This is a genomic window from Arthrobacter sp. ok909 (genome assembly GCF_900104405.1).
GTDB classification, from domain to species: Bacteria; Actinomycetota; Actinomycetes; order Actinomycetales; family Micrococcaceae; genus Arthrobacter; species Arthrobacter humicola.
On record NZ_FNJS01000016.1, the window covers coordinates 55889 to 103311 of the forward strand.

Consider the following 47423-nt stretch of genomic DNA (forward strand, 5'->3'; position numbering starts at 1 on the left):
GAAGCAGCTCTGCGTGATCAGCTGCGCCACTTCGGCGCCGAGGCCCGAGGTGAGCGGCGCTTCATGGACGACGACGGCGCGGCGCGTCTTGCCCACGGAGGCGGCCAGCGCCTCGGCGTCGATCGGCTTGAGCCAGCGCAGGTCCAGGACCTCGATGTCGATTCCGTCTTCCGCGGCGAGCCCGGCCACCTGCAGGCAGCGGGCCACCATGGCACCCCACGCGACGAGCGTCAGGTGGCGGCCCTCGCGCATGACCTTGGCTCCGGTGGGGGAGGCACCGGCCGCATCGTGCCGGGCGAGGTCCACCTCGCCCTTCTGCCAGTAGCGGGACTTCGGTTCCATGAAGATGACCGGGTCCGGCCGCGTCGCGGCGTACTTGAGCAGGTGGTAGGCCTCGTGCGGGTTCGACGGCGAGACCACCTTCAGGCCCGGGACGTGGGCAAAGAGCGCCTCGAGGCTTTCGCCGTGGTGTTCGGGCGCCCGGATGCCGCCGAAGCTGGGCACGCGCAGCGTGATCGGCATGGGCATCGTGCCCCGGCTGCGGTAGTTCATCCGGGCGATCTGGCACACGATCTGGTTGATAGCCGGGTAGGCGAAGCCGTCGAACTGGACCTCCGGAATGGGGTGGAAGCCGGCCATCGCCAGGCCGACGGACATGCCGAGGATGCCGGATTCCGCCAGCGGAGTGTCAAAGACCCGTTGCGCGCCGTGCTTGGCCTGCAGGCCGTCCGTGATCCGGAAGACGCCGCCGAGCCGGCCGCAGTCCTCGCCGAAGATCAAGGTTCTCGGGTTGTCCGCCAGGACCTCGTCGAGGGCGCGGTTCAGCGCCTGCTGCATGGACATCACGGTAGTTGATGCGGGATTTTCCACTAAAGCATCGCTTTCAAGCATCGAGTTAGACATGTTCGGACTCCTCGCGCCAGTTGGCGGCCTGGGCCTGCAGGGCAGGGGTGGTTTCCTGGAAGACCAGATCAAACATCTCAGTTCCGGGCCGGGATCCGAGCGCCTGGATGCCCGTACGGATCTGTTCCTCTTCGGCCTTGGCCGCTGCGAGGGCCTCCGCAAAGAAGGCCTCGTCGGCGATGCCGTCGGCGAGCAGCCGCTGGCGGAGCCGTTCGAGCGGATCGATGCCGGCGCCGTCGCGCTCCTCATCGAGGGAGCGGTAGCGGCCCGGATCATCGGAGGTGGAGTGCGGGCCGCGGCGGTAGGTCATCGCCTCGATCACGACGGGTCCGTTCCCGGCCCGGGCGTGCGCGAAGGCGCGGCGGGTGGCATCGACGACGGCGGCGACGTCGTCGCCGTCGATGTGCAGTGCCGGGATGCCGTACCCGGCGGCGCGGGCGGCGACGGAACCGCCGGCCACCTGACGTTCGGTGGGCACGGAGATGGCCCACCCGTTGTTCTGGATGAAGAACACCACGGGCGCCTTCATCACGGCGGCGAAGTTCATGGCCTCATGGACATCGCCCTGGGACGACGCGCCGTCGCCGAAATACGTCAGGGCGACGCCGTCCTTGCCGTCCAGCGTCTGGCCGTGGGCCCAGCCGACGGCGTGCAGCACGGAACCGGCGACGACCGCCTGGATCGGGGCCAGCCGGGATTCCACCGGGTTGTACAGCCCGCCATGCCACGTGGCTTTGTGGGTGGACATGTAGGCCACCATGTCCACGCCCATGGTGCGGGCGACACCCATCTCACGGTAGGTGGGGAAGACGAAGTCGCGGGTGGTGTCCACGGCGTAGCTGCTGCCCACCTGGGCCGCTTCCTGGCCGAGTTCGGGCGCGTAGCCGGGGATGATGCCCTGCCGCTGCCAGGCGATGGCCGAGGTGTCGAGGTGCCGGACGGCCACCATCAGCGAATAGAGCTCGCGGAGCTCATCGGCAGTAAGGGCCCCGGCATCGGCGCCGGAAGCCACGGGGATAAGTGTGTCCATGCCTGTGACCCTAGTCACCGGCGGCAGGGTGGGCAATCAGCCTAGGTATTGCTGGCCAGACTGCATAATTCTGTAGCACCCTAGGCCCAAACATATGGCAATTTGTCTTGCGTCCCGTGAATCCGGCCTGCCATGGCCGTGCCCCGCCGACCGGGTGCCGCGCGGGCGTGACTGTCGTGCCGGGGGCGTGCCGCTGCGCGGGGGCGAAGCGGCACTCCCTCCGGGCTATTCGGACTGCCGGCCGGCGGCCCGGTTGCGGGTGACGCGGGCGCCGATCCAGCATGCCGCGGCGATGCCGGCGACGAGGGCCAGGGTGCTGAAGAGCTGCTTGCTGCTCTCGGGGCTGCTGAAGCCGACGGCGAAGATCAGCGCCAGGAGCGCCAGGCCGAAGATCGTCAGCCCGGGGAAGCCCTTCATCCGCAGAGGCAGCGGGGTGCCGTCCCGGTCCGCACGGCGGCGCAGGATCAGCTGCGACACGAGGGCCGAGCCCCACACCACGAGGCACGTGGACCCGACAAGCTGGAACAAGGCCGGCAGGATCTGGTCCGGGAAGAGCAACTCCAGGACGGCGGCCAGGAAGCCGAAGGCGACAGAGACGCTGACGGCCAGCACCGGGACCCGGGCCGTGTTGAGCCTCGAGAGGAACCGCGGGGCCTCGCCGCGTTCGGCGAGCGAGTACACCATGCGCGATGCGCCGTAGAGGTTGGCGTTCAGGGCGGACAGCAGTGCGACGACGGCGACCAGCGTGATCGCGGCGCCGGCGCCGGGGATCCGGGCGGTGTCGAGCACGCCGGCGAAGGGGGACTTCAAGGCCGCCGAGGTTGAGGGCAGGACGGCGGCGATGACGAATACCGAGCCGATGTAGAACACGAGGATCCGCCAGACCACGGTGCGGATCGCCTGCGCCACGCTGTGCTGCGGGTTCTCCGTCTCGGCCGCGGCGACGCTGACGATCTCCGTGCCGCCGAAGGCGAAGATCACCACGAAGAGCGCGGTGGCGATGCCGCCCAGGCCCGCCGGGGCGAAATTGGAGGTGAAGTTGCTCAGTCCCGGGGACGGGACGTCCGGCAGCCAGCCCAGCAGCAGGGCCGCCCCGATGCCGAGGAACAGCAGGATGGCAGCCACCTTGAGGATGGCGAACCAGAACTCGAACTCGCCGAAGTTTTTCACGCCGGCGAGGTTGACCGCCGTGAACAGGGCCATGAAGATCAGGGACAGCGCCCAGACGGGGATCACCGGCCACACAGTGAACAGGAGGGCGGCCGCACCCAGGGCCTCAGCGGCGATGACCACTACGAGCTGCAGCCACCAGAGCCAGCCGACGGTCGCGCCGGCGGTCTTGCCCATGGCCTTTTGCGCGTAGACGGAGAACGCGCCGCTGTTGGGGTTGGCGGCGGCCATCTCGCCGAGCGCCCACATGACCAAAATGATCAGGGTTCCTGCGACGAGGTAGGAGATCAGTACGGCCGGGCCCGCCGCCTGGATTCCGGCGCCTGAGCCGAGGAACAGGCCGGCGCCGATCGCGCTGCCCAGTCCCATCATGGTCAGCTGCCGCGGCTTCATGCTGTGCCCCAGGGCCGGGGCCGGGCGGGCGATGGGTAACTTCGCGGTGGACTTCGTTGTCATGTGGCGAACCTTCGTGTGGTTTTTGATCTGGGTGTCCTTATGGGACTTATTGAATTTACCGTCTTTGGCCCGGCCTTTCCGGCCGCCGCAGTGCCAAGGCCGTGAGAGCATGGTGGCAGTCTGCTCACTGAAATCGGGAATCCGGCAGCGGTTTGTCCGGCCCGGGCCGCTTGGGAGGGAAGAACCCATGGATGTCGATCCGCTGGATGCAAAGATTGTCCGATTTTTCACGGATTCACCGAGGGCCTCTGTCCTGGAAGCCTCGCGGGTCCTGAAGGTGGCCCGCGCCACCGTCCAGTCGCGGCTGGACCGGATGCAGGACGGGGGCGTGATCGGCTCCTGGGTGCCGCAGCCCGACCCGGCGCACTTCGGCTTCCCCGTGGTGGCGTTCTGTTCCCTCACCATCAACCAGGACCTCGGGCACGACGCCGTCGTGGAGGCCCTGGCGCAGATCCCCGAGCTGATCGAAATCCACACCGTCTCCGGGAGTTCGGACCTCATGGCCCGCATAGCCGCACGCTCCAATTCGGACCTCCAGCGCGTCCTCGATGCCATGATCGCCACCAGGACCGTCCTGCGTTCCTCCTCCGTGATCGTCCTGAACACCCACTTCCAGGGGCGCACGCTGCCGCTGCTGGAGGCCGCGGCCGGACGCCGGTGAATCGACGGCGGCCCTACACGACGCTGAGGTTCCCGGGCAGTCCGGAGCGCCCCGTGAGCAGGAGCAGCAGGTCCGGGGCCGAGGGCAGCCGCGCGCCGATGGCCCCGGCGAGTTCCAGGGACGCGGCGATAGCGGGGGAGAGCGTATCGGGCGGCGGGAGGCCGAGTGCGCGGGCCAGGTCCAGGCCGTGCACGGCCAGTTCGAAGCTGCGGGTCGGCAGGTAGTCGATGAGGGTCATTGCCCCGGCGGCGGTGGCGACGGGCGCGTCGTCCGGGGTCTTCCCGACGAGTTCCGTGACCCGATCCACGAGCTTCCTGACGGCGGCGGCCGGGTCCCGCCCGAGGGCTTCGCCGGCCTCCCGGCCGCGCGCGGCGATGGCCTCGGGCGGCACGCCGCCGCGGATCGCCAGGAAATAGGCCATCGGGCCGTCGAGCCTGTCTCCGCTGGCTGGGGTGGAGAGGTACGTCTCGACGGTGCTCAACGCCCGGCTCGTGTGGCCCGTCAGTGCGCGGACGTCCCACTGGCCCAGTGCCGGCCTGGTCCAGGCGGAATCGGGCACGTGTTCCACCAGTTCCAGGAACGCACGCGCCGCTCCGTGGTAGCAGAATCTAATCTCCACAGCATCCATACCGCCGATTATTGTCCCGCCGGCGTGAGCTTCCAACCGCGCCGGCAGTGATGGCAGGGCTGCAACATTTCGCTTCAGGGGCCAATGGTCGTAGAATTAGTTCTGGTCATATTGACTATAACTAGTCCGCCGGTCGGGTCGGCACCTTCCGGGGGTCCGCACGGGGACCGCCCGGGAATCTGGAATGCGGGGTGAATCGCCGTTTACACGACAGCTGCCAACGTCTCGGAGCGCCAGCTCGCCCCGCCGTCGCTGGCCATCTCCACTGTGATCTTTGCGCTGCGTCCCAGCGAGCGGTCCGGACGGCCCACCCTCTGGATTCCGCTGGTGCGCCGCATCCGGGAACCGTTCAAGGACCTCTGGGCACTGCCCGGCGGCCCGCTCACGCATTCCGAGTCCCTCCAAGACGCCGCGTCCCGCAACCTGCGCGAGACCACCGGACTGGCCCCGAACTTCCTCGAGCAGCTCTACGCCTTCGGCGGCCTGCACCGCTCACCTACCCAGCGCGTCGTCTCGATCGTGTACTGGGCGCTGGTCCAGCCAACGGAGGCCGCGCTCGCGGACGAGTCGGAGAACGTGCGCTGGTTCCGCGCCGACCGGCTCGGCGAGCTCGCCTTCGACCACAACGCGATCATCGACTACGCCCTGTGGCGGCTGCGCAACAAGATGGCCTATGGATCCATCGCCTACCACCTGCTGGGCGAGTACTTCACCCTCGCCCAGGTCCGGGAAGTCTACGAGGCCGTCCTGGACCGCGAACTCGATCCGGCCAACTTCCGCCGGCAGGTCAAGGCCACGCCGGAAATCGAAGAAACCGATCAATACCTGCAGGGCGGCAAGCACCGCCCGCCCCGCCTCTACCGCTTTACCGGCCGCCCCGGCCTTGACCCAGACAACAGGAGCACACCATGAGCAGCGTCAACACGGCAATCCAGCTGATCACGCGCGAGCAGGCCACCACCATGGCAGGCGGCGCGGCGGCCAACACCTGCAGCCCCGCCCTGGCGCGCGGGCCGTGGGACTTCGACCTCGCCGAGGCCCTCGCCGGGGTGCCCGCGTACGGTCCCGGTGCCTCGTCCGCCGACGCCGCCCCGGCGTCGACCCCGCGGCAGGGGCAGCTGCCGGAGGAGTACAAGCTCGCCAGCGACGCCGAACTCGACGCCCGCATCCGCGCCGCGAAAGCGGCACTAGGGGAGCGCGCCGTCGTGCTGGGGCACTTCTACCAGCGCGACGAAGTGGTCGAATACGCCGACTTCGTGGGCGATTCCTTCCAGCTCGCCAACGCTGCACTGACCCGCCCGGAAGCCGAAGCCATCATCTTCTGCGGCGTCCACTTCATGGCCGAAACCGCGGACATCCTGTCCCGGCCCGAGCAGGCCGTCATCCTGCCCAACCTTGCCGCGGGCTGCTCCATGGCGGACATGGCGGACATCGACTCGGTCACCGAGTGCTGGGAACAGCTCGAGGAGCTTTTCGGCACCGAACCCGACGCCGACGGCCGGGTTCCGGTCATTCCGGTCACCTACATGAACTCCTCGGCCGCCCTCAAGGGCTTCTGCGGCGAGCATGGCGGCATCGTCTGCACCTCCTCGAACGCCGCCACCGTGCTCGAATGGGCGTTCGAGCGTGGCCAGCGCGTGCTCTTCTTCCCGGACCAGCACCTGGGCCGCAACACCGCCAAGGCCATGGGTGTCCCGCTGGACCGGATGCCCATGTGGAACCCGCGCAAGGACCTCGGCGGCAACGATGAGCGGACGCTGCAGGACTCCCGGGTGATCCTCTGGCACGGTTTCTGCTCCGTCCACAAGCGCTTCAACGTCGGACAGATCGACAAGGCCCGGGCCGAGTTCCCCGGCGTGCAGGTGATCGTGCACCCGGAATGCCCCATGGAGGTGGTCGACGCCGCCGACGCCGCCGGCTCCACCGACTTCATCCGCAAGGCCATCGCCGCCGCCACGGAGCCCACCGCCTTCGCCGTCGGCACGGAGATCAACCTCGTCAACCGGCTGGCCGCGGAGTATCCGCAGCACACCATCTTCTGCCTGGACCCGGTGATCTGCCCCTGCTCCACGATGTACCGCATCCACCCCGGCTACCTTGCCTGGGTCCTGGAGGCGCTCGTCCGGGGCGAAGTGGTCAACCGCATCACGGTGGAGGACGACGTCGCGGCCCCTGCAAGGGTGGCGCTGGAACGCATGCTGGCGGCGCGGCCGTGACCAGGCGGCTGGTGATTGTCGGCAGCGGGGTTGCCGGGCTCTACGCCGCGCTGCTCGCTTCCGACGCCGCGGCCGGCAGCGGACGTGACATCGAGGTGGTCCTCCTGAGCAAGGGGACGCTGGAGCAAAGCAACACCTTCTATGCCCAGGGCGGTGTCTCTGCCGTCCTGGCGCCGGGGGACGCCGCCCCCGGGGACTCCGTGGCCGCCCACATCGCCGACACCCTCGCCGCCGGCGCCGGGCTCAACGATGCCGAGGCCGTCCGGGTCCTGTGCACGGAGGCAGTCCGTGACATCGCCGGCCTGGGCCGCTACGGCGTGCACTTTGACGCCCGTCCCGACGGCGGCCCGGCCCTGGGCCTCGAAGCCGCGCATTCGGCGCCGCGCATCCTGCACGCCGGCGGGGACGCGACGGGCGCCTGCATCGCCCGCGGGCTCGTCGCCGCCGTCCTTGAACGCACGGTCCTGGAACGCACAGTCCAGGGCCTGCTCCGGGTGGAGACCAGCGCGTTCGTCACGGATCTCCTGACCGACGCGGGGCCGGACGGCCAGTCCGGATCGCCCTCACAGCAGGGCAGCACGACCCCGGTCCGGGTCACCGGCGTGGAATATCTGGCCGGCGGCCGGACCCACCGGCTGGCCGCCGACGCCGTCCTCCTCGCCACCGGGGGTGCCGGCCGGCTCTTTGCCCGCACGAGCAACCCCTCCGTCGCCACCGCCGACGGCCTCGCCCTGGCCTGGCGTGCCGGCGCCGCGGTGCGGGACCTCGAGTTCTTCCAGTTCCACCCCACCACCCTTGCCGCCGAGGAGGTTCCGGGCGGCCCGCCGGCCCTGCTCATCTCCGAAGCGGTCCGCGGCGAGGGGGCGGTCCTGCTGGACTCCGCGGGCTACCGCTTCATGCCGGACTACCACCCGGACGCCGAGCTCGCCCCGCGCGACGTCGTCTCCCGCAGCATCGCCCTCCACCTGGCCGCCACGGGCGCCGCGCCGGACAGCCCGGTCTACCTGGACGCGCGCGGCATCGAGTCCGCCCGTGGCACCGGGTTCCTCGCCCGGCGGTTCCCGACCATCACAGCCGCCACCCGGGCCATCGGGTATGACTGGACCGCCGAGCCGGTACCCGTGTCCCCGGCAGCCCACTACTGGATGGGTGGCGTCTGCACCGATCTGTGGGGCCGCACGTCCGTTCCGGGCCTGTATGCCGCCGGCGAGGTCGCCCGCACGGGTGCCCAGGGGGCCAACCGGCTGGCGAGCAACTCGCTGCTGGAGGGGCTCGTGTTCGGCCGCCGCGCCGTCGAGGACTTCCTGCGCGCCGACCCGTCGCACGACACCACTGCTCCGCGTGCTGTCTCGGCCGCGGGCGGCCTCCCCTTGACGCAGGCTTCCGCAGCGCCGTCGCACGACTTCACGTCAGGGGAGGACACTTCAGCGAGCGTGTCCGAAGATTTTGTGACGTCGGTATCCGCGTACGGGGTTTTCTCGCGCGACGCTCTTCGGCGGTTGATGACGGCGAACGCCGGGGTAATGCGCAGCGGGGAGCAACTGCGGGAGGCGGAGACCGTGCTGGCGGCCTGGGACGCCGTTGTCCAGTCTGAGACCGCTCCCGATGCCGGCCTGGACCAGGGTGCCCGCGAGGACCGGAACCTGCTCCTCGCGGCCCGCTTGCTTGTGACGGCTGCCCTCAACCGCACGCAGTCCGTCGGCGCCCACTACCGGGCGGACACCGCCCGGGCCGACACCTCCCGCCGGGCAGATGCCGCCCGCTCGAACGACACTGCACACAACGAAGACCATGCCGAGGCTGCGGTGCAGTCCGGTCCCGCCTCACTGACCTCCGGCGGCCGGCATCATGCCGCTGCCCGCCCCATGCAAAGGATCTAGCCATGACAGCAACCGCTGCCCCGGAAACCCTGCCCTCCCGCACCGCGGCGCTCGCCGGGAGCCTGCCCAAGGCCGCCGTCCTGGCCGTCCTCCACACGGCGCTGCAGGAGGACGCCCCGTACGGCGACATCACCTCGCAGACGCTCATCCCCGCACAGGCGCGCGCGAGCGCGGTATTGAACGCCCGCGTTCCCGGCGTGCTGAGCGGCGGCGAGGTGTTCGCCGCGGCGATGACGCTGACCGACCCCGACGCCGTCGTCGAACTCCTGGTCAGTGACGGCGAGTCTTTTGTCGCCGGAACGGCCCTGGCCCGGGTGACCGGGAACGCCCGCGCCGTGCTGCTGGCCGAACGCGTCGGGCTGAACCTGGTGCAGCGGATGAGCGCCATCGCCACCAGGACCGCCGAGTTCGTGGCTCTCGTGGACGGTACCGGCGCGCGGATCACCGACACCCGCAAGACGACGCCGGGGCTCCGGGTCTTGGAACGCTACGCCGTGCGCTGCGGCGGCGGCGCCAACCACCGCTTCAGCCTCTCGGACGCCGTCCTGGCCAAGGACAACCACCTGGCAGTCCTCACCGGGGGCGATCCAGCGAAGCTCACCGAGGTGCTGCGGCGCGCCAAGGCCCAGCTCGGCCACACGACTCACTTCGAGGTGGAAGTGGACACCATGGAGCAGATCGAGCCGGTCCTGGCCGCCGGGGTGGACACCATCATGCTGGACAACTTCTCCCTGTCCGGGCTGGCGGCCGGCGTCCGGCTGGTGGGCGGCAGGGCCCGCGTCGAAGCCAGCGGCAACGTCAACCTCGCCACCGTGGCGGACATCGCGGCCACCGGTGTGGACGTCATCTCGATCGGCGGCCTGACCCACAGCGTCACGGCCCTGGACCTCGGCCTCGATATCGAGCTGGCCGTGGCCCCCGCCGTCGACCCGGCAGCGGGCTGAGGCTCGCCGTGATCTTCCTCGACGCCGCGGCCACCACGCCGGTCCGCCGCGAGGTGCTGGAGGCCATGTGGCCCTACCTCACGGGCGAGTTCGGCAACCCGTCGAGCCACCACTCCCTGGGGGACGCGGCCGCCACCGCCATCGCCGGGGCCCGAGCCGCGACGGCCAAGGCCCTGGGCTGCCGGCCCGGGGAGATCATCTTCACTTCCGGCGGCACGGAGGCGGACAACCTCGCCGTCAAGGGCATCGCCCTGTCCCGGCGCGCCGCCGATCCGGGCCTGGACCGGGTCGCGATCAGCGCCGTCGAACATCCCGCGGTCGAAGAATCCGCCCGGTACCTCGAACGCGTCCACGGCTTCGGCATCGACGTGATTCCCGTGGACCGCTACGGGCAGGTCACGGAAGAAGCGCTGGCCGACGTCCTGGGGCCCCGGACCGCGCTGGTCAGCATCATGTACGCCAACAACGAGGTCGGCACGGTCCAGCCCATCGCCCGGCTTGCGGCGCTGGCCCGCGGCCGCGGAATCCCGTTCCACACCGACGCTGTCCAGGCCGCCGGCTGGCTGCCGCTGGACACGGGCGCGCTGGGTGTGGACGCGCTGAGCATTTCAGGCCACAAGCTGGGCGCGCCCAAAGGCAGCGGCGCGTTGTTCGTGCGCGGCCGGATCCGGCTGGAACCGCTGGTCCACGGCGGCGGCCAGGAACGCGGGCGCCGCTCCGGCACGGAAAACGTCGCCGGGGCCGTGGCGTTGGCGACGGCGCTGACGCTTGCCCGGGCCGCACAGCCGGGACCGGCGGAACAAACGGCCGAGGGCGTTGCTCCCGACGTGGCGGCAGAACCGGCTCAGGACCGGGCCCGGCGCGTCGCGGACCTCCGCGATGACTTTATTGCGGCCGTGCTGGCCGGTGTTCACGGGGCCATCCTCACCGGGCACCCCACCGAGCGGCTGCCCTCCGTGGCTTCCTTCTGCTTCCCGGGCACCAGCGGCGAGTCCGTGTTGCTGGAACTCGAACGCCAGGGTGTGATCTGCTCCAGCGGATCGGCGTGCGCGGCGGGCTCGGACGCGCCGTCGCCTGTGCTGCTGGCCATGGGGATCGAACCCGAGGTCGCCCAGACGGCCGTGCGGTTCAGCTTCGATGCGACCGTGACCGCGGAGGAGCTCCGCCAGGCCGCCGCTGCCGTGGGCATCGCCGTCGCCGGGGTCCAGGCCCTCGGCGCCTGAATCGTTGCTCTATCATTTATGGCTGTTCCGGGGCGCCCGGAGCAGCCATAAATGATAGACCAACGGAGGTATTCAGCCGGGGCGACGCTAGCGGTGGCGGGCGCGGCGGAAGATCCAGTGCCGCAGCATCGTGAACCGCACCGCGGTGGCGGCGAAGCCGGAGAGGGTGGTGGTCCAGAGCTCTTCGGCCACAGTCGCCTCGGGACGGACCCAGTGCAGGACGGCCAGGCTGCCGCCGGTGATCAGCAGCGCCACGAGGATCACGATCAGGCCGTTGAGGTGGTCGCGCTTCATCCTGCGGCGTTCGGTGATCTTGAACGTCAGGCGCCGGTTGAGTGCGGTATTCATGAACGAGGTAAGGACCAGGGCCGTCGCGTTGGCCGGCTGGGCACCGAGCCAGGGCCGGGACAGGGCGTACAAGGCCAGGGACGTCAGCGTGCAGACAATGCCGACGCCCGTGAACCGGAGGAGCTGCCGGACCACGGGGTAGCGCAGGATTCCGCGGTGGCGCCGGGTGTTCGGCCCACGGACGACGCCGGGTGCGGGGGACTGCTGTTCGAGCTGGGACTCCATCCGCTCAGTACAGTTCGCCCACGGGGATGTCCACGGCCAGCCGGTTTGCCGGACCCGCAAGGGGACAGGCCCACGCTTCGTTGTAGGCGCACGAGGGGTTGTAGGCGAAATTGAAGTCCAGGATGAATTCGGCGTCGGGTCCGGAGCCCCGCACACCGTGGAAAGCGCCCTTGATGGTATCCAGCAGATAGCGTCCGGCCCCGTAGCTGCCGCCCGGCTGACCGGCCGTGGCGTCGCGGAACGGCACGAAGATGCCGCCCCCGTAGCCCCTGAGCTTCCAGACCGCGAGCTGTCCCATCTCGGGAAGATCGAACGTGCCCAGCCGGACAAACCGCACCAGCCCGTCGGTCCCGGTCTCCACGTTCATTTCCCGGCCTGCGCCTTCCTTGGTCAGGGGGACATAGAACCGGTAGATCGGATCGTAGTCCGCCGTCTTCAATCCGCCGAAGTTGGCTTTGGCCTCGGCGGTCAGCGCCGACGCAGGGTGCGTGCCGAACATGCGGTCCCGTTCCTGGCGCCAGTAGGAATGGGCCTCCGCCGGGCTGTCGGCCGCGATCTTGCGCGTGGTGGCGTACAGGGCAAAGGTCCGCAGCCGCCAGTCCGCGATATCGAGCGCCGACATGCCTGCCGCATCGCCGTGCTCCCCAAAATGCGTTCCGTCAAAGTGCTGTTCGGCCATGCCCCCAGAGTATCCGCTTTCCCTGTGCCGTATTTCTGCCCCGGATCCCGGCACTGGACCCGGACCCAAGCTACGCTGACTTCATGACTGGGAGGGACCTCGCTCAAGGATCAGCCACCGCCCAAGGATCAGGCACCGCCGGGACCCGGAACGCCGCGCTGTGCGCCGGCGTCGCGCTCGCGGTCGCCGCGGTGGCGCTCTCGGGCTGCAGCAGCGACGGCAAGGGGGCACCGGTCTGGACGGCCGGCAGCAGCGCAACCGAAAGTACGACGTCGGCTCCCGCCCAGAGCCCGACGCCGTCCGCCAGCGTGTCGGCCACCCCGGGCTCCACGGCGTCGGCCTGGAAAGTCTTCACCGATCCGGCAAAGACCGTCAGTTTTGAGGTGCCGCAGGACTGGATTGTCCAGTCCGTTGCCCCCGACGCCGGCTCGCTCCCGGGCGCACTGAAAATCGAGGTCAAAGACGCCAAAGGCGCCTATCTGGCCACCCTCCAGACGGGGCTCGCGCCGCAGCCCGTCCCGGCCTGCTCGGACGGCGACGCGCGGAACTACGTTGTGGTCAGCAGCGTGCCCGTCGACCTGCCGCACCAGGGCGGCGAGGGGACCATCGATCCGCACGTGGTGTTCCGGGTCATCCAGGGCTACAAGTACTTCGGCTCCTACGGCATCACGAACGTGCTGGGCGGCGCCGGCGGCAAGAGCTGCGCACTGCCGAACGTGGTCCGAGGCCCGGACGGCAAGGGCGACTATTCCTTTGCCGACCTGACGGTGCTCAAGCCGTTGGCTCCGGACCAGAAGGTCGCTCCGGCAAAGGCGTTCGACACCCTTGACCAGGCCGCCAAGTACGTCAACGACGGGTCCGAATTTGCCAACGTCCAGCGGATGCTAATGTCTCTGAAGATCAAAAACTAGTCCCGCACACCCGCACATCCCCGGGCCGTCGACGGCGACTTCACCCTGCCCTCACCTCACATCCCGGAGATACATGGAACGCACCGTAGCCGCCCGCCTGGCCTTCAAAACCGTCGCCGAGACCAAGGTGGCGCTCGCCGTGGCCGTGGCCCGGAACGCCGGGTACGACTCCCTGGAGGAGACGCTGTCGGTGACCGCGGGCGGCGGGGAGGTGCCGCTGACCGAGCTCTCGGACCACCACGGCGGGCGGTTCCACTACATGGACTTCGCCGAACCCGCCGAAGTCGTGGTGGAGTACTCGGCCACGGTCACCGGTGTGGCCCTGCCCGAAGAACCGGGGCTCATGGAACTGATCCGGTATGTCCGGCCCAGCCGCTACGCGGAGTCTGACCGGCTGCTGCCCACAGCGTATGCCGAATTCGGCGGCCTTCAGGGTGAAGAGCTGCTCCACGCCGTCCGCAACTGGGTCTTCAGCGAACTGCGCTATGTCAGCGGTTCCTCGCGGGGGACCGACGGCGCCGTCGAAACACTCCTGCACCGTCGCGGTGTCTGCCGGGACTTCGCCCACCTCGCCATTGCCCTGCTGCGGTCCAAGAACGTCCCGGCCCGGCTGGCAGCTGTGTATGCGCCGGGCCTGAGCCCGATGGACTTCCATGCGGTGGCCGAGGCACACATCAACGGAGCCTGGCACATCATCGACCCCACCGGCCTGGCACCGCGGAAAAGCATGCTGCGAATCACGGCCGGGCGCGATTCCTCGGACACGGCATTCCTCTCGACGGTGGGTGGAAGCCTGTCCCTGCAGGAAATCAAAGTCACGGCGATCGTGGATGTGCTGCCGACGGAAGACCCGGCGAAGCTCGTCGCCATCCGGTAGCCGCCCCGGGTGTCAGCGTGCGGCGACCGAGGCGCGGAGCTTCTCCGTCAGCCGCAGCAGCTCCTGCTGTTCGGCCGGCGAGAGGGCCGGACCCACCAGCGAGGCGATGTCCCGGACGTGTTCCCGGCCGATCTGCTTCTGGAGGTCCCGTCCGGCATCGGTGAGCCGGATCAGGATGCCCCGGCCGTCGTCCGGGGCCGGCGTCCGTTCCACCAGGCCGCGCTTTTCGAGCCGCTCCACCAGCCGGCTCAGGCTCGACTGGCTCAGCAGGACGTTGTCGTTGAGCTCGTTCAGGCGCAGCCACCCGGAGGGGCAGCGGGAGAGCGTGAACAGGACGTCGTATTCATTGAGGGCCAGGGCTTTGAACGCAGGCGCCGCCTGTAGCTTGCGCATCACCGCCACCTGGGCGCGGAAGAGCGATTCCCAGGTTTCCGCGGCCAGGCGCACCGGCGATTCTGTGGTCTTGGCGTGCATCACGCGTCCTGGCTGGTGGTCTCTGTCGCTGTCTCTGCCGCTGCGCCGTCGCCGGTGCCCGCGGCCAGCGCGGCGGCCACCCGGCCGGCGTGCGTGGGAGGCTCGGGGACATGCGCGGGCTTGAGTGCGGCGTATTCCCGGCGGAGCACCGGCAGGACCTCTTCGCCGAACAGGTCCAGCTGCTCCAGTACCGTCTTCAGCGGCAGGCCGGCGTGGTCGATCAGGAAGAGCTGGCGCTGGTAGTCGCCAAAGTATTCCCGGAACGTGAGGGTCTTCTCGATGACTTCCTGCGGGCTGCCGACCGTCAGGGGGGTCTGGGACGTGAAGTCTTCCAGCGACGGGCCGTGGCCGTAGACCGGGGCGTTGTCAAAGTAGGGACGGAACTCCTTGACGGCGTCCTGGGAGTTCTTCCGCATGAAGAACTGGCCGCCAAGGCCCACGATGGCCTGGTCCGCCTTGCCGTGGCCGTAGTGCTCGTAGCGCTCGCGGTAGAGGCCGATCAGCTGCTGGTAGTGCTCCTTGGGCCAGAAGATGTTGTTGGCGAAAAAGCCGTCACCGTAGTAGGCGGCCACTTCGGCGATCTGCGGCGTACGGATGGAGCCGTGCCACACGAAGGGGGCGACGCCGTCGAGCGGGCGGGGCGTGGACGTGAAGTTCTGCAGCGGAGTGCGGTGCTTGCCGGACCAGTTGACGGTGTCCTCATCCCACAGGCGGCGCAGCAGGCTGTAGTTCTCGATCGCAAGTTCGATCCCGTCCTGGATGTTCTTGCCGAACCAGGGGTAGACGGGGGCCGTGTTGCCGCGGCCCAGCACCAGGTCAACCCGCCCGTCAGCCAGGTGCTGGAGCATCGCGAAGTCTTCGGCAATCTTGACCGGATCGTTGGTGGTGATCAGCGTAGTGGCCGTGGACAGGATGATGCGTTCTGTCTGGGCGGCAATGTAGGCAAGGGTGGTGGTGGGGGAGGAGGAGAAAAACGGACGGTTGTGGTGCTCGCCGATGGCATAGACATCCATGCCGATCTCTTCGACCTTCTTGGCGATCGCCACGGACGCCTTGATGCGCTCGTGCTCCGTGGGGGTGCGGCCCGTGGTGGGGTCGGTGGTGATGTCGCTGACGCTGAAGACGCCGATCTGCATGATGTGCCTTTCCATGGCCGGTGATCCGGGAACTGTTTCCACTATAACCGATTTACATGCATTTGCATGTATCGGTGGGTATAACGCCCGGAGCGGCGGGATATTCCCTTACCTTGCCGCTGCGCCCATCCTGGTTGCTGACACCCTGCTGCCACGAAGCCTGCGGCACCCTCGCCAACACCAGCCCGGACCTGCTCAAGGAAATGTCCGGAGGCCTGACGTCCGCGATCGTGTCAGACGCCAAAGCCCGGCAGGGCTGATGCAACAGCGCAAGGGCCGGACGTCCTTATTCGACATTGCCAGGCGCTGGCAGAATTATTGGATCTCCACCGAAGCGGGTAGTCGACCGGTCGTTTGGGTGGAAAAAACAAGTACCTAATACTCAGGTGCTGAGAGCTGCCTGAGACTAGCCTAGGCATAGCAACACATTCGGGCAGACACTATCTGCCACGTTCACGTATGGAACTCCTCCATTGGTGAAAAAAATACGGGCTCCGTGGGAGCAGTGATCAGCACGCCACAGATGTCGTGCTGCATCCTTCCGTTGCCCGTCATCCGGGAGCCTGAGCTGAATCCACGCTCGGGACACTTCGCTAGTCGCAGAAGTACGGGGGACATCGAAAGATGGACATCTTTGAAACTTTGGAATCTGAAGTCCGCTGCTATTGCCGCAGCTGGGACACCGTGTTTGAGCGGGCCGCCGGCAGCACCCTCTACGGTGAGGATGGCAGGGAATATCTGGACTTCTTTTCCGGGGCCGGAGCACTGAACTATGGCCACAACAACCCGGTACTACTCCGGCCGCTCGTCGACTATCTGCTTTCCGGTGCCATCGTTCATTCGCTCGACATGAAAACGCCTGCCAAGCGGCGCTTTCTGGAATCATTCCAGGAGTTCATCCTCAAGCCCCGGCATTTGGACTACAAAGTCATGTTCCCCGGTCCCACTGGAACAAACTCCGTGGAAGCGGCCCTGAAGCTGGCGCGTAAAGTCACAGGCCGGCAACATATCCTCAGCTTCACCAACGCATTCCACGGGATGACTCTGGGCTCGTTGTCGGTGACCGGCAATTCCATGAAACGGCAGGGCGCCGGTGTGCCGCTGACGAATGCATCGAGCATGCCCTATGACGGATTCTTCGACGGTCAGACGCCGGACTTCCTGTGGCTCCGGCACGCGCTGGAGGACAGCGGATCCGGACTCGACAAACCCGCCGCCGTGATCGTGGAAACCGTCCAGGGCGAGGGCGGGCTCAGGGCCGCCCGGGCATCGTGGCTGCAGGGCCTCGCGGAGCTGTGCCACCAGCATGACATCTTGCTCATTGTTGACGATGTACAGGCCGGATGCGGACGCACCGGAACATTCTTCAGTTTCGAGGATGCGGCCATAACCCCGGATATCGTGTGCCTGTCAAAGTCCATTTCAGGGTTCGGGCTGCCCATGGCCCTGACGCTGTTCAAGCCCGAGCTGGACATCTGGAAACCCGGCGAGCACAACGGAACATTCCGGGGCCACAACCCTGCCTTCGTCACCGGAGCCGCTGCCCTGGAGCACTACTGGCAGGACGGCAGGTTCGAGTCGCATATCGCCGGGCTCATTACGCAACTGCACGAGGGGCTTTCGCAGATCGCGGCCGGCATCGACGGCGCCACCGTCCGTGGCCGGGGCCTGCTCGCGGGCGTCTACTACCCCCACCCCGGGACTGCGGAAAAGATCGCCGCTGAGTCGTTCGCCCGTGGCCTGCTCGTGGAAACTTCGGGTCCGCAGGGTGAGGTCATCAAGGCGATGCCCGCGCTGACCATCAGCCACGCGAATCTGCAGAAGGGACTCGATATTCTCGCCGGGGCCGCAGAGGCCGTCACCGGCGTTCCCGTCGCCTTGGCATCCACTGTTTGATCATCCGTACGGACACCCCGGCAGTGGGGCAAGGACCGCTCGCAAGAATCGAAGTAGATTTCGGGGGAGAAATGGGTACCCGCAAAGCCACAGCGGCTAACGATGGCGATCCAGAGGAAGCAACACAGGGCATCCCCCCGGGAAGTGTCCCCCCGGGAAGTGTCATTGTGCAAAAGTTCGGTGGTTCGTCGCTGGCCGATGCCGCCGGCATCATCCGGGCCGCCGAGCGGATCGCCAAGACGCGTGAGGAGGGATTCCGGGTGGTGGCGGTGGTGTCCGCCATGGGCGACACCACGGATGATCTCTGCGACCTGGCGGCCGAGGTTTCCACCCGGCCGCTTCCCGGCGACCTCGATGCCCTCCTGAGCATCGGCGAACTTGTGTCCTCGTCACTGCTGGCGATCGCTCTGGCAGATCTGGGCCAGGTGCCGCGGACGTTCACCGGCAGCGCGGCCGGCCTTATCACCGACAACATTCACGGCAAGGCCCACATTACTGATGTCAGGCCGGGCCGTGTCCGCACGAGTCTGGCCCGCGGCGAAGTGCCGATCGTTGCGGGTTTCCAGGGCAGAACCAAGAAGCGGCGGAAAATCACCACCCTCGGGCGCGGTGGCTCGGATCTCACCGCGGTGGCGCTTGCCGCGGCACTGGGCGCCGGCATTTGCGAGATCTATACGGATGTTGACGGTGTCTATACCGCGGACCCCCGTGTTGTCCCGACTGCGCGCAAGCTGGACGTCCTCTCAAGCGAAGAGATGCTTGAGTTCGCGGCCTCCGGGTGCAAGGTACTTCACCTCCGGTGCGTTGAATATGCCCGCCGGTTCGGCATTCCGATCCATGTCAGGTCCTCTTTCGTGCCGGACCCAGGAACCTTGATCCTGCCTGGCCTTGACCGCGGTGCGCGGCACCAGCCGGCAGGCGAGCAACCCGTGGTGACTGCAGTAGCCGGGGTCAACTCGGCGTCCAAAATCATCGTCGTTGGCATTCCGGACGAACCGGACAGCATTTCGCGCATCTTCCAAGTGCTCTCGCGGTCCGGGACCAACGTCCAGACGGTCGGCCAGACACCGGCCGGCCCGGGTTCGCGACGCTCGGACGTTGCCCTGATCCTTCCGGCAGCCCAGGCGGCCCAAGCCCTTGCCGTGTTGAACGCGGCCAAGGGAGTCATCGGATTTCAGGGCCTGCAGCACGACAGTGAGATGGGCAGAGTGTCCGTCACCGGCCTGGGCATGAGGTCCTCGCCGGAAATCTTCTGCACATTCCTGAAGGCCCTTTCCGACGCCGATGTCGGCCTCGATCTGGTCGATATCTCGGAGACCTGCCTGGGGGCCTCTACGCCCACCGACCGGCTCGCGGATGCCGAACGGGCCGTCCGCCTGGCGTTTGGCATTGCGACGGCGGACGGGGCGGCGGTGACGGGTCGCATGGGCACCCTCGTGCCCGCCGGTGGCCGCCCGGTCGGCACGTGGATTGCGATATCCGGCAAAGACAGGACGCCTGTCGCGCGAGGCGGCAGAGCCGTGGCACGTCACTTCTAGCGAAGGAGCTAAAGGATGGGCAAGACCGCGAGGATCGGCAACGGCCTCACTCGACCCCCTGAGTTGCGCGGAAAGATGTCGGTGAACGGCGGTTCTGAGGGGGGAACGATCCTCACATCGGCCACACCGGACCAGACCGCCCGCTGGCAACGGGGGGAACGGCTGGACCAACTGTTTGAGGATCGCTGTGACCGCCTGCGGGAACAGGGGCTGGAAGGTCAGGTCGCCGTGGATTCAGGGGACATCGTCCTGACGTATCTGCAACTGGATGAACGGGCGAACCAGCTGGCGCGGCATCTCCTGGTCTGCGGTGCCCGCCCGGGCGACCGCATTGCGTTGCTGTTCGACCAGCCGTGGCGTGCCTACGTCGCGATGCTCGCCGTTCTGAAGATCCACGCGGCCTACGTTCCCCTGGACGCAGGGTTTCCCCCCGACCGTCTCCAGTACATTGTGGAAGACGCCAATGTGGCGATGATCCTGTCACTGTCGCACCTGAAGGACTTGGTGCCCGAGGTGGCCGCTGTGACGGTGTGTCTCGACGATGTGCAGGCCCAGGTCGACGCCAAGGACCCGTCGCGCCTGAACGGTGCGGCCAAGGGCGGAACCAAGGATGAGCTGGCGTACATCATCTACACGTCCGGTTCGACGGGCCGGCCGAAGGGTGTGGCGGTGGACCAGGCCAGCATCTGCAATTTTGTCCGGGTGGCCGCTGACGTCTACGGCATGGAACCCACGGACCGCGTGTATCAGGGCATGACGATCGCCTTTGATTTTTCAGTGGAGGAAATCTGGGTTGCCTGGATGGTGGGAGCGACGCTGGTACCTAAACCCGGACGTTCGAGCATGCTGGGGGCCGAGCTCGCGGAATACCTGCAGGAGAAACGGATCACAGCCCTTTGCTGTGTTCCGACCCTGCTGGCCACCCTTGAGGATGATCTGCCCGGTCTCCGGTTTCTCCTGGTCTCCGGGGAGGCCTGCCCGCGGGACCTCGTCCAGCGCTGGCACCGCCCGGGCCGCCGATTCCTGAATGTCTACGGCCCTACCGAAGCGACGGTGACTGCCACCTGGTCCCTCCTTGACCCGGACACACCCGTGTCCCTCGGCGTGCCCCTGCCCACCTACACGGCCGTCATTGTTGATCCCGTGGAGCCCCGGGCCCTGCCGGCGGGCGAAACCGGGGAAATCGGGTTGGCAGGAGTAGGGCTGGCACGGGGCTACGTCAACCGGCCGGACCTGACGGAACGAGCCTTTATCCCCGATTTCCTGGGCATCAAGAACAACCCCTCCGGCCGGATCTACCGCACCGGGGATCTCGGACGGATCAACGACGACGGAGAGCTCGAGTACTTCGGACGGATCGACACGCAGGTCAAAATACGCGGCTACCGCATCGAACTGAGCGAAATAGAATCCGTCCTCCTGCAACTTCCCGGAATTGCGCAGGCAGTCGTTCAAACCTATGAACCGGAACCCGGAACGGTGGAACTGGCCGCCTACTACACCCTCCGCCATGACGTCACGGGCGTTGATGCCCATGACCTTCACCGGATGCTGCGCACAAGGCTCCCCGGGTACATGGTTCCGGCCTATTTTGAACAACTGGATGCCCTTCCCATGATGGCCAGTGACAAGGTGGACAGGAAGCGGTTGCCCCGCCCGGAACACAGGATCAGTCAGGCGGCCGCCGGTTCCTACACCGCCCCGACGAGCCCGGCCGAAGAGGCCCTGGCGAAGCAGCTTGGCGCCGTGCTGGGCCTTGACAAGGTGTCCACAGACGCCCACTTCTTCAACGACCTGGGGGCTGACTCCTTGCTGATGGCGCGCTATTGCGCCCGCATCAGAAAAGAAACGGCCCTGCCGCCGGCAGCAATGCAGGATATCTACGAGAACCCGACGGTCCGGCAGCTCGCCACGTGCCTGGAAGCCAGGCACAGCGCATCGGTTCTCAGCGCGGCCGTGCCGAACACCGGCACTGCGCTCCCGGCACCGATGCCCCCGGTGAGCTCATTCCAGTACGGACTGTGCGGCGCAATCCAGTTATTGGTTTTCTTCGGTTACATGATGTATGCCGCCTGGCTGCTGGTTGTTGGCTACGAATGGACGACGGGGGCAAGCACCCTCTTTGACATGTGGATGCGCTCCATCGGGTTTGGTGCCGCCACGTTCGTTGTCCTATCTGTTACCCCGATCATCGCCAAATGGGTTCTCGTCGGGCGGTGGAAGCCGGGCATCATCCGGATCTGGAGCCCGGGCTATCTCCGGTTCTGGACTGTGAAAACCCTGACGCGGGCGAACCCCCTCGTCCTGTTCGCCGGTTCTCCGCTCTATGTGCTGTACTTGCGGCTCCTGGGCGCAAAGATTGGCAAGGGGGTGGTGATCTTCTCTCGGAAGGTGCCGGCGTGCCCGGACCTGCTCACTATCGGTGACAATACGGTGATCCACAAAGACTCCTCGTTCCTGTGCTACCGGGCACGGTCAGGCATGATCGAGAAGGGCCGTGTGACGCTGGGAAGCAACGTGGTTGTCTCAGAGAGAACCGCTCTCGACATCGGAACATCAATGGGCAACGACTCCCAGCTCGGGCATGCTTCATCGCTGCAGACGTCGCAGGCCGTGCCCGAAGGACAGGTTTGGCACGGTTCCCCTGCCGCCCGGACCAGCGCCAATTACTTGCGGGTCCCGGCTGCCCAGTGCGGCACCCGCCGGAGAGTCATCTACAGCCTGCTCCAGTTGCTCAACCGGCTGGTCCTGGTTGTTCCGTCAGGTGTTCTCCTGCTGGCCGCGCTCCTTCCGTCCTATCTGAGCACCGGCCACCTGCAACTGGGAGCCTTCACGTTCTTTACCGATGTACTGGCTTCAACGCTGGTTCTGTTCATTGTCGGGCTGATCACCGGCCTGGTGACGGTCATCTGCGTTCCGCGCTTCCTGAACCACTTCCTCAAGCCTGATGTGGTGTATCCGCTCTACGGCTGGCATTTTTCAATCCATCGGTTGATTGCCCGTCTCTCGAATGTCAGGCTGTACAAGGACATCTTCGGCGACAGTTCCTACATCGTGCACTACCTGCGGGTCCTGGGCTGGGACCTGGGCAAGGTGCAACAAACAGGATCGAACTTCGGCCCCACGCTGTCCCACGAGTCGCCATTCCTCAGTTCCGTAGGAACCGGCACCATGGTGTCGGACGGCCTGAACATGATGAACGCCGATTTCACCAGCACCTCCTTCCGGCTCTCCAAGGTCCACATTGCCGGCCGCAACTTCCTGGGGAACAGCATCACTTTTCCGATGGGAGCGCAGGTCGGGGAGAACTGTCTGCTGGCCACGAAGGTGATGATCCCGATTGACGGCCCGGTCCGCCGGGATGTGGGGCTACTGGGGTCACCCGCCTTCGAAATTCCCCGGTCCGTTCAGCGTGACGCGGAGTTTGACGAACTCAAGATTGCGGACGCCATGAACAGGCGCCTGCCGGCCAAGAACCGGCACAACATCCTGAGCATGGTGCTGTTCCTGGCCGTGCGCTGGTTCCTGTTGTTTGCCGCCGCGCTCTTCGGCGCCGTTGCCGTCGCGGGCCACGGCTTCCTCGGTGTGCTGGCCGTCGCGGGCTCGATGCTCGGCCTGCTCGTGTTCCGGGTGCTGTTTACCGCCTTGGTGGAGCGTTCGGTCATGGGCTTCCGCCGCCTGAAGCCGCAATACTGCTCCATCTACGACCGCTACTTCTGGCGGCATGAACGTCTCTGGAAGCTGCTGGCCGTGGGGCAGTTCAACGGGACCCCCTTCAAGCCCGTGATCTGGAGACTGTTGGGCGTCAAGGTGGGAAAGCGGCTCTACGACGGCGGCCTGAACATGCCGGAAAAGACCCTCGTGACGATTGGCGATGACTGCACGTTCAACGAGGGAACCCACGTTCAGGGCCACTCCATGGAAGACGGCACGTTCAAGTCCGACCACATTGTTATCGGCAACCGCTGCACCCTGGGTGTGGATTCGTGGGTCAACTACGGGGTGACAATGCACGACGGTTCAGTGCTGGGGGCCGATGCTCTCCTGATGAAGGGCGAAGACGTCCCGGAAAATGCAACATATACCGGCAACCCGGCGCGCGAAGTGATGACCCCCGCCACAGCCGAGCGGCGTCCTGCCGGAATCCCCGGCGCACCCCGCAATGGCGGACCCCGCCACGCCGGCCCCCGGCACAGGGACGCCGTCGATCCGGCCGGCGGTCTGCTCAGGCTGTCGAGGGGAACCCACAGGCCACACAGGGCAGCGCGGGCCAAGGCTGCGGCACCGGGATCCCCCTCCTAGCGCGAACTGCTGGGTACGGGAGCGTCCTCGGGGAAATCGTCAGGGAAATCGTCGGGGACATCCTCGGTCACGGCCGGCCCGGAATGGCGTCCGCGGGGGAGCGACTTCTGCAGCGCCTTCCGCTCACGACGTCCTTCCACCAGCCGGTACAGCACCGGAACCAGAATGAGCGTGAGCGCGGTAGAGGAGATCAGGCCGCCGATCACCACGATCGCCAGGGGCTGGGAGATGAACCCGCCGCCGCCGGTCAGGCCCAGCGCCATCGGCGTCAAGGCGAACACTGTGGCGAGCGCTGTCATGAGGATGGGGCGGAGGCGCTGGCGGGCGCCGTGCGTGATCGCGTCCGCCACGTTCATTCCGGGTTCGCCGTTGCGCGGCTGGCGGTACTGGTTGATGAGGTCGATCAGCACAATTGCGTTGGTCACCACGATGCCCACGAGCATCAGCATGCCGATCAGTGACGGCAGCCCCAGCGGCACCCCGGTCACGACAAGCAGGGCGATGGCTCCCGTCGCCGCGAACGGGATGGAGACCAGCAGGATCAGCGGCTGCACGAGGGATTTGAACGCAGCCACCATGATCACGTAGACGATCGCGACGGCGGCCAGCAGCGCGAGCCCCAGCTGGCGGAACGAATCGGCCTGCTGCGTCGTGGCGCCGCCGATCGTGGCGGTAACCCCCGGCGGGAGCTGGACTGACGTGAGCCGGATCTGGACTTCGGTGCTCACCGCACCAAGGTTTGCGCCCGACGGCGTCACGGAAACCTTCGCGGTGCGCTGGCCGTTGCTGGCGGTGATGGAGACGGGGACGTCGACCTGTTCCACGGAGGCGATGCTGCCCAGCGGCACGGCGCCGGCCGCAGTCGGGAGCGGGATCTGCCGGACGGCGTCGATGCTCGTGAAGCGGGTGCCCTCGCCGATCCGGACCGGGAAGTCATCGGTGTCGATCCGCACTGTCCCCGCGGGAATCGGGCTGATCGTGGCGGCCAGGACCCCGGCCACGCGCTCTTCGTTCAGGCCGGCCGCGACGGCCTTGGCCCGGTCCACTTTGACCTGGACCACCGGCTGGCTGGCGGCCAGGTTCGTGGCCACCTCGCTGCTGCCGGGGACCCCGTCCATGGCCTTGACCATCGCGTCACTGGCGGTGCGGAGGTCGGCGGTCGTCGCGGCTTTGAGGGTGATATCCACGGTGGAGGACGTGCCGAAGCCGCCCTGCTGGGAACCGACGGTGATCTTGCCTGCGTCGCCGAGCTTGGCGAGCTCGCCGCGGACCGTGTCCTGGAGCTTGTCCTGGTTGGCCTTTTCGTCCGTTACCACCGTGAACGTCGAATTCGACGCGCCGGTGGACAGCAGGGCCGAGAAACCGGTCTGGGCGTTGCCGGTGGTGGACTGGACGTCCTGGATCCCGTCGATGCCCCGCAGGACGTTCTCGACCCGGATGGCCGAAGCGCTGGCATCGGCAAGGCTCGTGCCGGCCGGCAGGGCCTGCCGGACGGTCATGCTGTTCTCGCCGGAACGGCCCAGCAGGTCGGTGGCGAGCAGCGGGGACATCGCCACGGTGGCGCCGAGCACCAGGGCGGCGGCGACCAGCGTGAGGACCGGATGGCGCTGCGTCCCGGACAGGACGGGCAGGTAGCCGCGCTGCAGCAGCGTGCGCTGCTCGGCCTCGTGCGCCTTGGCGGCAATGCCAGCGGCAGAACCGGCCGGGGGGTCCGTGACGGCGGGCGCGCGCAGGAACCAGTACGCCAGCACCGGCACGATGGTCAGCGAGACCAGCAGCGAGGAGAGCAGGGCGATGGTCACCGTGAGGGCGAAAGGCCGGAACAGCTCACCGGCCAGATCGCCGACGAAGGCGATCGGCAGGAAGACGGCCACGGTGGTCAGGGTCGACGCCGTGATGGCGCCGGCGACTTCGCGGATGGCGGTCACAATGGCGGTGATCTTGTCCTCGCCATAGCTCAGGTGGCGCTTGATATTCTCGATGACCACGATCGAGTCGTCCACCACGCGGCCGATCGCAATGGTGAGTGCTCCGAGGGTCAGGATGTTCAGGGAGTAGCCGGTCGCCGAAAGCCCGATGAAGGTGATCAGCAGGGACAACGGGATGGACACGGCCGTCACCAGGGTCGCGCGCACGGACATCAGGAACACCAGGATCACCAGCACTGCGAAGCCCAGGCCCAGCAGGCCCTCGGTGGTGAGGTCCTTGATCGATTTCTCGATGAACGGCGCCTGGTCGAAGACCGGAGTGAACTTGGCGTTGGAGCCGAGTTCGGCCTCGAGCTGGGGGATGGCGTCCTTGACCGCATGGGAGATCGCGACGGTGTCGCCCTCGGGCTTCTTGGTCACGGACAGGGCGAGGGTTTCTTTGCCGTTCGTTCGCGTGATTGAGGTGCGGGCATCCTCGACGAGGCTGACATCGGCAACGCTGCCGATCGTTGCCGCGTTGCGGGCGGCGCCCAGGGGCAGGGCTTTGATCGCTTCGAGGGAGTCCACCGGGCTGCCGATCTGCAGCGAGAGGGTCTTGCCCTGCTCTTCGACGGTGCCGGCCGGAACCAGCGAACCGTTGTTCTTCAGCGCATCACTGATGGACTGGATGCTCGCGCCGGACGCCGCCATGTCCCGTGGCCGCGGCAGGATCTGGATGTGCTGGGTGGCGCCGCCGGTGACGTCGGCGCCCCTCACGCCCTCGAGCTTCTGCAGCCGGGGGACACTGAGCCGGGCGAGATCGGCATTGAGTTCGCTGAGCGGCTTGTCCGAGGACACGGCGAGGAACACGATCGGGAAGTCGCTGATGCTGCCGGCGATGGCCTGCGGCTGGACGTCCTTCGGCAGGGCCTGCTGGGCGTTGGAGATGGCCCGGTCGATCTGGTTGCGGGCCCGGTCCAGGTTGGTGCCGTACGTGAACGCCAGGGTGATCTGGGAAACGCCGTTGCGGGACGTGGACGACGTCGACTCCAGCCCCTCGACGCCGTTGAGCGCCGTTTCCAGCGGAGCGCTGATCTGCTTGTCCACGACTTCCGGAGACGCACCGGGCATCGAGGTGATGACCGTGATCTGCGGGAACTCGATGGACGGGATGAGTTCCTGCTTCAGCGAGGACATCGTGATCACGCCGAACACCGATGCGAACACTGTGACCAGCGCGATCAGGGCCCGGTTGGCGAGGGACAGCTTGGCGAGCCGGAACATCTCATGGTCTCCTGGCGGGTCGACGACGTATTGCACAGATGTACTGCACAAACGTACTGCACAGATGTAGTGCCCAGATGTACTGCACAGCCCTGGTGCACAACGGGAAGAACTAAAGCGTTGCGGCGGCTCCCCAACCAGGGGGCCGCCGCGGCCCGCGCCCGGAGGGTTCAGCTGTGGACCGGGTTCAGCTGTGGACCGGGGTCAGCTGTGGGCGGCGACCTGTTCGAGCTGCAGCGTCTTGGCCGTCTCGGCCTCGAGTTGCGCGGCGAGCTCAGGGTTGTCGTTGAGCTTGATACCGTAGCCGGGCATCATGTCCTTGAGCTTGGACTGCCAGCCCTTGAAGTTCTTGGGGAAGGACTTCTGGAGCAGCTCTATCATGATCGGCACGGCCGTGGACGCGCCGGGGGAAGCGCCGAGCAGGGCTCCGATGCTGCCATCGCGTCCGGCGATGACCTCGGTGCCGAACTGCAGCACGCCGCCCTTCTTGGGGTCCTTTTTGATGATCTGGACCCGCTGGCCGGCGGTGATGAGCTCCCAGTCGCCGTCCTTGGCCTCGGGGTAGTACTCGCGCAGGGCCTCGACCTTGTCGCCGTGGCGCTTGGCGACCTCCTTGACCAGGTAGGCGGTGAGGTCCATGTTGTCCTTGGCCACGGCCAGCATCGGGATGATGTTGGACGGGCGGATCGACAGCGGCAGGTCCAGGTAGGAACCGTTCTTGAGGAAGTTCGTGGAGAAGCCCGCGTACGGGCCGAACAGCAGGGAGCGCTTGCCGTTGACGTAGCGCGTGTCCAGGTGCGGCACGGACATGGGCGGGGCGCCGACCGATGCCTGGCCGTAGACCTTCGCGCTGTGCTGGGCCGCGATGGTCTCGTCGGTGCAGCGGAAGAACTGTCCGGAGACAGGGAAGCCGCCGAAACCCTTGCTTTCGGGGATTCCGGAGGCCTGCAGCAGGTGGAGGGCGCCGCCGCCCGCGCCGACAAACACGAACTTCGCGTGGATCGAGCCGTGCTCGCCGCTGCGGGGGTGCTTCAGCGAGAGGTCCCAGCCGCCGTCGGACGCGCGCTTGATGTCGCTGACGTTGTGGCCGTAGTTGATCTCGACGCCGTTGTTGCCGAGGTAGGTGGTCAGTTCCCGGGTCAGGGCGCCGAAGTCGACGTCGGTGCCTTCGGCGGCGCGGGTTGCCGCGACGCGCTGCTTGGGGTCGCGGCCCTTGACGACCAGCGGGGCCCACTTGGCGATCTGGGCCTGGTCCTCGGAGTACTCCATGGAACGGAACAGCGGGTTCGGCTTGAGCGCCTCATAGCGGGTGCGGAGGAACTTTGAGTGGTCCTCGCCGATCACGAAGCTCATGTGCGGGACGGTGTTGATGAAGCCCTTGGGGGAGCCGATCAGGGAATTCGAGACGAGGTGGGACCAGAACTGGCGGGACAGCTGGAACTGCTCGTTAATGTTCAGGGCCTTGCCGGGGTCCACCGAGCCGTCTTTGGCTGCGGGGGAGTAATTAAGCTCACACAGGGCGGCATGCCCGGTGCCGGCGTTGTTCCAGGGGCCGGAGCTTTCCAGTCCGGGCTCGTCGAGCCGTTCGAACAGCGAGATGGTCCAGTTCGGCTCAAGCTGCTTGATGAAAGCGCCGAGCGTGGCGCTCATGATGCCGCCGCCAATCAGGACGACGTCGGCATGTTGGGTCTTGGAAATGAAAGTCACAATCAGTCTCCGATAGCAGCGGCTCTGGCTGTCACAGAATATCCCCGCACGGCCCACTAACTGAAATTGGGCCCGGGCGTCAAGGCTTTAGCTCGACCTTTGTGAAAACTTCGTTCAAGACCGGGGAGGCCGGGTACTTCAGGACCCGGTCGGACAAGGCCAGGGCCGATATCGGGAAGGCAATGGGAACCGCGGGCACCGTGGCCGCGATCTGCGCATTGATGGTCTGGTACTCCGCCGTGCGGTCCTTGCCGTCCGGTAATCCGCGGGCCCGGGCGATCTTGGAGAAGACCTGGGGATCCTGGTAGCCGAATTCGCCGGTGTCCTCGCCGAACAGCGGACCAACGAAGTTGTCGGGGTCGGCGTATGAGCCGTTCCAGCCGAGCAGGTGCAGGGCGTGGTCGCCGGGCGACGTGACCTTCTGCAGGTAGCCGTCGGTCCAGTCCACGGGCACGGGTTTGATGTTGAGCCCGACGGCGGTCAGTTGCCGGCTGATCTCGGCGTACACCTTCTCCGGCGTCGGCAGGTACGGCCGGGTGACGTTGAGCGGGTAGTAGAACTTCAGTTCCTCGCCCTTGTAGCCGGCCTCGGCCAGCAGTTCCTTGGCCTTGTCCGGGTTGTAGCCGAGCGACGGGGCGTTGTTGTTGAAGCCGCTGAGCTTGGGCGGAACGAACTGGGATGCCTGCGCGGTGTTGTCGATGAAGAACCGGCGGATCAGGGTGTCCTTGTCCAGCGCCATTTCAATCGCCTGGCGCACCTTGAGGTTCTGCAGGATCGGAACCTGCTGGTTCATGCCCAGGTACATGACGGAGAAGGGGTCCCGCTGGATGATCTGCTTGCCGCTCTTGACCAGCTGGTCGAAGTTCCCCACGGTGACGGCGTCGTAGGCGTCGATCTTGCCGTCGAGGAGCGCCTGCATCCGGGTCTGCGGGTTGTCGTAGGTCACGAACTTGATGGTCCCGATCTGACCTTTGTCCCCCCAGTAGTTCTTGTTGCTGGTCAGGGTGACGCTGCCGGTGTCCCAGGAGCCAAAGGAGTAGGGGCCGGTGCCCACCGGGTGGAGGCCGTAGGCGGACACGGGCTGGCCGCCGCGGTTCTGGTCCAGGACGTCCGCGTGTCCGGCGGCGAGGGCCTGCGGGGAGGACATCGCGAAGGCCGGGAGGGTGAGGGCCTGGAGAAATCCGGTGAAGGGCTGGGTGAGGTCGATCCGTACGTTGTCCGGCGCCACGGCGGTGCAGCTCTTGTAGATGGACAGCGGCGCCTGGTCGGCGTGGGCCTTGAAAACGCCCTTGAACGTGGTGCCAGTGGCCTGCTGGCGGAGGGCCGCGGGGAAGTTGAACCAGCGGTTGAAGTTGGTGCAGACGGCGGCGGCATTGAACGGCGTCCCGTCCTGGAACGTGACTTTCTCGCGCAGCTTGAACGTGTACGCGCGGCCGTCATCGCTCTGGGACCACTCGGTGGCCAGCAGCGGTGTGGGCTCACCGGTGGTCTGGTCCACGCCGACCAGGCCTTCGAGGACCTGCCGGGTGACGCGGTAGGACTCGACGTCGGAGACCAGGGCGGGATCGAGCCCCAGCGGATCGGAGCCGGTGCCGAAGGTGAAGAGCGCGGTGGGGGCTGCGCTGGGGGCGGCCGAGGATGTTACGGAGCCGGGTGCCGTGCCGGGGGCGCCGGTGCAGGAGGCAAGCGGCAGCACAAGGAGAACGGCCCCGATACTGGCGGCAATACGCCGCGCTATCCTGCTGGGCACTGTACTGCTGGGCACTGAAGGAATCACCTCTGGGAACTGGATGGTCCGCCGGCTGCGGAACAGCCCCAGTCTAGTTGACGGCGGAGTCCGGGATCTTTTGCGGCGCACCGTCACGGACCGCATGCGCCCGCAAAAGTGATGGCCCGCACCACGAGGTGCGGGCCATCACTTCTCCTAGTGGTCCAGGGAGTCAGGCTGGAGCCGGGGCAGGAGTGCTTGGATGCTGCTTACTTGGGCATGAGGACAGAGTCGACCATGTAGACAGTGGCGTTGGCGGTCTGGACGCCGCCGCACACAACGTTGGCGCCGTCGACCTTCAGGGCATCCTTGGTGCCGGTCACCGTGACGGAACCGCCCTCAACGGTCTTGTGGGTGCCGACAATCTGGTCGGGGGTGATCTTGCCGGCAACGACGTGGTAGGTCAGGATCTTGCTGAGCGTGGCGTCGTCCGTCTTGAGTGCTTCGATCGTGGCCGGGTCGATCTTCTTGAAGGCGTCATCGGTCGGGGCGAAGACGGTGAATTCGCTGCCGTTCAGGGTGTCCACCAGGTTGACCTTGGGGTTGAGCTTGCCGGAAACGGCAGCGGTCAAGGTGGTGAGGACCGGGTTGTTGGACGCGGCGGTGGCTACCGGGTCAAGGGCCATGCCCGAGACGGAGCCGGCACCGCTGGGAACCTGGGCGGCGTAGGCGGCGCAGCCGGGGCCGACGAGGTTGGCGGCCGGATCCATCGCTGCGGCGGAGGTGCTCATGGACGGGGACGGCGCCATGCTGGCTTCCGACGGTGCGGAGGAGGCAGGAGCTGCGCTGGAGCTGGATCCGCCGCAGGCAGTGAGGCTGAGCATGGCGGCGGCTGCGATACCTGCAACGGCGAATGTGGTGCGCTTGATGGTCTGCATTTCGGTTTCTCCTTTGTTGTGCCGATGGTTGCCTGCGGCGAACTTTGCCGCTGCGGCCCTTTCCCGACTGTTGGGCACCGACCCTTGGTTGGTGTCTCAATGGGTATTCGGCTGCTCGCAGGACGCGGATGGGTGAGGGCTTGAAATTCTTTTCCAACCCCGGGGAATCCCCGGAAAATCCGCTGTAAACCACGAGAACCCCGGTCCGAAGACCGGGGTTCTCTGTGTGTGCGCAAGGGGGGACTTGAACCCCCACGCCCGAAGGCACAGGAACCTAAATCCTGCGTGTCTGCCAATTTCACCACTCGCGCGCGGCGCCGTCGTCGTCCGGGGGAAGAACCCCGGCGGCGGACGCCAGGCTCCATTGTACCTATTCGGCGTCGAGCTTCAGGTCCCGGCGGAGTTTCGCGACATGCCCGGTGGCCCGGACGTTGTACTGCGCGATCGTCACGGTGCCCTCGGGATCGACAACGATGGTGGAGCGGATGAGGCCCTGGTAGGTCTTGCCGTAGTTCTTCTTCTCGCCCCAGGCCGCATAGGCCTCGGCGACGGCGTGGTCTTCGTCGGAGAGAAGCGGGAACGTGAGCCCTTCGGCGGCGGCGAATTTGGCGAGCTTTCCGACCGGGTCGGGGGAGATGCCCACCACGTCATAGCCTGCCTGCTGCAGTGAGGCGAGGGAATCCCTGAAGTCGCAGGCCTGTTTGGTGCATCCCGGGGTGGAGGCCGCCGGGTAGAAGTAGATGACGGTGTGCCGGCCCCGGAAGTCGCGGAGGCTGACCTCCTGTCCTTCGGCGTTCTTGAGGGTGAAGTCCGGTGCTGCAGCACCGGGGATGAGTCGTTCAGGCATGGGTGTCTCCTTGGCGAAGTGCGGGGTTAAGTGGCGTGATTATCCAGCGTAGTGAGCGGAATGGCCCCCGACGAATCCGCTGCTCGCTATACTCTTGGGTATGCCTGATATGGATCGCTGGCCCACGGGCCGCCTATTGTCCACGGCAGCACGTCTCGTAGAACACTCCTGGAACGAAAAATTGGGGGCCATTGGCCTGACCCATGCCGGGGTGATCGCCATGGAGGTGCTCTCGGCAAACGGGCCGATGACGCAAGCCCAACTAGCCCAGCTGGTGCGGGTTCAGGCCCAGACCATGGGCAAGACGCTGAGCCGGTTGGAAGCGCACGGCCACATTTCGAGGCAGCGCAGCGCCTCGGACCGGCGCAGCCAGGTGGTGTCGCTGACAGACCAAGGCCGCGAGGCCGTTACCGCCGCCGCGGACATGGAGCGCTCAGTGCTCGCCGCGACGCCGATTGACCCCGACGTGTTGCGCCAGGAGCTTCAAGCGGTGGTGCGGGTGCTGGCCACCAAGTCCACGTCTGCCGAGGTCAAGGCCATTGTCACTGCCGCGGATCCGGCCGTCGCCACGGAGCCTGGTCTAGCGGCGAATGCCACCCCGCTGAACTAGCCACCCCGCACGGAAGGCGAAGATGAGCAGGACGGCGGGAGACTTCCCGCCGTCCTGCTCATAGCCTTGTTCATTACCTTGATCCTTAGAGGGGGTCGACGCCCCCGTTCCTCCCGCCGATGCACGGCCGATGCAAGGCCGGCCCTGGCGTCGGCAGGAACCCACGTCTCTGGACACGATCCCAGACAGGGAATCGGGGAGTCGACATGACAGACAGTGGAGTTTTCCGCCCGGGAACTTGGCCCGGGGGTCTTCGGTCCGGGTCTGCGGGACCGGTGTCGTTCCGGGATCGTTGCCCGGAGCACCTTCCCAGTCAACGCGCGGTTCCGGGCTCTCGAGAGGGACTAAAGTCCCTGCTTCCCATGCTGTTCGGGGGATGTCCGGACGCGGGCCGCGAGAGGATGATGGTCTCAACCAGAGAGCCTCAACCGGGTCGGAGGAATTGCATGGCTACCAGCAGTCCGTTCGTGGTCGTCGTAGGAGTCGACGGCTCCACAGAGTCTCAAGCAGCCCTCGATTGGGGCATCCAGGAGGCAAAGCTCCGGAACGGACAAGTGATTGTCCTGGCTTCGTGGCACTACCCCTACGTGACGGATGCAGCGGGTCAGGCCTGGGACTACGCCGGCTTCGAACGCGACGCACAGACAATCCTCAACGACGAACTTGAGCGCGTGGCCGATCAGGGGGTTCCGGTCACCGGACGCCTTGTCGAGGGCAATGCGGCGGCCGCCCTTGTGGAGGCATCGCGCGAAGCGGACCTGCTGATTGTCGGTTCCCGTGGGTTGGGCGGGTTTACGGGGATGCTGCTGGGCTCCGTGTCCTCCCAGCTGGCTCACCACGCCCGGTGTCCGCTCCTGATCATCCGGACAAGAGATGAAAGCTAGGCACCTGTCCCGGACGCAGGCTATGTCTGCGCTGCCTAGATTGACGCGGCTTGGTTCGCCAGGGTGGCCACAAGCGAGGACATCTTGAAGCCGACCAGCACCACCGCGAGAACCGTGACGCCGATGGTGGCCCACACCGGTGCGAGCCCGCGCCGCGGCGCCACCTCGTGGACAATCACGGAACGGCCAATGACGTAGACCTCCCTGCTGAGGAATACCCACGCCCAGTGAAAGGGCCTGACAACGCCGTCCTTGCGCAGCTTGTCCCAGTCCAAGTAGGCCAGGAGAGCGGAGACGCCGTACACCAGGAAGCCGCTGGCCACCAGCAGGAAGTACGGCGTTGTAAAGATCGACGCCGGATCAACGGTCTGGACCTGCCGTGCACCGACGGTCCGCAACCGGATCGCCGGGTTCCAGAACATCAGCAGAATGAGGGGCACGAGCGGCAGGGCCACGATCGTCCAGACGTACGCGTTGTAGACCGGTGTCCGGTCACTGATGCGTCTCCGGGGTTCCACCGGTCGCGGGGTCGGGCCTTGGAACTGCGGTGTGTTGAATTGCCCGGTCCACGCCGTACCGTTCCACCATTGAAGCCGGCCCGATCCGGCAGGGTCCGGATACCAGCCAGGACCGGGAGTTGATGTGCTGGGCGGGACGGTCATGGCTGTTCATCCTTTTCCGGTGCGCGGGCGTTCTCTGTTACTGAGACAGAGCGTACATCGGGGCGGCGGTGGTAGCGAGAGTCTCGACGTGCCAACGGATCGGGAGGACGATTAAAGGGCAATCACCATGAAGGAGGCCAGTGATGTGCTATTCGAACTACAAGGATTTCGGGCGTGATACCAGGAAGGATGCCGCACGGGAGTCCGGGGAACGCCGGGAGCCCCGGCCGGAGGCAAAGGAATTCAAGTTCTGGGCCTTCCCCCGCCGCACCAAGGAATTCACCGTCGAGGAGCCGGAACAAGTAGTAGCCCGGTCCCGCGAGAAGGTCTAAGACAACACGATGTAATTCAAGCGGCCGCCGAACCGCCACAGTTCGCTGTGATGGTTCGGCGGCCTTTTCACGACTGGCCCGGCCGGCGGAGGCCAATCGCTGCCGAGGAGCCCAGGAGGAGCCCGCCCAGCGCCAACAGAGCCCCGCCGGTGAGGCCGCCCTGCCCGCCGGGTCCGGGAACATCCTGTCCGGCCGGGCTGCCCGGTGGCATGGCTGGTGAGGGCACGGCCCCGTGGCCGGCGCCCGATGCCGGAGTCCCGGAGGTGTCGGCCGGGACGGTCCCCGTGGCCGATTGACCGGCGGCGCCCTGACCGGCGGATGGAACCGGGCCGGGCGTCGGGGGCGCCGGGACCTGTGCGGGCCGGGCCGTCTGTCCTTGTGACGGCGACTCGGGTGGCGCTGGGGACGGCGCGGCGGCCGACGTCGACGGTGCCGGGGTGCTCGGCGGTGGCGAACCGGAACCCGGGGCAGCGGCCGGCGGGCCCGGCGTCGGCGCGGCGGGGCAGATCTTCACCGGGATGAGGCCGGCAGGCGTGCAGGGAGCCGCCACTGCGGGCCGCGCCAGGAGGAGCGGCGACGCCGCGAGCACGAGAACCACGGCGGCTATGCGACAGGCCTTCCGGATGGAGTTCATCCTCCCCATCGTAGGGTTCCACCGCCTGCCGGCAGGGAACCTCGGCCCGGTGAGTGTCGCGGTAGAACGACGCTTCCTCGTGACGTCGTGATCTATCCGTCAGCGTTTACCCGTGGCAGGATCGGTCAATGGGGGATTTCATGGGGCTGTGCCGGGCAATTTGTTGGACCACCGCGACGGCATTACTGATGCTGGCCACAGGCTGCGCACAAGGCCGGGACAGGCAACACCCGCCGTGAGCCCGTCCGCGGATTCCAAGGTCCCGGCAACGGCACCGAGCAGCTCCGCACTCGCCAGCCAGGCGTCTGCGAGCCAAGCTCAACCCAGCCAATCCCAACCCAGCCAATCCCAACCCAGCCAGGCCGCCGCCGGGGCCCTGCAGATCAACACGATGCCCCTGGGCGGCAGCCGGATCGACGTCGTAGCTAGACTGCCGATCAACGCCTACTGGGCCAGGCCCGGCCAGGAGATCAACTTCGACGCCTCATCCTCCGAGGGCGTCATCGGCAAGTACGAGTGGGACCTGGACGGGGATGGCACATACGACACGACAACCCGGTCGCCGGTCCTCAAGCACGTCTACGCCCGGCCGTTCGAAGGCGTGATGATCCTGCGGGTCTCTAACCCCCTCGGCAGCGCCAACATCCTGAAGACCCCGGTCCACGTCGGCACTGGCCCGGGACCAGGCGGCGTCCGCCCGGTCCCGCCGACCACCGTCAAGGCCGAGGTCGTCTCCGCCGACGGCACTCAGGTGAAGGTCACGTGGGAATCGAATGACCCGACGGCTGACTCCTGGGGTGTGGCCGTGAACGGGTTCCCTGCCGGCCGCGTTGACAAGTCGGCCCGGTCCGTCACGGTCACCGACATCCAGCGCGACAAGGACGTCCTCCTGCAGGTCTTCGGCATCACCGCCGACGGCGCACTCGGCGACCGGGCGGGAACGACCCTGCCGGCCGCGAAATGAGGGAAGCTTAGCGGACAAATAAGAAACCGCGTCCCGCAGGCCGCTAAGCCTGCGAAGACGGGTGATCCCGCACCGGACGGCATCAAGGGCCAACCTTCAGCGCAAGCGGCTCGGACGGCGCCTGCCCCGCGCCTTAGACGTTGGCTGATTTCCCCCAGGGGCCGATCTGGTCCAGGGTGTATCCGTCCGGGTATGCCACGACGTTCATCCTTCCCGGCACAAATATAGGCTCGGTTGGCAAGGGGCGCCGCCTGGCCATGAGGGAGCGGAACCGCAGCACCGCGTTGAACGGTACGCGCAGCGCTGCCGGTGCAGGTTTCAGGTCCAAGGCAACAGCGACCCGGGGTTTGTCCATCATCAGCGCCAGGATGGTCGGGGTGAACCGGCGAAGCCGGGCGGGGATACGGCTGGCGAAGGCCGCGACGGTCGCATTGAGCAGCATCGAGCCCTCAGGGCTCGGGCCCATGTTCCGGTCCTCGTACTCGTCCAGGAACCGTTCCGCCTCCGCGAAGGTGGCTGGGATGCCTTCGAGCCCCATCTGCCGGCCCAGTTCGGCGTAGAAGTCCGTGGCGGCCTGCCTCTCCAGCCCGGTCAGCCGGCGCCAGCCGTGACGTTCGGTCCAGCGCAGCGGCAGGACGAGCAAGGTCATGAGGACGTAGACGAAGTCGTCCGGGGTGCCGGGCACCCCTTTGTGGACCCGGCGGAGCAGTTCGATCATGGCCTGGCTGCGTTCGTGCTCGAACCCGTTGGCGATAATCTCGTGGAGGACGATGCCGGTGTCGTAGGAGCGCTTCATCGGCCGGGATTTCATCTCCCCGGTCGCCGCCAGGGTCCTCGCCGTGGAGGGGATGGCGAAGTTGCGGTAATAAGCGACGAAGAAGCCCGAATGGATTTCAGCCTTGAAATCGAAGAGGACCATGTTCCGGTAGATCCCGTACATGTCCGTACCGCTCGGGCGTGTTCGGCGGCTCGGGTGCGTCAGAAGGTGCATGTGGGCTTTCTGTAGCTGCCGCAGGTTATGCCGGGGCAGGGGAGACATGGAGCTTTGCTTCGACGGAGAGCAGGTAGCCGCGCTCCTCCGCGGTCAGGAAGGCCGCCGAAGTGCCCGCAGCGAGTTCAGCGTCCCGGATTTCGACAACCATCCGGTGCAGCCTGTCCTGTAGCGGCGCCTGGGGGTCGGCCCCAAGGGTCCCGTCAAGAGACGTGTTCTGCAGCGCTTTGGCCCAGATGGACTCGACGCGTGCGAGGGTCTCGGTGTTCCAGCGGTGCAGGTTCTTGCGGGCAGCCCTGCCGGCAACAGCCGGGATCGTGAGTCCGGCGCCGGCCAGGACGGTCGCGACCAGCTCCAGCTCATGGTAGGGGAAATCGGGCCTGACCAATATGGCCAGGAATGTTAGGTGTCGGGCCAGCAGGGAGAGGCACATCTCGGCCATCACCAGGAAACCCATGATGCAGCCGGCGCCCAGCATGGAGAAACCGACACGGAACGATCGACTCATACGGGGAACGTAGCGGAAGCAGATCACGGCAATTTCCGCGCTCATCGAACAGATGAAGAGGGTGAGCATCAGCGAGAACAGGAGGGCCGGGAAGCGGTCCTCGTAGATGCCCCAGGCGGGGGTCGTGATGGTGGGTCCTGTGAGGAGGAAGAACGCGGTTTGCAGGGTCAGCGTGAGCGTCAGAGGCAGGGTGCGTGTCCACCAGGACCGGCGACCGCCGGCTTCCGGGGCGATGGCGGCGAATGCAGCGAGACGCAGATACCAGAGAGAGATAATCATCAGGGAGTTCAGGACCAGTTTGACCAGGTTCATCCCGCCCAGGGCTGTGTCCAGGGGGACATAGACAATCGGGGACATGAGCAAAGAGCCCATGGCTCCGTACACGGCGCAGGAGAACACCAGGTCGGTCCGGTTGCGAAGCAGGGCGGGAATGCGGGCCCCGGCCAAGAGAAACAGTGCCGCGGCCATGAGGAACTGCATCATCCGAAGACCGCCCCGAAGTTGCCCGGCTCCGCATCCGGCTCCCGGTAGGAGCGGCGGATGCGGGAGGCCAGCCGGTCGGCAAGGAGTTCGGCAGTTACCTCGAGCTCGTTGAAGAAGTCGGTGCGCTTCAGGGCCGAGACGACGCGCTCCGGGTCGAGGTCCGGGAAGAAGGTCTTGGCGTAGTCGTGCGAGACGTCCTCCTGCTCGTGGCGGAGGATCATATGGGCGAACTCGTGCAGCACGATTTGCTGGCGGTGCACCTCCGAGGCCGCCTTGGCGTGGAGGATAAGATCCAGGTCGTCCAGTCCGAACCACAGGCCGCAGACCTTGTCGGTGGGGGTGTTGTCGATCGGCTTGATGACAATCGGACGTCCCCGCTCGGTTTCCAGGTGGGCCGGGATGGAGCGCATGGAGACGGGCTCGGTCAGTTGCAGGCGGCCTTCGGCAGTTCGCGCCCGCTCTCGGGCGACGCTGTAGTCCATGTCGAACGAGTCCTCGAAGTAGTTGAATGCGGCCTGGAGCACCCCTGCTCCAGATGAGGAGCGTATCAGCCCTGCTCAGGGCCCTGCGAAACTTCCGGAGTGGCGTCAGTCCCGGCCAGCTGCTCGTCAATGAGGTCCCTGATCTGGAGCAGCGTCTCGGCGGACGGGCCTCCGAGCTGTCTTGCAGCGAAGTTGGGGCTCCTTGGGCTTCCGCCGCAGGAGGGCCAGCCAGAACAAATAGCCCGCAAATATCCGTTCGGGGAATTACGGCAAGAAGAAACCCCGCCTCACGTGGCTGGGAGCCAGTGAAGACGGGGTTTCTCTGTGGTGCACCCCCCGGGACTCGAACCCGGAACCCATTGTTCCGGAGCAGGCAAACTGTTGCGCCGTCCACGGAAGCCCACGATAATGTCCCAGAGTCACCGCAAAAACAGCGGAACGGCACAGCTTTTGACTAGTCAGCGCCATTGAACTCCACGCATCCCCACGAGCCGCCACGGATTAAAAGACGACCAAACGACGACCAAAATTGAGTCCATGCCATACTTCAAAACTCCAGCCCAGGTTGCTGTTGAGCTCGGCCTCACGGAATCCACTGTCCGGCGACTGGCCCGCCAGTACGGAACGTTTACGAGGGTGGGCGTGCGGGTGATGTTCGCTGATGACGACGTCGAGGCCCTGATCGACAAGATCAAGAACCCGCCCGCGCTGCCCGATTGGGCGGAAGAACCTGAACCCGACCCGTTTGCGTGAGGCAAGCAGCAGACTACTCGTTGGGTCTAGTCGCCTGGTAATAGTCGATTGCCTTTGGCGGGATCCGCCACGGGCTCGTCTTGCCGCCAGTCTTGTAAGCGCCGCGGAGCGCATGAGTCTGGCAGTGCCGCTTGATCGTCTGAACGGGTTCGGCCAGCATCTCGGATACCTCTTCAAGCGTGAAGGCGAGTCGCGGCAGGCCCGTTGAAGTGGTTGCTGAATTCCATGGGTCTTTCAACATAGTGGCGATCCTACGCCGCGGACGCTCTCGGCTAAACGACGGTGAAATGCCGTTTACTCGCCTACCTAAAGTCCTGACGGGGACGGTGCTTTCGCCGGCGTTTCCACGTCGGCCGTTTGAAGACTCTCGTGATCCACGGCGCGAGGTCGTAGAGCCCGGACGACTCGTCGACAATTTCGGGATGAGCATGTCCCGGAGCGTCGGTGGATGTCTCGTCGCCCCATCGAACGTTTTGGGCTGAAATTCGTTGGGTGCGAGGCTTTCCCCAAACGTCAAACCACTCAACGACCAAGTTGTACTTGCTCATGGCGCTTTCGGTCTTGAAAAGGGACATTCGGCTCAGCAGAAACATCGCCGCGTCCCCCGGTTTTAGCAGCTCGCGGATGGTTCCGCTTAGGCCGAGGATGTGGTTTGGGTCGTACGGCAAAGTTACGGTGACGCGGTCGGCAATACCGTCTCCAGAGTTAACCAAACGCAAGACATGAACTGGACGATCATCCTTGTGCTCATGCCACGTCGCCGTAAAATGCGCGGGCGACGAGATCTCGTTCATCTGATTGGCGCGGCGGTTGTGAAGCACGGCCACGACCGAGACCATGATCGCGATCAGTGAGGCAACCAGGGTGACCCAGTCTTTACCCTCGAAGTGTTCGAAGACCTGGGCGATAGTGGTCACGGCTTGACGCCCGAGATGAAAGTCATGGGCTGCAGTCTAGGGGAAGCCCGGTTATCACCATGAATTGACCCAGCTGTGATTGCATCAAGCCGGCAGGAACCCCGGGAGCCGGTTGCCCCGCCGGATGCTGCGGAGATTCTCCGGCAGCGTCAGTATGTTCCACCTGCAGCGGTGAGTGTGCATGGAGCGAACGTCACTGCATCTCGGACCCATCCCAGACGGTTCCTGTCATGCGTTGATATGCCCGCGGAAGAATGGATGCGACTCGCCAGCGGTCCTCGCTGAGGATGATGCCCATGGCCGGTGACTCGAAGCCGGCGCCTTGCGGCAGCGATCGTGGCTCGTCCGGTAGGCTCACGGACTCGATGGAGGCTTGCCAGGCGGCCTCGACGTCGACGGCAAATCCCTCCGGTTGCGCCGTGAATCTGGAATAGATCAAGAAGTGGCCAAGAATTAGTATGTGTTCTTGCGCTCGGATCATGCCCTTGAATGATTGGGCCGTGGACGGATTGTCTGTTTCATAGATGTATGTCTTCGCGTCGAAGTGTCGTAGGAGGTCTGCCGAAATCCAATCGCCGTGACGCCAGATGGCGACGTACCAGCCATCGGAGAGATCGCGGTTCTCCATGAGCTTCAAGGCCGCATCGGCGGGTACCGAGCGCGACTTCATGTTGTGGCTCCGAACAACGTTGGTTTTCGCTGCCCATCTGGCGAGGGCGGCTCCTTCAGCCGGGGACACCGATACGTCTTCACCACGAATCAGGGCAGCCAACACTGTTTCGACTTCGACTTCGAGGCGATGCATCCATCCCTCGTTGCAAGGCTTGCAGACTTTTCGAACGGTCTGGTCAAAAATGGAGGACTGGAGATCTCGGCTGGTTCCCTGCGTGTGGTCGTGAAATACCGCGTCATGGTCGGGCGCATGTTTGCGAAGAGCCGACCTAAAAACGTGCTCACGACTCATTTTGTTTGTCGCCGACCCGCAGAAGATGCAGGTCTTCCGATTACTTGTCATTATTTCCCCTATTAAAGCGCGATCATGCCCTGGTGTTCCCTGATGTCTTAGTAGGCTAAACGTATAGGCTGAGCTTGCTGGCGGAGGACGAGCCAGTTTCGCCGGGAATGGTCCGGGAGTACTCCGGATGGATCACCTGCCCTATGGGCTCAAATCTCCATTTCAGCCCTTGCTGCAGAATCAATGGCCCGGCCCTTCTGACGAACGGCTTGGGCATTCTGCGTGGGGCGTCCTAGCCGGGCAGGAAACCCGGGAACCTGGTGCCCCACCGGATGGGACGCAGCTTCTCGGGACAGCGCCGATACTCCTGGATGTCCCATTCGGAGTCCGTGACGCGGCGGATGTTGCCTGCAGGGATCCACGCCCAGTGCGAATGGCCCCCGTCGTCCGCCCAGGACACGAGGACATATGGCGGGTTCCAGCGTTCGGCAACGGGGTAGACATCCACCATTGCGCCGCCAGCCAGCGGGACGCTGGCCATTACCTTGGGGTAGTTCCCGTACTCCCACGAGCGGGTATCCTCTGCGGGGCGCCCGGGATCCGGACTGAGGTACTCGTAGCTTTCCCCGCCGAGGGTGAACGATGCCATGAGGTGGCATTCAGTTCATGGGATAGAAGAAGTGGGGGTGCGATGTTCGCCCACGACCGACGGCTTGCGCGGCCCTTATTCGATGTGATTCGTAATCATCCGAGATCTCGTCCACTGCGATCAGCAACGCGATCGTTAGGACGAGTGCCCTATGTTCGTGTTGTTATCCTGACCGTGCAGGGCTCGGTTGCGGATCTTGTAAAGCGCGGTGTAACCACGATTCTTCTCTGACCAGGGCACATCTTCGACGTCAGCTAGTCTCTCCAGGATTGCTGAGAGTCGCTGCGCGAGGACCGGAGACTCGCTCGTCCTCACAAAAAGATACAGAGCGTCGGCCAAACTGCTTAGCCGGTTAGTGGGTCCGTACTTGCGATTGAGGCCCGTGAATGGACGGATGTTTGTTCCATCGGCTCGTACGTAGTGCGAACAGCGCTCTTTGATTAGGCCCTCAAGATACGGGAACGCGACAAAAGTAATCGACTCCGTGGCCAGCCTGCTAGCCGTAGTCGCGCGAGACAGAGCTTCTAAAGCTTGCAGGTCTCCGGCTCCAAATTCAGGTACAACTAGAGGTACTCCGTGGTCGTGTATGGCCAATTTTACGGCCAAACCGCCAATCTTCGCCGGACCCTCAAGCATGGCATGTTTGTTGTGCAACCCTTCGGGACCGAACAAGAGTTCCCCCGCCCAGGCCCAAGTTTCGTAGTGCCTTCTAGTGATGATGATGCTGTACCTGGGAGACAGGAGTGTGCCCACTAGCTCGAACAGTTGTTTCCTTCAGCCCTTGGCTGGATGTCTTTGACGTAGCCTACGGGCGGCCTACGACAGTCACCCACGGCTCGTCGGAAGTGTTATCTGGAGTGTTGTCCACGAGTTCACGGTTCAGTCAATTTGGCCTGTTAGACCGGATGCCAGCACATGAGTTCGTTTCCAAGGAGCCGCCATGCCCTGGTCCGTTCAACGAGTGATCCAGCACGAAGGGGAGGAATCCTGGACCGTCATCGACCCCTCGTACGACGTTGTGGCTCCAGTGGACCGGTTCCTTGCTCATTTGGAAGCTGTGGACCGGTCGCCCGGGACGGTCAGGTCTTATGCCTTCGATCTGCGGGATTTCTTCACGTTTCTCGAGCAGGCCCAGGTGCGGTGGCAGGACGTGCAGTTGGAGGACTTTGCCCGCTTTGCCAACTGGCTGCGGCTCGCTCCCGCCGAGCGATCGGGACAACTGCGGCGCCTGACGGGCCGGGCGGACCATTGTTCGGCGACGACGATCAACCGCAAGTTATCTGCGGTCGGATCGTTCTACCAGTTTCATCAGCAACACGGGGCGAGTTTCGAATTCTTGCCGCTGTCGCGCCGGCGTGGCCGCGGCGGATCGTGGAAGCCGTTGCTTGCCCATCTTGGCGGTTCGGCCCGGCCGGGGAAGGAGCTGAAGCGGAGGGCGTCGGCCCGGATACCGCGGACGCTCAGCCCGGGTCAGGTTTCGGTGGTCATGGAGGCGTGCGACCATCAACGGGATCGATTACTTTTCGCCCTGCTGGCTGGATCCGGGATGAGGATCGGCGAAGCACTTGGACTCCGGCATGAGGACATTGACGCCGCTGAGTGCATCGTCAGGGTGCGGGCCCGGCGGAACGCCAACAACGCCAGGGCGAAGACTGGCGACCGTGACATTCCAGTCCAGCCCGGTCTGGTGCGGATGTTCGCAGATTACCTGTTCGACGAATACGGGACGCTGGATTGCGACTATGTCTTCGTGAATCTTTGGGCGGAGCCCGTGGGCCGTCCGATGACTTATCAGGCGGTCCTTGATCTGGTCGCCCGGCTGCGGGCCCGTACGGGGTTTCACTTCACACCGCACCAGTTCCGCCACACGTATGCCACGGACCTGCTTCGCCGGAACGTCCCGTCCGAGGTGGTCCAGAAACTCTTGGGCCACTCGTCGGTCGCGACCACGATCGACACCTATTCCCACCTTGAGATCCGGCACGTGCGGAAGGCGCTGGCATCGGCGGGCTGGCTGCCTGACAGGCCGGAGGCCGACGGTAATACTTTGGGTCCGAGCCAAAGGGGGACGGCTGATGACCGGGCGTGAAGTCAGGGGCGGTTCCACGGGCCCGGGCGACGCCCTGCCTCGGATGCGCCTTGCGCTTTCGCCACGGTTTGATGCCGCTGTGATTGTGCTCGATGACACTGAGCTGGCGGGAAACCTGTTCCCGCTCTGCAGCATTGGCGGGTGCGCCCGGTTCCTCAGTGCCAAGCAGTTGTGTCAAACGCACCTCTACCGGTGGAACAAACTCGGCCAACCCGGTCTCGACGAATTCCGGGCCCAGTCCGGGCCAGCAACAAGGCCTGAAAGGTTGGATCTGGGCGGCTTGCCGGAAAGGCTCCGCATCGAGCTGGCCTTGGCGATCCAGCTCCTGGCTTCCAGCCCGAGGGATCGGCAACGGTTCCGGTTGCAGGACCTCCGCGGCCTGCTCGGCAGGCTGAGACAACGGGAAGCAGGGTCGTTACTGATCGATTCCGGCGATCAAATCACCGAGCTTCAGGATGCTTCTTCGGCGGTGCGGCGGGCGTATGCGGCTCTTTCCTCGGCTCTGGAACAGTTTCTGGAACCGCCCAATGCGTCCTCTGAGTTCGAGCGCGATGTCTGGCGGCTGGAGGTCATGGGGTTCAGGGGCAGGACCGGCCAGCAGGGCAGGTTGCGGTTCAGCACCATGCCGCAGCCGTGGCTGAGGCTGCTCGCGAAGCGGTTCATGCGCTGGCGGATCTCCACCGGGACGAGTTATTCCCAGCTCAACCGGGATATGACTGCCTTGCAGCGGCTGGCGGACGCTTTCACCGAACATGCCGGTGCCAGCGGCGCGGTGCAGGACTTCACCAGGGAAAGCATCGAGGTCTACCTCAACCTGTTGCTTCAACTCCGCCTCAGTCCCGCCAGCCGCAGCTACTCCCTGAGCTCGACTGCCTTGTTCCTGCGGGCGGTCCGCGAAAACAACTGGGAACCAGCGCTGCCGCCATCTGTCGGGATTCGAATGGGAGACCATCCGCGCCGCCCGGCGGCACTGCCTCGGGCACTTCCGGAGTTCGTCATGGCCCAAATCGAGGACACCAAGGGGCTCGAGCAGTTGGAGCAGCCGCACCGGCTCATGATGCAGATACTCATCCGCACAGGGCTACGCCTTTCCGATACATACCGCCTGGAAATCGACTGCCTCCTCAACGACAACCAGAACGCCCCCTACCTGCGCTACTTCAACCACAAGATGTCCCGCGAGGCGACCTTGCCGATCGACGACGAACTCGCTGCCGCGATCGCCCAGCAGACAAGCGCCGTCCGAGCCGTCATGCCGGAAGCTCGTTACCTTGCCCCCGCCCCACACTCCCGAACCGGCGACCGGCCGTGGAACCCCGGAACCGCCGCCGGCCTCATCCAGGTCTGGCAGACGACGATCGGGCTCCATGATGAACAGGGCCGCCCGTTCCGCTTCACAGCCCACCAGCTTCGCCACACCTACGCCACACGGCTCATCAACGCCGATGTCCCGCAGGAAGTGGTCCGCCGTTTGCTGGACCATGAATCCCACGAGATGACCGCCCGCTACGCGCGGCTCAAGGACGAGACCGTCCGCCGGCACTGGGAACAAGCCCGGAAGATCAACATCCACGGCGAAACCGTCAGCGCCGGGCAGGATGACGCGATCAATGACGCGGCCTGGATGAAAGAAAACCTGGGGCGGGTCACCATGGCCCTGCCCAACGGGTACTGCGGACTGCCGCTACAGCAGGCCTGCCCCCACGCCAACGCATGCCTGACCTGCCCGGTTTTCGTCACCACCCCGGACTTCCTGTCCGAGCACTTGAACCATCTACGCTCGACGAATCGACTCATCGCCCACGCCGAGGCGGCAGGGCAAACGCGGGTCGTCGAAATGAACCGACACGTCGCGGCCAACCTGGAAAGCATCATCGGCACTATCCAAAGCACCGGGGACGGGAGCAGTAACGATGCGAACTGACAACACCCACCACCTCCTGGCCGCTGCACGCCAACGATCAGACAAGGCGCGTCAACAAGTGGAGGAGGCGCTCAAGCAACTGGACCAAACCACGCACGCCGCAACCGTTAGCGAGCTCGCCCGGACAGCGGGCGTGTCACGCTCCTGGCTTTACACCCAGCCGCACCTGTTGGAGCAGCTACAGCAGCGGACCCGACCGGGCAGAAAATCCCCAACCGCGTCGTCTGTTCGGGCGTCCGAGGCATCCATGCACCGACGGCTTCAGCTTGCCCACCAACGCATCCGGCAGCTCACGGACGAGAACCGCCGTCTGCAGGATCGGCTGGCACGGGCGCATGGAGCGCTGCGCGAGGCCCGGCGTTGACGTCGCAGTAGTCCCCGCGTCTCCGTGCACTTGATCGTGCACAGTCCTGGCCTGTGAATCGCAGCGGTTTTTGGCGTCGTTCTATCTGCGGGTGTCCGGGTCGTCGCACCGCCGGCAAGGATTATCGTCGCGGCTCTGGCGCAGGGCATGCGACTTCCTGAGCTTGAGGGTTACCCGATTGTCACCGAGCGAACTCGCAAGCGAACTTTCTCAGCGCAGCGGATCAGTACTGGGAGCGGTATCGCCAGAGGTGGGGTAAGTGAAGGTCCGGCCCGAAGGCGTCCACGATTTCCTTGAGCGTCTCGGGGCCTCGGCTGTTGCTGAAGACCACGTCGTGACCGGCCTTTACTGAGTCACCGGCTATGGCGCGGGAGAGCGTTCCCGCACCTATCATTCCGAACTTCATGGGCTTGTTCCTTCGCTGGTTGGGGCTGCCGGCCCACCGCCATCCGTGCGTGCCGGGGGCGGTGAGTCGGCATATGAGCGTGTGGTCCGTGTCGCAGAAGGCCGGGGGCCTGGCCGGGAGCCCGCCATGTGAGCGGTTGCGTCACTCGCCGACTGTGCGGCATCGGGTCGAGGAGTGGGGCGTGCGGGGACTCGATCTTAGAGATCGAGTCCCCGCACCGGTCGCCGGATTGGTCGATCTGGTCCCGCGGGCCCGGTTACTCCGTTGTTGTCTCGGCCGATCCGGATCGGGAGCGGCGTTTGACGTGCGTTCAGCCGAGAAATTTAATGCTGAGGGAGAAGTTCTTCTGCCGCTGGGCCTGACCGAGAAGCAGCAGACCCGTTCCTTCCAGCCAGTGCGCGGTCTTCAGGTTACCGGTGTCCAGCGGGCGCAGTCCGAGGCTCTCGACGAACGAGGACACGGACGCCTTGGCGTTGGCGTCGTCACCGGCGATGAGCACATCGAGCGGGCGGCCCTCGACCTCACCGGACGCGAGGACGCCGCCGAAGAGCGTGTTGAACGCCTTGACGACATGCGCGCCCGCAGGGGCGGCCTTGGCGATCTCCTGTGCGGCGGAGCTGTCCTCGGGAGTGACGAGCGCGGTGAACGTGGTGAGATCGAAGGGGTTCGTGATGTCGACGATGACCTTGCCGGTCAGCGCGTCCCCGTACTGGCCGACAATGGACGAGGCGCTGGCGTACGGCACAGCCAGGATGACGATGTCACCGGTGAGCGCGACGCTTGCGATCGTCCCTGCTGTGGCGTTGCCGCCGAGTTCCCCGGCCAGGGCGGCGGCCTTGGTACCGTCACGGCCGACGACCTGGACGCTGTGGCCGGCAGCGACCGCCCGGGTGCCGAGAATTCGGGCCATGGTTCCGAGACCGATGAT

The 47423-nt window shown here is 65.8% G+C and carries 44 protein-coding genes and 1 tRNA gene (1 of these 45 cut by a window edge); 20 read left to right on the forward strand and 25 right to left on the reverse strand.

What is annotated here, in order from left to right; all coding sequences use genetic code 11:
* The 3 genes from BLR03_RS13875 to BLR03_RS13885 form a co-directional block, all read right to left on the reverse strand.
* On the reverse strand, positions 1 to 903 hold the 5' portion of the coding sequence (locus tag BLR03_RS13875) for an alpha-ketoacid dehydrogenase subunit beta (RefSeq protein ID WP_091253483.1). 141 nt of this gene lie to the left of the window's left edge; 903 of the gene's 1044 nt are visible here — the first part of the coding sequence; its start codon is at positions 901 to 903; its stop codon lies beyond the left edge, outside the window.
* Positions 896 to 1933: a thiamine pyrophosphate-dependent enzyme gene (locus tag BLR03_RS13880; protein ID WP_091253486.1), complete on the reverse strand. Its 1038-nt coding sequence runs from the start codon at positions 1931 to 1933 to the stop codon at positions 896 to 898. Before BLR03_RS13880 ends, BLR03_RS13875 begins: the two co-directional genes overlap by 8 nt.
* A gap of 225 nt (positions 1934 to 2158) precedes the next feature.
* On the reverse strand, positions 2159 to 3559 hold the full coding sequence (locus BLR03_RS13885) for an amino acid permease (protein WP_091253488.1): 1401 nt from the start codon (positions 3557 to 3559) through the stop codon (positions 2159 to 2161).
* Positions 3560 to 3746: 187 nt separating this feature from the next.
* Between BLR03_RS13885 and BLR03_RS13890 the strand changes: the two genes are divergently transcribed.
* Positions 3747 to 4220 carry an Lrp/AsnC family transcriptional regulator gene (locus BLR03_RS13890; RefSeq protein ID WP_091253491.1) on the forward strand — a complete coding sequence of 158 codons (474 nt, stop codon included), beginning with the start codon at positions 3747 to 3749 and terminating at the stop codon, positions 4218 to 4220.
* Positions 4221 to 4233: 13 nt separating this feature from the next.
* On the opposite strand, the gene BLR03_RS13895 is transcribed toward BLR03_RS13890, so the two are convergent.
* Positions 4234 to 4848, reverse strand: a complete 615-nt coding sequence (locus BLR03_RS13895; protein WP_091253493.1) for a maleylpyruvate isomerase family mycothiol-dependent enzyme — start codon at positions 4846 to 4848, stop codon at positions 4234 to 4236.
* Between the two features lie 195 nt (positions 4849 to 5043).
* On the opposite strand from BLR03_RS13895, the gene BLR03_RS13900 reads away from it, so the two are divergent.
* The 5 genes from BLR03_RS13900 to BLR03_RS13920 are packed head-to-tail and all read left to right on the forward strand — an operon-like array spanning position 5044 to position 11111.
* Complete coding sequence (locus BLR03_RS13900; RefSeq protein ID WP_091253495.1) at positions 5044 to 5760, forward strand: NUDIX hydrolase; 717 nt, start codon at positions 5044 to 5046, stop codon at positions 5758 to 5760.
* Positions 5757 to 7064: a quinolinate synthase NadA gene (nadA, locus tag BLR03_RS13905; RefSeq protein WP_091253497.1), complete on the forward strand. Its 1308-nt coding sequence runs from the start codon at positions 5757 to 5759 to the stop codon at positions 7062 to 7064. The genes BLR03_RS13900 and nadA overlap by 4 nt, the downstream gene beginning before the upstream one ends.
* Positions 7061 to 8944, forward strand: a complete 1884-nt coding sequence (locus tag BLR03_RS13910) for an L-aspartate oxidase (RefSeq protein WP_091253500.1) — start codon at positions 7061 to 7063, stop codon at positions 8942 to 8944. Before nadA ends, BLR03_RS13910 begins: the two co-directional genes overlap by 4 nt.
* Before the next feature lie 2 nt (positions 8945 to 8946).
* Complete coding sequence (gene nadC, locus BLR03_RS13915; RefSeq protein WP_091253502.1) at positions 8947 to 9888, forward strand: carboxylating nicotinate-nucleotide diphosphorylase; 942 nt, start codon at positions 8947 to 8949, stop codon at positions 9886 to 9888.
* 8 nt (positions 9889 to 9896) lie between these two features.
* The gene (locus BLR03_RS13920; RefSeq protein ID WP_091253504.1) at positions 9897 to 11111 is read left to right on the forward strand and encodes a cysteine desulfurase family protein; all 1215 of its coding nucleotides are present in this window, start codon (positions 9897 to 9899) and stop codon (positions 11109 to 11111) included.
* Between the two features lie 87 nt (positions 11112 to 11198).
* Here BLR03_RS13920 and BLR03_RS13925 read toward each other — a convergent pair whose 3' ends face one another.
* Together BLR03_RS13925 and BLR03_RS13930 are read right to left on the reverse strand one after the other, a co-directional pair.
* A complete protein-coding gene (locus tag BLR03_RS13925) occupies positions 11199 to 11684 on the reverse strand; it encodes a GtrA family protein (RefSeq protein ID WP_091253507.1) in 486 nt (161 codons plus the stop codon).
* Between the two features lie 4 nt (positions 11685 to 11688).
* Complete coding sequence (locus tag BLR03_RS13930; RefSeq protein WP_091253510.1) at positions 11689 to 12363, reverse strand: DUF1684 domain-containing protein; 675 nt, start codon at positions 12361 to 12363, stop codon at positions 11689 to 11691.
* A gap of 83 nt (positions 12364 to 12446) precedes the next feature.
* Here BLR03_RS13930 and BLR03_RS13935 point away from each other — a divergent pair, with 83 nt between their 5' ends.
* Positions 12447 to 13274, forward strand: coding sequence for a M23 peptidase family protein (locus tag BLR03_RS13935; protein ID WP_368086973.1), 828 nt, complete (start codon positions 12447 to 12449; stop codon positions 13272 to 13274).
* Positions 13275 to 13347: 73 nt separating this feature from the next.
* Positions 13348 to 14151, forward strand: coding sequence for a transglutaminase-like domain-containing protein (locus BLR03_RS13940; protein ID WP_091253512.1), 804 nt, complete (start codon positions 13348 to 13350; stop codon positions 14149 to 14151).
* 12 nt (positions 14152 to 14163) lie between these two features.
* Here the strand turns inward: BLR03_RS13940 and BLR03_RS13945 are convergent, their stop codons facing one another.
* Positions 14164 to 14625, reverse strand: coding sequence for a MarR family winged helix-turn-helix transcriptional regulator (locus BLR03_RS13945; RefSeq protein WP_091253514.1), 462 nt, complete (start codon positions 14623 to 14625; stop codon positions 14164 to 14166).
* The gene (locus BLR03_RS13950; RefSeq protein WP_091253517.1) at positions 14625 to 15761 is read right to left on the reverse strand and encodes an LLM class flavin-dependent oxidoreductase; all 1137 of its coding nucleotides are present in this window, start codon (positions 15759 to 15761) and stop codon (positions 14625 to 14627) included. Before BLR03_RS13950 ends, BLR03_RS13945 begins: the two co-directional genes overlap by 1 nt.
* A gap of 113 nt (positions 15762 to 15874) precedes the next feature.
* Here BLR03_RS13950 and BLR03_RS24030 point away from each other — a divergent pair, with 113 nt between their 5' ends.
* The 4 genes from BLR03_RS24030 to BLR03_RS13965 all read left to right on the forward strand — a co-directional run bounded on the left by BLR03_RS24030 (position 15875) and on the right by BLR03_RS13965 (position 23497).
* Positions 15875 to 16021 carry a hypothetical protein gene (locus BLR03_RS24030; protein ID WP_175460554.1) on the forward strand — a complete coding sequence of 49 codons (147 nt, stop codon included), beginning with the start codon at positions 15875 to 15877 and terminating at the stop codon, positions 16019 to 16021.
* A gap of 364 nt (positions 16022 to 16385) precedes the next feature.
* Complete coding sequence (gene ectB, locus BLR03_RS13955) at positions 16386 to 17657, forward strand: diaminobutyrate--2-oxoglutarate transaminase (RefSeq protein WP_091253519.1); 1272 nt, start codon at positions 16386 to 16388, stop codon at positions 17655 to 17657.
* 167 nt (positions 17658 to 17824) lie between these two features.
* A complete protein-coding gene (locus tag BLR03_RS13960; RefSeq protein WP_254788487.1) occupies positions 17825 to 19195 on the forward strand; it encodes an aspartate kinase in 1371 nt (456 codons plus the stop codon).
* A 15-nt stretch (positions 19196 to 19210) separates the two neighbouring features.
* The gene (locus BLR03_RS13965; RefSeq protein ID WP_091253525.1) at positions 19211 to 23497 is read left to right on the forward strand and encodes a Pls/PosA family non-ribosomal peptide synthetase; all 4287 of its coding nucleotides are present in this window, start codon (positions 19211 to 19213) and stop codon (positions 23495 to 23497) included.
* On the opposite strand, the gene BLR03_RS13970 is transcribed toward BLR03_RS13965, so the two are convergent.
* The 6 genes from BLR03_RS13970 to bcp all read right to left on the reverse strand — a co-directional run bounded on the left by BLR03_RS13970 (position 23494) and on the right by bcp (position 31888).
* Positions 23494 to 26688 carry an efflux RND transporter permease subunit gene (locus BLR03_RS13970; RefSeq protein ID WP_091253528.1) on the reverse strand — a complete coding sequence of 1065 codons (3195 nt, stop codon included), beginning with the start codon at positions 26686 to 26688 and terminating at the stop codon, positions 23494 to 23496. The genes BLR03_RS13965 and BLR03_RS13970 overlap by 4 nt on opposite strands.
* Positions 26689 to 26892: 204 nt before the next feature.
* A complete protein-coding gene (locus tag BLR03_RS13975; RefSeq protein WP_091253530.1) occupies positions 26893 to 28395 on the reverse strand; it encodes a malate:quinone oxidoreductase in 1503 nt (500 codons plus the stop codon).
* A gap of 79 nt (positions 28396 to 28474) precedes the next feature.
* Positions 28475 to 30160: an ABC transporter substrate-binding protein gene (locus tag BLR03_RS13980; RefSeq protein WP_254788489.1), complete on the reverse strand. Its 1686-nt coding sequence runs from the start codon at positions 30158 to 30160 to the stop codon at positions 28475 to 28477.
* Between the two features lie 212 nt (positions 30161 to 30372).
* Positions 30373 to 31041 carry a fasciclin domain-containing protein gene (locus tag BLR03_RS13985; RefSeq protein ID WP_091253533.1) on the reverse strand — a complete coding sequence of 223 codons (669 nt, stop codon included), beginning with the start codon at positions 31039 to 31041 and terminating at the stop codon, positions 30373 to 30375.
* Positions 31042 to 31270: 229 nt separating this feature from the next.
* A tRNA-Leu gene (locus BLR03_RS13990) sits at positions 31271 to 31352 on the reverse strand.
* Between the two features lie 59 nt (positions 31353 to 31411).
* Positions 31412 to 31888: a thioredoxin-dependent thiol peroxidase gene (gene bcp, locus BLR03_RS13995; protein ID WP_091253536.1), complete on the reverse strand. Its 477-nt coding sequence runs from the start codon at positions 31886 to 31888 to the stop codon at positions 31412 to 31414.
* A 100-nt stretch (positions 31889 to 31988) separates the two neighbouring features.
* On the opposite strand from bcp, the gene BLR03_RS14000 reads away from it, so the two are divergent.
* Together BLR03_RS14000 and BLR03_RS14005 are read left to right on the forward strand one after the other, a co-directional pair.
* Positions 31989 to 32498, forward strand: coding sequence for a MarR family winged helix-turn-helix transcriptional regulator (locus BLR03_RS14000; RefSeq protein WP_254788491.1), 510 nt, complete (start codon positions 31989 to 31991; stop codon positions 32496 to 32498).
* Between the two features lie 446 nt (positions 32499 to 32944).
* Complete coding sequence (locus BLR03_RS14005) at positions 32945 to 33382, forward strand: universal stress protein (protein WP_091253539.1); 438 nt, start codon at positions 32945 to 32947, stop codon at positions 33380 to 33382.
* 35 nt (positions 33383 to 33417) lie between these two features.
* Here the strand turns inward: BLR03_RS14005 and BLR03_RS14010 are convergent, their stop codons facing one another.
* On the reverse strand, positions 33418 to 34044 hold the full coding sequence (locus tag BLR03_RS14010) for a DUF2510 domain-containing protein (protein WP_091253541.1): 627 nt from the start codon (positions 34042 to 34044) through the stop codon (positions 33418 to 33420).
* A 143-nt stretch (positions 34045 to 34187) separates the two neighbouring features.
* Between BLR03_RS14010 and BLR03_RS14015 the strand changes: the two genes are divergently transcribed.
* Positions 34188 to 34376 (forward strand): hypothetical protein, encoded by a 189-nt coding sequence (locus BLR03_RS14015; RefSeq protein WP_091253543.1) that lies wholly within the window; start codon positions 34188 to 34190, stop codon positions 34374 to 34376.
* A 67-nt stretch (positions 34377 to 34443) separates the two neighbouring features.
* Here BLR03_RS14015 and BLR03_RS24035 read toward each other — a convergent pair whose 3' ends face one another.
* Positions 34444 to 35010 carry a hypothetical protein gene (locus BLR03_RS24035; protein ID WP_139184560.1) on the reverse strand — a complete coding sequence of 189 codons (567 nt, stop codon included), beginning with the start codon at positions 35008 to 35010 and terminating at the stop codon, positions 34444 to 34446.
* Positions 35011 to 35245: 235 nt separating this feature from the next.
* Between BLR03_RS24035 and BLR03_RS14025 the strand changes: the two genes are divergently transcribed.
* Positions 35246 to 35974 (forward strand): PKD domain-containing protein, encoded by a 729-nt coding sequence (locus tag BLR03_RS14025; protein WP_091253546.1) that lies wholly within the window; start codon positions 35246 to 35248, stop codon positions 35972 to 35974.
* Positions 35975 to 36107: 133 nt separating this feature from the next.
* Here BLR03_RS14025 and BLR03_RS14030 read toward each other — a convergent pair whose 3' ends face one another.
* The 3 genes from BLR03_RS14030 to BLR03_RS14040 are packed head-to-tail and all read right to left on the reverse strand — an operon-like array spanning position 36108 to position 38480.
* The gene (locus BLR03_RS14030; protein ID WP_091253549.1) at positions 36108 to 36965 is read right to left on the reverse strand and encodes an oxygenase MpaB family protein; all 858 of its coding nucleotides are present in this window, start codon (positions 36963 to 36965) and stop codon (positions 36108 to 36110) included.
* A 25-nt stretch (positions 36966 to 36990) separates the two neighbouring features.
* The gene (locus BLR03_RS14035) at positions 36991 to 37956 is read right to left on the reverse strand and encodes a hypothetical protein (protein ID WP_091253551.1); all 966 of its coding nucleotides are present in this window, start codon (positions 37954 to 37956) and stop codon (positions 36991 to 36993) included.
* A complete protein-coding gene (locus tag BLR03_RS14040; protein ID WP_254788492.1) occupies positions 37953 to 38480 on the reverse strand; it encodes a hypothetical protein in 528 nt (175 codons plus the stop codon). Before BLR03_RS14040 ends, BLR03_RS14035 begins: the two co-directional genes overlap by 4 nt.
* Positions 38481 to 38975: 495 nt before the next feature.
* On the opposite strand from BLR03_RS14040, the gene BLR03_RS14045 reads away from it, so the two are divergent.
* Entirely contained in the window at positions 38976 to 39191 is a 216-nt protein-coding gene (locus BLR03_RS14045; RefSeq protein WP_091253554.1) for a helix-turn-helix domain-containing protein, read from the forward strand.
* Positions 39192 to 39204: 13 nt separating this feature from the next.
* On the opposite strand, the gene BLR03_RS24445 is transcribed toward BLR03_RS14045, so the two are convergent.
* From BLR03_RS24445 to BLR03_RS14065, 4 genes are all read right to left on the reverse strand, one after another.
* A complete protein-coding gene (locus BLR03_RS24445; protein WP_091253557.1) occupies positions 39205 to 39432 on the reverse strand; it encodes a helix-turn-helix domain-containing protein in 228 nt (75 codons plus the stop codon).
* A gap of 61 nt (positions 39433 to 39493) precedes the next feature.
* Positions 39494 to 40108, reverse strand: coding sequence for a hypothetical protein (locus tag BLR03_RS24450; protein WP_091253561.1), 615 nt, complete (start codon positions 40106 to 40108; stop codon positions 39494 to 39496).
* A 193-nt stretch (positions 40109 to 40301) separates the two neighbouring features.
* Complete coding sequence (locus BLR03_RS14060) at positions 40302 to 40913, reverse strand: hypothetical protein (protein WP_139184562.1); 612 nt, start codon at positions 40911 to 40913, stop codon at positions 40302 to 40304.
* 442 nt (positions 40914 to 41355) lie between these two features.
* A complete protein-coding gene (locus BLR03_RS14065; RefSeq protein ID WP_091253569.1) occupies positions 41356 to 41712 on the reverse strand; it encodes a hypothetical protein in 357 nt (118 codons plus the stop codon).
* A 940-nt stretch (positions 41713 to 42652) separates the two neighbouring features.
* Between BLR03_RS14065 and BLR03_RS14075 the strand changes: the two genes are divergently transcribed.
* Genes BLR03_RS14075 through BLR03_RS25335 form a run of 3 tightly spaced genes read left to right on the forward strand, consistent with a single transcriptional unit; the run spans position 42653 to position 46089 of the window.
* Positions 42653 to 43801, forward strand: a complete 1149-nt coding sequence (locus tag BLR03_RS14075; protein ID WP_091253575.1) for a site-specific integrase — start codon at positions 42653 to 42655, stop codon at positions 43799 to 43801.
* Positions 43788 to 45725, forward strand: a complete 1938-nt coding sequence (locus BLR03_RS14080; protein WP_091253578.1) for a tyrosine-type recombinase/integrase — start codon at positions 43788 to 43790, stop codon at positions 45723 to 45725. The genes BLR03_RS14075 and BLR03_RS14080 overlap by 14 nt, the downstream gene beginning before the upstream one ends.
* Positions 45715 to 46089, forward strand: a complete 375-nt coding sequence (locus BLR03_RS25335) for a DUF6262 family protein (protein ID WP_146072352.1) — start codon at positions 45715 to 45717, stop codon at positions 46087 to 46089. Before BLR03_RS14080 ends, BLR03_RS25335 begins: the two co-directional genes overlap by 11 nt.
* 223 nt (positions 46090 to 46312) lie before the next feature.
* On the opposite strand, the gene BLR03_RS14090 is transcribed toward BLR03_RS25335, so the two are convergent.
* Positions 46313 to 46495: an NAD(P)-binding domain-containing protein gene (locus BLR03_RS14090; protein ID WP_217639793.1), complete on the reverse strand. Its 183-nt coding sequence runs from the start codon at positions 46493 to 46495 to the stop codon at positions 46313 to 46315.
* Between the two features lie 310 nt (positions 46496 to 46805).
* The coding region (locus tag BLR03_RS14095; protein ID WP_217639794.1) for an NADPH-dependent F420 reductase at positions 46806 to 47423 on the reverse strand (618 nt) is incomplete at its 5' end.

Bases quoted from the DNA above. Each gene is read 5' to 3' on its own strand.
- BLR03_RS13880 (WP_091253486.1), bottom strand. From the start codon at position 1,933: ATGGACACACTTATCCCCGTGGCTTCCGGCGCCGATGCCGGGGCCCTT.
- BLR03_RS13885 (WP_091253488.1), bottom strand. From the start codon at position 3,559: ATGACAACGAAGTCCACCGCGAAGTTACCCATCGCCCGCCCGGCCCCG.
- BLR03_RS13890 (WP_091253491.1), top strand. From the start codon at position 3,747: ATGGATGTCGATCCGCTGGATGCAAAGATTGTCCGATTTTTCACGGAT.
- BLR03_RS13895 (WP_091253493.1), bottom strand. From the start codon at position 4,848: ATGGATGCTGTGGAGATTAGATTCTGCTACCACGGAGCGGCGCGTGCG.
- nadA (WP_091253497.1), top strand. From the start codon at position 5,757: ATGAGCAGCGTCAACACGGCAATCCAGCTGATCACGCGCGAGCAGGCC.
- nadC (WP_091253502.1), top strand. From the start codon at position 8,947: ATGACAGCAACCGCTGCCCCGGAAACCCTGCCCTCCCGCACCGCGGCG.
- BLR03_RS13925 (WP_091253507.1), bottom strand. From the start codon at position 11,684: ATGGAGTCCCAGCTCGAACAGCAGTCCCCCGCACCCGGCGTCGTCCGT.
- BLR03_RS13930 (WP_091253510.1), bottom strand. From the start codon at position 12,363: ATGGCCGAACAGCACTTTGACGGAACGCATTTTGGGGAGCACGGCGAT.
- BLR03_RS13935 (WP_368086973.1), top strand. From the start codon at position 12,447: ATGACTGGGAGGGACCTCGCTCAAGGATCAGCCACCGCCCAAGGATCA.
- BLR03_RS13940 (WP_091253512.1), top strand. From the start codon at position 13,348: ATGGAACGCACCGTAGCCGCCCGCCTGGCCTTCAAAACCGTCGCCGAG.
- BLR03_RS13945 (WP_091253514.1), bottom strand. From the start codon at position 14,625: ATGCACGCCAAGACCACAGAATCGCCGGTGCGCCTGGCCGCGGAAACC.
- BLR03_RS13950 (WP_091253517.1), bottom strand. From the start codon at position 15,761: ATGCAGATCGGCGTCTTCAGCGTCAGCGACATCACCACCGACCCCACC.
- ectB (WP_091253519.1), top strand. From the start codon at position 16,386: ATGGACATCTTTGAAACTTTGGAATCTGAAGTCCGCTGCTATTGCCGC.
- BLR03_RS13965 (WP_091253525.1), top strand. From the start codon at position 19,211: ATGGGCAAGACCGCGAGGATCGGCAACGGCCTCACTCGACCCCCTGAG.
- BLR03_RS13970 (WP_091253528.1), bottom strand. From the start codon at position 26,688: ATGTTCCGGCTCGCCAAGCTGTCCCTCGCCAACCGGGCCCTGATCGCG.
- BLR03_RS13985 (WP_091253533.1), bottom strand. From the start codon at position 31,041: ATGCAGACCATCAAGCGCACCACATTCGCCGTTGCAGGTATCGCAGCC.
- bcp (WP_091253536.1), bottom strand. From the start codon at position 31,888: ATGCCTGAACGACTCATCCCCGGTGCTGCAGCACCGGACTTCACCCTC.
- BLR03_RS14000 (WP_254788491.1), top strand. From the start codon at position 31,989: ATGCCTGATATGGATCGCTGGCCCACGGGCCGCCTATTGTCCACGGCA.
- BLR03_RS14005 (WP_091253539.1), top strand. From the start codon at position 32,945: ATGGCTACCAGCAGTCCGTTCGTGGTCGTCGTAGGAGTCGACGGCTCC.
- BLR03_RS14010 (WP_091253541.1), bottom strand. From the start codon at position 34,044: ATGACCGTCCCGCCCAGCACATCAACTCCCGGTCCTGGCTGGTATCCG.
- BLR03_RS14015 (WP_091253543.1), top strand. From the start codon at position 34,188: ATGTGCTATTCGAACTACAAGGATTTCGGGCGTGATACCAGGAAGGAT.
- BLR03_RS24035 (WP_139184560.1), bottom strand. From the start codon at position 35,010: ATGAACTCCATCCGGAAGGCCTGTCGCATAGCCGCCGTGGTTCTCGTG.
- BLR03_RS14030 (WP_091253549.1), bottom strand. From the start codon at position 36,965: ATGCACCTTCTGACGCACCCGAGCCGCCGAACACGCCCGAGCGGTACG.
- BLR03_RS14035 (WP_091253551.1), bottom strand. From the start codon at position 37,956: ATGATGCAGTTCCTCATGGCCGCGGCACTGTTTCTCTTGGCCGGGGCC.
- BLR03_RS14045 (WP_091253554.1), top strand. From the start codon at position 38,976: ATGCCATACTTCAAAACTCCAGCCCAGGTTGCTGTTGAGCTCGGCCTC.
- BLR03_RS24445 (WP_091253557.1), bottom strand. From the start codon at position 39,432: ATGTTGAAAGACCCATGGAATTCAGCAACCACTTCAACGGGCCTGCCG.
- BLR03_RS14060 (WP_139184562.1), bottom strand. From the start codon at position 40,913: ATGCATCGCCTCGAAGTCGAAGTCGAAACAGTGTTGGCTGCCCTGATT.
- BLR03_RS14065 (WP_091253569.1), bottom strand. From the start codon at position 41,712: ATGGCATCGTTCACCCTCGGCGGGGAAAGCTACGAGTACCTCAGTCCG.
- BLR03_RS14075 (WP_091253575.1), top strand. From the start codon at position 42,653: ATGCCCTGGTCCGTTCAACGAGTGATCCAGCACGAAGGGGAGGAATCC.
- BLR03_RS14080 (WP_091253578.1), top strand. From the start codon at position 43,788: ATGACCGGGCGTGAAGTCAGGGGCGGTTCCACGGGCCCGGGCGACGCC.
- BLR03_RS25335 (WP_146072352.1), top strand. From the start codon at position 45,715: ATGCGAACTGACAACACCCACCACCTCCTGGCCGCTGCACGCCAACGA.
- BLR03_RS14090 (WP_217639793.1), bottom strand. From the start codon at position 46,495: ATGAAGTTCGGAATGATAGGTGCGGGAACGCTCTCCCGCGCCATAGCC.